The sequence below is a fragment of the Bacillus sp. P4_E1 genome (assembly GCF_056401715.1).
On sequence record NZ_JBFUIV010000009.1, the window covers coordinates 115343 to 173013 of the forward strand.

Annotated in this window: 49 protein-coding genes, 1 pseudogene and 1 riboswitch (2 of these 51 running past the window's edge); of the genes and pseudogenes, 15 read left to right on the forward strand and 35 right to left on the reverse strand. The window is 34.0% G+C overall.

Features of this window, described 5'->3' with window-relative positions; translation table 11 throughout:
- Window positions 1-724, reverse strand: the 5' portion of a protein-coding gene (locus AC1DS7_RS14640) for a DNA topoisomerase III (RefSeq protein WP_476999088.1). The gene continues 1463 nt to the left of window position 1, outside the view; only the first 724 of its 2187 coding nucleotides appear in the window; it begins with the start codon at window positions 722-724; its stop codon lies off the left edge, out of view.
- 79 nt (window positions 725-803) lie between these two features.
- Entirely contained in the window at window positions 804-1055 is a 252-nt protein-coding gene (locus AC1DS7_RS14645; RefSeq protein ID WP_002169259.1) for a transposase, read from the reverse strand.
- A 115-nt stretch (window positions 1056-1170) separates the two neighbouring features.
- Between AC1DS7_RS14645 and AC1DS7_RS14650 the strand changes: the two genes are divergently transcribed.
- Window positions 1171-1398, forward strand: coding sequence for a helix-turn-helix domain-containing protein (locus AC1DS7_RS14650; RefSeq protein WP_002169260.1), 228 nt, complete (start codon window positions 1171-1173; stop codon window positions 1396-1398).
- Window positions 1399-1539: 141 nt separating this feature from the next.
- Here AC1DS7_RS14650 and AC1DS7_RS14655 read toward each other — a convergent pair whose 3' ends face one another.
- Genes AC1DS7_RS14655 through AC1DS7_RS14670 form a run of 4 tightly spaced genes read right to left on the reverse strand, consistent with a single transcriptional unit; the run spans window position 1540 to window position 8897 of the window.
- Complete coding sequence (locus tag AC1DS7_RS14655; protein ID WP_002169261.1) at window positions 1540-2253, reverse strand: hypothetical protein; 714 nt, start codon at window positions 2251-2253, stop codon at window positions 1540-1542.
- Window positions 2234-3889: a site-specific integrase gene (locus AC1DS7_RS14660; protein WP_002169262.1), complete on the reverse strand. Its 1656-nt coding sequence runs from the start codon at window positions 3887-3889 to the stop codon at window positions 2234-2236. Before AC1DS7_RS14660 ends, AC1DS7_RS14655 begins: the two co-directional genes overlap by 20 nt.
- 1 nt (window position 3890) lies before the next feature.
- Complete coding sequence (locus AC1DS7_RS14665) at window positions 3891-7670, reverse strand: hypothetical protein (RefSeq protein ID WP_033713467.1); 3780 nt, start codon at window positions 7668-7670, stop codon at window positions 3891-3893.
- A gap of 15 nt (window positions 7671-7685) precedes the next feature.
- Window positions 7686-8897: a site-specific integrase gene (locus AC1DS7_RS14670; RefSeq protein WP_002169264.1), complete on the reverse strand. Its 1212-nt coding sequence runs from the start codon at window positions 8895-8897 to the stop codon at window positions 7686-7688.
- A gap of 80 nt (window positions 8898-8977) precedes the next feature.
- Here AC1DS7_RS14670 and topB point away from each other — a divergent pair, with 80 nt between their 5' ends.
- The gene (gene topB, locus AC1DS7_RS14675) at window positions 8978-10654 is read left to right on the forward strand and encodes a DNA topoisomerase III (protein ID WP_098779984.1); all 1677 of its coding nucleotides are present in this window, start codon (window positions 8978-8980) and stop codon (window positions 10652-10654) included.
- Window positions 10655-10693: 39 nt separating this feature from the next.
- Here the strand turns inward: topB and AC1DS7_RS14680 are convergent, their stop codons facing one another.
- The 4 genes from AC1DS7_RS14680 to AC1DS7_RS14695 form a co-directional block, all read right to left on the reverse strand.
- Window positions 10694-13669, reverse strand: a complete 2976-nt coding sequence (locus AC1DS7_RS14680; protein ID WP_476999089.1) for a YhgE/Pip domain-containing protein — start codon at window positions 13667-13669, stop codon at window positions 10694-10696.
- A 305-nt stretch (window positions 13670-13974) separates the two neighbouring features.
- Entirely contained in the window at window positions 13975-14766 is a 792-nt protein-coding gene (locus AC1DS7_RS14685) for an endonuclease/exonuclease/phosphatase family protein (RefSeq protein WP_002029550.1), read from the reverse strand.
- Between the two features lie 4 nt (window positions 14767-14770).
- Window positions 14771-16408: a PTS transporter subunit IIBC gene (locus tag AC1DS7_RS14690; protein ID WP_002029549.1), complete on the reverse strand. Its 1638-nt coding sequence runs from the start codon at window positions 16406-16408 to the stop codon at window positions 14771-14773.
- A gap of 201 nt (window positions 16409-16609) precedes the next feature.
- On the reverse strand, window positions 16610-18274 hold the full coding sequence (locus tag AC1DS7_RS14695; RefSeq protein WP_033708749.1) for a glycoside hydrolase family 13 protein: 1665 nt from the start codon (window positions 18272-18274) through the stop codon (window positions 16610-16612).
- A gap of 391 nt (window positions 18275-18665) precedes the next feature.
- Here AC1DS7_RS14695 and AC1DS7_RS14700 point away from each other — a divergent pair, with 391 nt between their 5' ends.
- Window positions 18666-20000, forward strand: a complete 1335-nt coding sequence (locus AC1DS7_RS14700) for an FAD-binding oxidoreductase (RefSeq protein WP_476999090.1) — start codon at window positions 18666-18668, stop codon at window positions 19998-20000.
- Between the two features lie 122 nt (window positions 20001-20122).
- On the opposite strand, the gene AC1DS7_RS14705 is transcribed toward AC1DS7_RS14700, so the two are convergent.
- The 9 genes and pseudogenes from AC1DS7_RS14705 to AC1DS7_RS14745 all read right to left on the reverse strand — a co-directional run.
- Window positions 20123-20806 (reverse strand): ABC transporter permease, encoded by a 684-nt coding sequence (locus AC1DS7_RS14705; RefSeq protein WP_476999091.1) that lies wholly within the window; start codon window positions 20804-20806, stop codon window positions 20123-20125.
- 157 nt (window positions 20807-20963) lie between these two features.
- Window positions 20964-21653: a Crp/Fnr family transcriptional regulator gene (locus tag AC1DS7_RS14710; RefSeq protein WP_001081909.1), complete on the reverse strand. Its 690-nt coding sequence runs from the start codon at window positions 21651-21653 to the stop codon at window positions 20964-20966.
- Between the two features lie 201 nt (window positions 21654-21854).
- Entirely contained in the window at window positions 21855-22817 is a 963-nt protein-coding gene (gene arcC, locus AC1DS7_RS14715; RefSeq protein WP_002139469.1) for a carbamate kinase, read from the reverse strand.
- Window positions 22818-22854: 37 nt separating this feature from the next.
- The gene (gene arcD, locus AC1DS7_RS14720) at window positions 22855-24276 is read right to left on the reverse strand and encodes an arginine-ornithine antiporter (protein WP_476999092.1); all 1422 of its coding nucleotides are present in this window, start codon (window positions 24274-24276) and stop codon (window positions 22855-22857) included.
- 99 nt (window positions 24277-24375) lie between these two features.
- The gene (argF, locus tag AC1DS7_RS14725) at window positions 24376-25374 is read right to left on the reverse strand and encodes an ornithine carbamoyltransferase (RefSeq protein WP_002029543.1); all 999 of its coding nucleotides are present in this window, start codon (window positions 25372-25374) and stop codon (window positions 24376-24378) included.
- Window positions 25375-25404: 30 nt separating this feature from the next.
- Window positions 25405-26637: an arginine deiminase gene (arcA, locus tag AC1DS7_RS14730; protein WP_088038291.1), complete on the reverse strand. Its 1233-nt coding sequence runs from the start codon at window positions 26635-26637 to the stop codon at window positions 25405-25407.
- A 269-nt stretch (window positions 26638-26906) separates the two neighbouring features.
- Window positions 26907-27356, reverse strand: coding sequence for an arginine repressor (gene argR / locus AC1DS7_RS14735; protein WP_033708744.1), 450 nt, complete (start codon window positions 27354-27356; stop codon window positions 26907-26909).
- Window positions 27357-27509: 153 nt separating this feature from the next.
- Entirely contained in the window at window positions 27510-28460 is a 951-nt protein-coding gene (locus tag AC1DS7_RS14740) for a methyl-accepting chemotaxis protein (protein ID WP_476999099.1), read from the reverse strand.
- A pseudogene (locus tag AC1DS7_RS14745) lies at window positions 28452-28802 on the reverse strand (HAMP domain-containing protein); the annotation flags it as partial. The gene AC1DS7_RS14740 and the pseudogene AC1DS7_RS14745, both read right to left, overlap by 9 nt.
- 210 nt (window positions 28803-29012) lie before the next feature.
- Here AC1DS7_RS14745 and AC1DS7_RS14750 point away from each other — a divergent pair.
- The 3 genes from AC1DS7_RS14750 to AC1DS7_RS14760 all read left to right on the forward strand — a co-directional run bounded on the left by AC1DS7_RS14750 (window position 29013) and on the right by AC1DS7_RS14760 (window position 31437).
- On the forward strand, window positions 29013-29735 hold the full coding sequence (locus AC1DS7_RS14750) for an amino acid ABC transporter ATP-binding protein (RefSeq protein ID WP_002029539.1): 723 nt from the start codon (window positions 29013-29015) through the stop codon (window positions 29733-29735).
- Window positions 29736-29856: 121 nt separating this feature from the next.
- Entirely contained in the window at window positions 29857-30651 is a 795-nt protein-coding gene (locus AC1DS7_RS14755) for an ABC transporter substrate-binding protein (RefSeq protein WP_002016697.1), read from the forward strand.
- 93 nt (window positions 30652-30744) lie between these two features.
- Complete coding sequence (locus tag AC1DS7_RS14760; protein ID WP_002029538.1) at window positions 30745-31437, forward strand: amino acid ABC transporter permease; 693 nt, start codon at window positions 30745-30747, stop codon at window positions 31435-31437.
- Between the two features lie 50 nt (window positions 31438-31487).
- Here AC1DS7_RS14760 and desB read toward each other — a convergent pair whose 3' ends face one another.
- On the reverse strand, window positions 31488-32573 hold the full coding sequence (desB, locus tag AC1DS7_RS14765) for a Delta(10) desaturase DesB (RefSeq protein WP_476999093.1): 1086 nt from the start codon (window positions 32571-32573) through the stop codon (window positions 31488-31490).
- A 578-nt stretch (window positions 32574-33151) separates the two neighbouring features.
- Between desB and AC1DS7_RS14770 the strand changes: the two genes are divergently transcribed.
- Window positions 33152-34678, forward strand: a complete 1527-nt coding sequence (locus tag AC1DS7_RS14770) for an FAD-dependent oxidoreductase (protein ID WP_016103229.1) — start codon at window positions 33152-33154, stop codon at window positions 34676-34678.
- A 146-nt stretch (window positions 34679-34824) separates the two neighbouring features.
- A complete protein-coding gene (locus AC1DS7_RS14775) occupies window positions 34825-36126 on the forward strand; it encodes an MFS transporter (RefSeq protein WP_476999094.1) in 1302 nt (433 codons plus the stop codon).
- Between the two features lie 134 nt (window positions 36127-36260).
- Here the strand turns inward: AC1DS7_RS14775 and AC1DS7_RS14780 are convergent, their stop codons facing one another.
- Together AC1DS7_RS14780 and AC1DS7_RS14785 are read right to left on the reverse strand one after the other, a co-directional pair.
- Window positions 36261-37043 carry a nucleotidyltransferase domain-containing protein gene (locus AC1DS7_RS14780; protein WP_476999095.1) on the reverse strand — a complete coding sequence of 261 codons (783 nt, stop codon included), beginning with the start codon at window positions 37041-37043 and terminating at the stop codon, window positions 36261-36263.
- Between the two features lie 113 nt (window positions 37044-37156).
- Window positions 37157-38266: a PRK06851 family protein gene (locus AC1DS7_RS14785; RefSeq protein WP_215588693.1), complete on the reverse strand. Its 1110-nt coding sequence runs from the start codon at window positions 38264-38266 to the stop codon at window positions 37157-37159.
- Between the two features lie 149 nt (window positions 38267-38415).
- Window positions 38416-38528: riboswitch (SAM riboswitch) on the forward strand.
- 85 nt (window positions 38529-38613) lie between these two features.
- On the opposite strand from AC1DS7_RS14785, the gene AC1DS7_RS14790 reads away from it, so the two are divergent.
- Window positions 38614-39246 (forward strand): cyclase family protein, encoded by a 633-nt coding sequence (locus AC1DS7_RS14790; protein ID WP_002091277.1) that lies wholly within the window; start codon window positions 38614-38616, stop codon window positions 39244-39246.
- Between the two features lie 25 nt (window positions 39247-39271).
- Here the strand turns inward: AC1DS7_RS14790 and AC1DS7_RS14795 are convergent, their stop codons facing one another.
- From AC1DS7_RS14795 to AC1DS7_RS14825, 7 genes are all read right to left on the reverse strand, one after another.
- Window positions 39272-39655 (reverse strand): hypothetical protein, encoded by a 384-nt coding sequence (locus AC1DS7_RS14795; RefSeq protein ID WP_033715352.1) that lies wholly within the window; start codon window positions 39653-39655, stop codon window positions 39272-39274.
- A 229-nt stretch (window positions 39656-39884) separates the two neighbouring features.
- Complete coding sequence (locus tag AC1DS7_RS14800) at window positions 39885-41111, reverse strand: ATP-binding protein (protein ID WP_002140225.1); 1227 nt, start codon at window positions 41109-41111, stop codon at window positions 39885-39887.
- Between the two features lie 143 nt (window positions 41112-41254).
- The gene (locus AC1DS7_RS14805) at window positions 41255-42520 is read right to left on the reverse strand and encodes a hypothetical protein (protein ID WP_002016709.1); all 1266 of its coding nucleotides are present in this window, start codon (window positions 42518-42520) and stop codon (window positions 41255-41257) included.
- Window positions 42521-42751: 231 nt separating this feature from the next.
- The gene (locus tag AC1DS7_RS14810; protein ID WP_016103226.1) at window positions 42752-43420 is read right to left on the reverse strand and encodes an LSm family protein; all 669 of its coding nucleotides are present in this window, start codon (window positions 43418-43420) and stop codon (window positions 42752-42754) included.
- 178 nt (window positions 43421-43598) lie between these two features.
- Window positions 43599-44042, reverse strand: coding sequence for a hypothetical protein (locus AC1DS7_RS14815; RefSeq protein WP_016103225.1), 444 nt, complete (start codon window positions 44040-44042; stop codon window positions 43599-43601).
- Between the two features lie 20 nt (window positions 44043-44062).
- Window positions 44063-44587 carry a hypothetical protein gene (locus AC1DS7_RS14820; protein WP_016103224.1) on the reverse strand — a complete coding sequence of 175 codons (525 nt, stop codon included), beginning with the start codon at window positions 44585-44587 and terminating at the stop codon, window positions 44063-44065.
- Between the two features lie 248 nt (window positions 44588-44835).
- Window positions 44836-45075 (reverse strand): helix-turn-helix domain-containing protein, encoded by a 240-nt coding sequence (locus tag AC1DS7_RS14825; protein ID WP_002010190.1) that lies wholly within the window; start codon window positions 45073-45075, stop codon window positions 44836-44838.
- 181 nt (window positions 45076-45256) lie between these two features.
- Here AC1DS7_RS14825 and AC1DS7_RS14830 point away from each other — a divergent pair, with 181 nt between their 5' ends.
- On the forward strand, window positions 45257-45625 hold the full coding sequence (locus tag AC1DS7_RS14830) for a hypothetical protein (protein WP_016103223.1): 369 nt from the start codon (window positions 45257-45259) through the stop codon (window positions 45623-45625).
- A 231-nt stretch (window positions 45626-45856) separates the two neighbouring features.
- Here the strand turns inward: AC1DS7_RS14830 and AC1DS7_RS14835 are convergent, their stop codons facing one another.
- Window positions 45857-46906: an NAD(P)/FAD-dependent oxidoreductase gene (locus tag AC1DS7_RS14835; protein WP_002091284.1), complete on the reverse strand. Its 1050-nt coding sequence runs from the start codon at window positions 46904-46906 to the stop codon at window positions 45857-45859.
- Between the two features lie 330 nt (window positions 46907-47236).
- On the opposite strand from AC1DS7_RS14835, the gene AC1DS7_RS14840 reads away from it, so the two are divergent.
- The 3 genes from AC1DS7_RS14840 to AC1DS7_RS14850 are packed head-to-tail and all read left to right on the forward strand — an operon-like array spanning window position 47237 to window position 50247.
- Entirely contained in the window at window positions 47237-48154 is a 918-nt protein-coding gene (locus tag AC1DS7_RS14840; RefSeq protein WP_000732562.1) for an iron-hydroxamate ABC transporter substrate-binding protein, read from the forward strand.
- Window positions 48155-48202: 48 nt separating this feature from the next.
- Window positions 48203-49243 (forward strand): FecCD family ABC transporter permease, encoded by a 1041-nt coding sequence (locus AC1DS7_RS14845; protein WP_002139451.1) that lies wholly within the window; start codon window positions 48203-48205, stop codon window positions 49241-49243.
- A complete protein-coding gene (locus AC1DS7_RS14850; protein WP_016103222.1) occupies window positions 49240-50247 on the forward strand; it encodes a FecCD family ABC transporter permease in 1008 nt (335 codons plus the stop codon). The genes AC1DS7_RS14845 and AC1DS7_RS14850 overlap by 4 nt, the downstream gene beginning before the upstream one ends.
- A 44-nt stretch (window positions 50248-50291) precedes the next feature.
- Here the strand turns inward: AC1DS7_RS14850 and AC1DS7_RS14855 are convergent, their stop codons facing one another.
- Genes AC1DS7_RS14855 through mtnK form a run of 3 tightly spaced genes read right to left on the reverse strand, consistent with a single transcriptional unit; the run spans window position 50292 to window position 53273 of the window.
- Window positions 50292-50933: an L-fuculose-phosphate aldolase gene (locus tag AC1DS7_RS14855; protein ID WP_016103221.1), complete on the reverse strand. Its 642-nt coding sequence runs from the start codon at window positions 50931-50933 to the stop codon at window positions 50292-50294.
- 54 nt (window positions 50934-50987) lie between these two features.
- The gene (gene mtnA, locus AC1DS7_RS14860; protein ID WP_016103220.1) at window positions 50988-52031 is read right to left on the reverse strand and encodes an S-methyl-5-thioribose-1-phosphate isomerase; all 1044 of its coding nucleotides are present in this window, start codon (window positions 52029-52031) and stop codon (window positions 50988-50990) included.
- A 12-nt stretch (window positions 52032-52043) separates the two neighbouring features.
- The gene (gene mtnK, locus AC1DS7_RS14865) at window positions 52044-53273 is read right to left on the reverse strand and encodes an S-methyl-5-thioribose kinase (RefSeq protein ID WP_002140217.1); all 1230 of its coding nucleotides are present in this window, start codon (window positions 53271-53273) and stop codon (window positions 52044-52046) included.
- Between the two features lie 589 nt (window positions 53274-53862).
- On the opposite strand from mtnK, the gene ahpC reads away from it, so the two are divergent.
- Together ahpC and ahpF are read left to right on the forward strand one after the other, a co-directional pair.
- Window positions 53863-54426, forward strand: a complete 564-nt coding sequence (ahpC, locus tag AC1DS7_RS14870) for an alkyl hydroperoxide reductase subunit C (RefSeq protein WP_000924420.1) — start codon at window positions 53863-53865, stop codon at window positions 54424-54426.
- Between the two features lie 14 nt (window positions 54427-54440).
- Complete coding sequence (ahpF, locus tag AC1DS7_RS14875) at window positions 54441-55967, forward strand: alkyl hydroperoxide reductase subunit F (protein WP_012260245.1); 1527 nt, start codon at window positions 54441-54443, stop codon at window positions 55965-55967.
- Between the two features lie 50 nt (window positions 55968-56017).
- On the opposite strand, the gene AC1DS7_RS14880 is transcribed toward ahpF, so the two are convergent.
- On the reverse strand, window positions 56018-56626 hold the full coding sequence (locus tag AC1DS7_RS14880; RefSeq protein WP_016103219.1) for an SAM-dependent methyltransferase: 609 nt from the start codon (window positions 56624-56626) through the stop codon (window positions 56018-56020).
- Between the two features lie 151 nt (window positions 56627-56777).
- Window positions 56778-57671: the 3' portion of a M20 peptidase aminoacylase family protein gene (locus AC1DS7_RS14885; protein ID WP_016103218.1), read on the reverse strand. Its footprint extends 222 nt past the window's final position; only the last 894 of its 1116 coding nucleotides appear in the window; its start codon lies off the right edge, out of view; its stop codon occupies window positions 56778-56780.

Below are 57671 nucleotides of genomic sequence, written 5' to 3' on the forward strand. Positions count from 1 at the left end.
TTTCTTTGTTAAAGCTTCGATTATTCCCGTTAGTATCTTGCCAAGTTAGTTTGACTGAACCAGTTTGTGCTTCAATGCCATAGTACACTTGTGGTTTGAAGTTTTTAATTTCATCTTCACGTGCAGCTATCATGGCTACAGTAGGCGTCTGAACACGCCCACAATTTAACTGTGCATTATATTTTGTCGTTAAAGCTCTAGTGGCATTTAGTCCGATGTACCAATCTGCTTCAGAACGAGCTACGGCAGCAAAATATAAGTTTTCGTATGCTTTACCAGGCTTTAAATTATTGAATCCATCTTTGATTGCCTTATCTGTTACGGATGAAATCCATAAACGTTTAATTGGTTTATTTACTTTAGATTTCGCAATAATCCAACGGGCCACTAGCTCACCTTCACGCCCCGCATCTGTTGCGATAATAATTTCGTTTACGTCATTACGATTTAACTGTGATTTAACGGAATTAAACTGTTTACCGGATTGTTTAATTACTGATAGTTTTAAACGATCGGGTAGCATTGGTAAATCTTCTAAATTCCATTTTTGATATTTCTTATCATACATTTCTGGATCGGCTAGGGTTACTAGATGTCCTAGTGCCCATGTCACGATATATTTATCGCCCTCTAAAAAGCCGTTCCCTTTTTTATTACATTTCAGTACATTCGCAATATCACGAGCTACTGATGGTTTTTCTGCTAATACTAAGCTTTTTGCCATATCTTCATGCTCCTTCAATATCTTGTAATTTATACTATAACACAGTTCTAATACATGAAATATGGATAAAGGATTAGTTCTATTTTGAAGTCATTATTGTCATTGCTTGTTTAAGTATTTCTACTTCCTGTTTTAAACGTTTATTTTCTTTTTGAATAGCACTGAATTCTTTAAAAGAAATAGCCGATTCATCAGCATATAGTTTTATCCAAGAATAGATTGCAGTGGGTGACACTTTATATTCCTTACCCAGTTCAGTTGTTGCCCTTCCTTCAAGATGTAATTGAACAATTTTCTTTTTAAAACTTTCGTCATATTTCTTACTAGACATAAAAAATCTCCTTCAAAAAATGTTTATTAATATTGTAGCATCACCTTTTTATGATGACTATAGTCTGTCGATTAAATTAGTGAATTTCTTAGTTAATTAACTAAGAGGTGAGCTTATGGAGATATCAAAAGCTTTTGGTACCGTGTTAAGAAAACACAGAAAACTAACTGGTCTTTCCCAAGAACAATTGGCATTACAATGCGACCTAGATAGAACTTTTATTGGATTACTAGAACGCGGGCAAAGACAGCCTAGCATTACTACGATATTTATTATTTGTGGGGTACTAAAAATAATGCCTCATGAATTGATTAAAGAAGTTGAAGACTTATACGTTACTTAAAGGATTTTTTTCACAAAACAAAGGAGAAATTTAAAAGCGAATATACTATACAAAGACATACCTAAATTAAGAGAACCTATGTTAGTTGAGCAAGGTTCTCTTAATTATTAGTGATACATAATTTTCCACTTCATTGGCAGACTATAAATCTAAATCTTCGATAAGTGTATTTTTTGTCTTCGTTATTGTTACTACATTATCAATTGTATTGTCAGTATTAAGCTCTAGTATAGCCTTATTAGGTTGTTCCTTAAATATATCCTTAAATAGTTGTTCCACTGTAGCAGATCTAGTTTTTCCAGTTGTAATTAAGTTTATTAAATCAACCTCTTTAATACTTGATAAATTTGCCCATTGAAAAAGAACATTTTGATAGATTTCGTTATTGTCCTTAAGATTTGCAATCTCAGCCTTAAGTTCGACGATTTCTTGTGTCATCTTAGCTTCTTTTTCTTCGAGTTGCTTGTAGCGAGTAGATATTTTTCGATAGCCATACTCATTTACCTTCAGTTGATTAATAATTTTCTTTTTAGTAGCTGGAGTGTCTTGTGATAATCTGTTTATAACATCATTTGTTGAAATAATTTCAATGTATTGTTTATTATTTTCTATTAAAGCGCTTCTCTTTTTATTGATCTCATCAACTAACGATTTTCCTTGACGACCAGGTTTTCTCCAAAAATCTTCACTTAGTTTAAAATCTAATATTCCTTTGTTATATTCTTCTAGCGCATAAAGAAAGATTTCTTTATACCTTATAATTTGAACATTTACCTGATTTCTTAAGAAATCATCAACAATCTTTAGAAGAATATCTTTAGGATATATTTTAGGCTTACGCCCTCGACTTTTCATACATTTCAAACCTTTCCTTTAGTTTTGCTAATTGGTATAATGCCTCTTTTACTTTCTTAGAACTTTCAATTAATTGATAATTGAATTGCGAATTTTTTTCATCATATGCATCATTTTTATGATGTATAAGGCCGGTTTTATGAAGTGCTAATAATTTATCGATGCATAATTTAAGAACAGACTCTTGATTAACAAGGACGTTTTGTAACTTATCATAATGTTTTTGGTAATCATCTAAGGTTATTCTCCAATGCTTACAGAGATAGTGTTCATCTACGGGACAGTCTTGTAAAGGATCTGTACAATAACCGATTTCTAATGGAATTTTAGCAACTTCAGAAACTTCCGTAGTGGTATTCATCGCATTTTTGAAAATAATTTCTTTGAAAAATTTGTTTGAAAGGTCCCCTAAATGTCTTTTTTGATTTGTTAATAATTTTATTAGGTCTGAATCAATCCAATATTCCAAGTGGTTATGATAAGTCATTTGAGAATAAACAGAATTGTGTCCCCCTAATCTAGCAATCTCACTCGGATGATAACCTTGCAACATTAAATTCAAAAATGCAAAATGGCGAGTGTCGTTTGGTCTTATTTTCCTATGGATATTGTAAGGTGATTGGGTATGGGGCCCTGAACTGTTCTCTAATAATTTGAGTCCATACTTCCCACAAACAATTTCTCTATAAAATTTGTCTAATAAATTCCTGAAATTTCTGTAATTAAATATTTCTGGTTTTATATTTCGAACTGTACTAGACGTTTGTAGTAAGGTCTTAGATGGTTTAACTGAATATATTTTTTGTTGATATAATTCGATTGAATTGGCAATTTTATCCGAAACCAAAATTTTGTCGTAAGCCATTTTACGATTCCTTAAATTTTTGCTTCGAGGTAACGATAAAAAATATCCTTCTTTATTAAAATTTAAACAATCAAATTTCAAATTACAAAACTCGTTAATACGTATCGGGATAATATTTGTTAAATTCCACCATAAATAAATTGGATAGTAGTCCAAATATTCTTTATCAATTTCCTCATTAGAAAAGTATACTTCAACTATTAAAGAAAATTTAAGAACATCTTGGCTTGATGGTAATTTTCTTATTGCTGTTAATCTCTGTATTTGATAGTATCTTAAAATTAGTTCCAGATACTCTTCTGGCACTATCAGATTTTGGCAAAAATCTAGAAATTCTAATAGAAAAGATGCTTTACCTTGTAGAGTACTAGGTTTAAGATTCTTAGAAAAATAGTGCAGTTCAAATTCATCTATGGCTTCTAGATTAAATCCTTTACTTAGGATCAATGCATCCTTTACTTTTCTTATTTTACGTGTTAAATGTTGGAAACTGTTACCATCCTCTAAATGTAAAATAAGCCAAGATTTTAATAACAAGATAAATTGGTCAACATCAAACTTCTTTGATGAAAAAGAATTGAAGCTAAAGTCTACAAAATGTGTTTGTGAAAAATATTCATCATAAATATTCCATCTGTTATTGGACGCTTCGGCTGTAAGATTCACACCCGTATCTTTAAGACTGTTTATCCTATCTTGTAAAGTGCCACGGAGACTCTCATTATAATGAGTTGAGGTAGATGAAAAATCTAAACTATGATTACTATCCATATTAAGTGCCTCCAATTGTTAGATTTTCATTTATACTATCTAAACTGCGTATGTTATTTAAGAAATCTGAGTAGTCCTTGCCTAAAAATGAGCTTAATACATTTTCCCCAAACTGTTTTTTAGCAGCACTTATTAAGGAAAGGTTTTTGTATAATAAATTTGCCAATCTAACTCTTTCGCCTTTATAAGGAATGTTTTTAATCTGTTCTAATTTAGGTATCAAATTATTTAGGTTGTAAACAGTCTTTGTTAGTACATAGAAATGTGGGATTGCAAATGGGCAACTGTTACATTTTCTATCTAGATATAAACAATCGCCAAGAATACATTGCCAAAAGGATTCTTTGGCCGGCAATTGATTCATATCTATTAAATCTAATACTTCTCTCTGTTGTTCTTCCGATAAACGCTTAACGAACTCGTATAAAGGTTTTTTCTGTTCTTCAATTGCATTTAATGCCATGGAAAAATTCTCTATTTTATATATATCTCCAAAAACTGTGGCTAATAGATTTTTTTCATTGTTTTCAATAGAATAATTTTGAGATTCACCAATAACAATTTGTTTTAAATAATCGTAGGTATAGCCAAAATAGCCTTTATCAAATAATTGCTTACTAATTTTGTTTAGATGTTCTTCACTTACATGTACATATCTGTTGGTAGTGTCTAAAGAATCATGATTTCTAATGAATTTAGTGATCTCCAAAGGATTACGATTTGTTTTTTGTTTTAGGATTGAATCCACAAAAGTTATAAATGTACTGTTAGCCATTAGCGATTTAAATTTAAATTCTTTTATAGGAAAATTCCCAAAAAATTTATCATGCATGCTAGTAGTCAATTCGTTTGAATTACCTAAATCAATCAAGTTATTTCTTTTTGAATTTATTAATTGAGCCTTAAGTTCACATAAAACGATAGCATTAGCTACAGGTACAATCATATCTTCAGAAATAAAGAAAAAAGCCTTTTTACCATTTTTGTTATGATAAACATTCATTAAGTTCGATGTTAATTCCCAGATAATTTTTGTAGATTCTTCTAAGGTTAAATTGTAGTTTTCAAATGATTTATAATCCAGCACAGGGATAGACAAGGGGATACGAGGTATCTTTTCAATAAAATCAGTACTTCTCCATCCGTTATTTAAATGAAGCATTACGTATAACCAAATGGATTCATAATTACCCTTTGTCTCACACATTGGTTTTGTCTTATATTCAGAAAGAGCATTGTCTTTATGGCATTGAATGTCTTTAACATAGTCCAGTAGTGTTAAAAACTCATTAGTCGAATAGATTTGCTTATTGTGTTTAGAGTTTGCTAAACGCTCATTTTTTTCCACATATGGGTTATTAAGCTCTGAAACCAAGTACTTACAATTAGAAAACCTTAAAAGTAAGTGATTAAAGAAACCATATAAAACTTCTTTGTAAGTACTTGGAACTTTATTGTTTAAAAATACGAAATTAACCTCATTAGAAGTCATGTCCATAATTTCTTTTGAAATTAATGTCGACTGTAGTAATTCTGTTATTTTAATAAATCGAACAAAAAGTTTCTTGATCGTTTTAATATTTCCGTTTGAACTTAATAATTTTTTTGAAACAAAATTATGCCATGCTGTTTCTGTCTCTTTAACTGAATCCAGAAAGTTCAAATCAAATTCTTTGACTACTTTTAAAAAGATTTTATCTGGGAGAGTATTATATTCTAATTCATTTTTATATCGTTCAATTAAATTGGTGAACTTTAACACTTTTAAGTAATTATCAATGACTTTCTTAGGATATGCGTATTTAAGTTTTTTTAGGCGACCAAATCTTAAATGAGGTGGTATTTGAACCTTTTCTCTATTTTTATATAATACGGTGCTAGGGACTTTGGCAATTGCTTCAACATGAGTATAGTTTAAACTTAATAAATTGTTTTGCTCTTCATATAACTTTTTTAAAAGATTAGAACAATCCTCTAGCAAATAATAATTAATATTTCCGTACTCCAACTTTAAAATGCGAAAGTGTTCTTTATTTTCATCAAACTGTTTCTTTGAATAGTCTAATTGGATTATTAAATCTTTTTCGGAAATTATGGTTTTTATTTTGTCATTTATAGAGGGCGTTGAATAGTTCGCCATTTCCTCTAAAATTCGTACGATTTTTTCATCATCTAAATGCCCAAGTATTTGAAGTGAACTCTTTATTTCTGAGGTGGTGTTTGAATTATGTTGTGTATCATTACTAGATTCCAAAACATTAGTCGTTTGAAGATTAGTAGTACTTTGCCTTTGTTTATCATTGATTTTTGCAAAAATGTTATCAATTTTACCCTTTGGAAAACCTAAATGAGATTTAGTAAATTTATTAAACTTTACCTCAATCGGTAATTCTTCAGCAATAATAGGAATGTTAAAATCTGAACAAATACTGTAGAACTTACTTATGTTACATCCTAGTAAATATTCCACGTCACTAATTAAATAATAATTCGAATCGTAGTAGTTATATAGATCATTTCTTCTTTTAACAAGATCATCAATCTCTTCCTTGTGCCAATAATTTTGACGTGATGAAGAAATTTTTATAGGGGAAATTCTAAATTTAGCCATATATCTATTAATATTATTTGGTATATTGAGCAATTTCATTAATTGTTTAGAAGTATAATATTCAGTTAAGACATTATTAATTTCAGCTAGATCGCGATATTGTTTCTTTAGATCAAGAAATTGTTCCTTATCATAGAAAATAACGGCGTTCGCAAACTTATATACGTTATCAATAGGTATTGTATGGATAGGGGTTAATTTACGAATAAGTTTTCTAGAATATCCTAAGGCTTTTATTTGACCACCGGTTATTTTAGTTTCAAGGTTATGTTCATAATTTTTATCTATAATATTTTTCAGGGAATCTATATTGGACTTGTCATAATAATTAATTTCATATTTCCCATTTGACGTTAATGTGATGCCATATTCTTGAATCACTTTTTTGAACTTTTCAGTATTTTTATACCCCAAATGTTCTTTAGCATCTTTTTCGCAGATAGTATGAGTTAGGAGTTTTCTGGATTTTAACTTTCTCTCCACTTCAGTTTTATCATAAAAGGCAATCCCCCCAGCGTCAGCATACTCATTAATTCTATCAATAGGTTCTACCTTAAACTTTTGAAGTACTATCCTACCATTTTTTTTAAATCCTAGTTCCTGCACTTGCTGAGTATTCAAACGATTGGCCTTATTAAATAAATACCTTTTTTTAACCAAGTCAATAAAGGACTTTATATCTGATTCCTTATAATACTTGAAGGAGCTATATCCTTTTTTTACTTCTTTAATATTGCAATCACTTAATGCACGTTGAAGTTGTTGGGGTGTTTTAAAACCCACTAATTCCATTATTTGCGAAAGTGATAATAATTCACAACTACAGTTTTTAGATGCTAAATATGCATTTGCCTCCACTTTGTCATAGAAATAAGAGACTCCAGTAAAAGTCTTATATCTATCGAAAAGCTCAGTAGGTTCACTCTTAAGAATATCTCTATCGTATCCAGTACATCCTAACCTAATAAGTTCTTTAGGAGTATATTTATTAAAGCAATTTTCTTTATATCGTTTTTCAAGAACATCACGTAAATTATTTATAATATTGGTATCATAAATAATTTCTCTAGAATTATTAATACCTACTTTTTGTATTAAGGCTTCTTTAAGAAATAATCTAGTTTGATATATTGATAAGTTCAGGAGGATTGAAACCTCTTTTAATGTCATATGATTAGGCAAATCTTACACTTCCTTTAGTATGTCAAAATTATTGATTGCTAAATTCATAGAACTAAGTAATGTGTTTTCATCTACATAACTTAATGCAGACTGTAAACTTCTATCGCCTCTAGCTAATGCGATTTGGGTAGGAGTTAAGCCCAAATCTATTAATATGTTCGTGAAAACGCCTCTGCCAATATGCGTAGACCATTTATTGTTTGTTAACAATATATAATCTTCGACTTGATTTTTTGCTAGTAAGTCATTTAAAAACTGTTGTTTAATCTTATCAATTTTTGCTGAATACCTTTTTCCCCTTAAAGCTTTAAAATTCCTCGCTGAGATAAAAAGTGCTTCGGAAGTTCCTTTAGTTAATTTGGTTAGTATTTTTAGGTGTTCTTCATACAGGGGCTTTATAATTTCAGGACAAATACATATTTGATCTCTTGGATATTTAACTTGAATATCAGCCTTGTTTATTGCATCTGCAAATAAGATGTTTTGATTGTCTCTAATCTCGATTATTAGGTTACTATTAGCCCACTTTAAACTAGAGCATTTTAAGTTAATGACCTCAGAACGTCTTAATCCTCCAAAGAATTGTAAAGCTATACCTAATGCCATTAATGGTTCAATACGCTTTGCTGTCATAATAAAATCTATAATTAGTCTATTTCTATTTTTACCGAAGTCTTTAATAACATTATTTTGAATGGAATTTCTTATTGGTAAAATAATATCTAAATCATTAGTGTTTTCAAAAATGTTAATCTCAATTTTCCGACTTTTCCGGCCGTAATAAACAGTCTGATAATTTACACTAAAGACCTGGTTGATTATGTTTTCTGATTTCAACCAATGGAAAAGTTTGTTTAGATACTGTATCTCAGTTTTTACATATTCACTCTTTAATTCACCCGCTCTACTTTTTAATGATAAATAAGAGATATAATCCGCTCCATGTTGAAGAGTTAAACTGCTTAGTCCCCCTATAATTAATTCAGGATAACTATCTGTATTTTTATATAAATAATTTAAAAATCTTGTTATTGCATAAGCTACATTCCTTTGACTATTAATAGACTTTCCTTTATTTTTATATTCTCTTTTTATAAAATTTGAAAGAGGTGAGGGAAATATTAGATAATTATTTTCTTTAATTCCTATACCAATACTACTGAATATTTCTCCATTCCTTGAAGTTTCATCAAATTCTCTTACAACAAATCTCATAGTTTCCTCCCCTAAGTTCTATTACTATGCTTATTTACTTTTTATACCCAAAATAAAAATGTACATGGGTGTAATTATCATTGATATCATTACTATTAAAAGAATATATTAAATTTCGCCCTAAAAACAGTATACATGTTCAAACACCTACTGTAGCCATGATTGCAAGCCGTGAAGATGAAATCAAACATTTCAAAGCTCAAACTTACTATGGTATCGAAGCTCAAACAGCTGAGAGATTAAAGCTAACTTGGCAAGATACAAAAGGAAATAGCCGTAGCTTTAATAAAGAAAAAACTGATGCAATCGTGAACAAAATTAGTAAACAAAATGCTACTGTTGTAGACATTGATAAAAAACAAAAGAAATCGTTCGCTCCTGGTCTTTACGATTTAACTGAACTACAACGTGATGCGAATAAAATATTTGGTTACTCTGCGAAAGAAACATTAAACATTATGCAAAAATTATATGAACAGCATAAAGTTTTAACGTACCCTCGTACAGATTCACGCTATATTTCATCTGATATTGTCGGAACACTTCCAGAGCGTCTGAAGGCTTGCGGAGTTGGAGAATACCGTCCTTTAGCACATAAAGTATTGCAGAAACCTGTAAAATCTAATAAATCATTTGTTGATGATAGTAAAGTAAGTGATCATCACGCAATTATTCCAACAGAGAGCTATGTAAACTTCTCAGCTTTCACAGATAAAGAACGTAAAATTTATGACTTAGTTGTAAAACGTTTCTTAGCTGTTTTATTCCCGGCCTTTGAATATGAACAACTAACATTGCGCACGAAAATTGGTGACGAAACGTTCATCGCACGCGGAAAAACGATTTTACATGCTGGTTGGAAAGAGGTTTATGCAAATCGGTTTGAAGATGATGATGCAAGCGATGATGTAAAAGAACAAATCTTACCTCGCATCGAAAAAGGCGATACATTAAACATAAAACTAATTGTCCAAACATCAGGTCAAACGAAAGCACCTGCACGCTTTAATGAAGCAACATTACTTTCAGCAATGGAAAACCCAACAAAATACATGGATACGCAAAACAAACAACTTGCTGACACGTTAAAGTCAACTGGTGGATTAGGTACTGTAGCAACGCGTGCTGATATTATCGACAAGTTATTCAATTCGTTCTTGCTTGAAAAACGTGGTAAAGATATTCATATTACTTCAAAAGGCCGTCAGTTACTTGATTTAGTGCCAGAAGAACTGAAATCTCCTACACTAACTGGTGAATGGGAGCAAAAGTTAGAAGCTATCGCTAAAGGAAAATTAAAGAAAGAAGTATTCATTTCAGAAATGAAGAACTATACGAAAGAAATTGTTGCTGAAATTAAATCGAGTGATAAAAAATATAAACACGACAACATTTCAACGAAGTCTTGTCCAGACTGTGGTAAACCGATGTTAGAAGTAAACGGTAAAAAAGGTAAAATGCTTGTATGCCAAGATCGCGAATGTGGTCACCGTAAAAATGTATCCCGCACTACAAACGCACGCTGTCCTCAGTGTAAAAAGAAACTAGAACTTCGTGGTGAAGGAGCGGGCCAAATTTTCGCATGTAAATGTGGCTATCGTGAGAAACTTTCTACATTCCAAGAGAGACGTAAAAAAGAATCCGGCAGCAAAGCTGATAAACGCGACGTTCAAAAATATATGAAACAACAGAACAAAGAAGAAGAACCATTAAACAATCCATTCGCAGAAGCATTAAAGAAATTAAAATTTGATTAAACAAAAAGGTTCCTACCACTATCGGTAGGAACCTTTTTATTAATGAATGATTTTACTTCCTTTTGCATTCTCAACGAATTTTTCACTTGATTTGTTAATTGGTGTTTTCAGTAATAACGCAGCAACAATCATAACTACTACGAAAACACTTAACACAAGTAAATCTCTAGTTACTATATCCCAAAGCATTCCGCCAACTGTTTCACGAATTGCACTAATTGCATATGTGAATGGTAAGAACGGATAAATCGCTTGGAAGAACGGTGGTGTCATTTGAATTGGGAATGTTCCGCCTGATCCTGCTACTTGCAGTACAAGTAAAATGATCGCCATCGATTTCCCAACGTTTCCGAAAATAGAAACGAGTGAGTATACGATACAAACAAAGACTCCCCCAATAAATAAACTAAATAACACAAACCAGAACTTATCGACTACGTACGTACCGAGTAAGAATATATCTCCCATTGATACGATAAACGCTTGTGAAAGACCTATCGTTAAGAATGTTAATAAACGTCCGAAGTAAACTTCATGGCTCTTATAATTCGCGCCCTCTTCGTGTACTTCTACCGTTAATAATGAAACCATTAATAATGCGCCTACCCATAATGCAAGCACTGTATAGAATGGTGACATTGCTGAACCGTAGTTCGGCATTGCAAATAATTTATTCTCTTTTAAATTTACTGGATTTGCAAAGTAGTCACTTTGCTTTTCAACATCGTTTTTCAATAAGCGTATGATGTCTTTTATATCCTCTTCAGATTCAAAATCACGAATTTTATCTGCTAATTCTTTAATCTTTTTCTCAGTCTCCGGCATTTCAGCTTTAATGTCTGCTAATTTCTTTCTACCGTCTACTAAGCCTTTTGATGAATCTTCTAGTAATTTTTTAACATCTGGAAGCTTCTTATCTGCCTCGCCTAAAATTTGAGATGTATTTTTAGACATCTCTTTTGTACGAGCAATTGCTGCATTGAAATTTGGAGTGATTTCTGAGTCATATTTAGCTAAAATGTCACCAATTTGGCCCGAAACATTTTTAGACACTTGATTAATACTTTCAATAACATCTGCTGCTGGTTTTTGACCTTTATTAATAGCGTCAATTCCTTTATCAGTTAAATCGATTCCTTTTTGCAAACCATCTTTTGCTTTATTTAACTTAGCAATTGTGCCATTAAGATTTTTATCACTATTCACATCGCCCAAAACTTTATTTGTACTTTCCATAACCGGAATCATATCATTAACTAAATTCCATCCTGCTTTGAACTGTCCATTTAAATCATTTAAGGCTACTTTTGTAGAATCTAATCCATTAACACCTTTGTTACTTAAGTCTTCTCTTGCTTTTTCAAGCTCCGTTTTTAATCTGCTGTAATCATTTACAGCCTTATCATATTTTTCTCTACCATTGTCTAATGCTTCATTTGTTTGGTTTACTAAATCATTTGCTGCTTTTATATCTTGATTTAAATTCCCTCTTAACTGCTGAGCATCTTCTTTTACATTTTCAGCTTTGTTTTTCAATTGCTCAGCTGTGCTTACTGCTTTTTCGAAATCTGCTACAAACGTAGCATTATAATCTGCTTCTGCTTGATTTACCAAGTTATTTATTGCATCTAATTTTTTATTAGTAGCGTCTCTTACATCTTGTTTCACTTCTTGCCCTGTACCAATAATATTGGCAATATCTTTAACGCCACCATTTGCATTTTCAATAGCTGATTTAAGGTTTGTTAATTTTTCTATTCTCTTTTGGAAGAATTCTTTTCCAAAATCAGTTGATGCAGACTCTTTAAATTTAGTAAAGACATCAATTAAATATGAAACACTATCTGCTCGACCTTGCAGCGTCTCAGAAACCTTATTAAGATCTTGTTTCGCTTTTTCCGGATCCAAATTACCATTTTGCAACCCGTTTATAACACCTTGTGCATAAGTTGTTCCGACACGTATCGAACTAAAAACATTATTTACAGTTTGATCAATATTTTTAGCAATATTTTTATACCCCTCACCATTCACTTGCGGTAACGCTGGAATTTCTGGTATTTGTGGTACTTGCGGAATAGTTATATTAGGCAACACTGGGAATTTAGCCGGATCTGGAAGTGTCAGATTAGAATCAAATGATGGATTTTTTAAGAAATCCGTAATTGCTGCCGCACTATCTAAACCTTGTTGCATTACAATTAAATTATTCTTAATAGTTCCTGGAGCACGTTTCAATGTTTCATCATTTCTCGCAAAGAATTTATCTAAATTCCCTAACGCTTCTTGCCCATCATTAATAACACTTTCTACAACTGGCAACTCTTTCTGTGCTACTTTCACAACATCTTCTGCCCGAGTCGCATCATCTAATGCCTTATCCACAAGTGTATTCATTTCTGGGAACTGCGCTTCTAATTTAAATACAAGATCTTTTACTTTCTCGATGCTTGGTAAGTTAGTTTCTAAATCGATTCCAAGGTCATTGAAGATTTCAAAAATCTCACCGTTTGCTGTTTTAACAAAGTTTTTACTAACCTCTTCTGTAAGACCTGATGCACCTTTAGCTGTAATTTTCGGTGCAATCGCATTTACTTTTTCATTTACATAGTAATCAAGTTCTGGTTTCTGTGGGTTTTCATTCAAGACTGTTGCAATCTTTTCAGAAAAATCTTTTGGAATAGTAATACTTGCGGAATAATCTCCACGCTCTACTCCATAAATTGCTTGCTTTTCATCGACAAACTTCCATCCAAAATTTTTGTCCTTCTTAAGTGAATCTACAATTTCTTTCCCGATGTTAATATCTTTCCCTCTTAAATTTGATCCAACATCTTGGTTAGAAACTGCAATCTGGATTCCTTTCGTATTTCCGTAAGGATCCCAAGAAGCTTTAATGTTAAACCATGCATATAACGATGGTAAAATCATTAACCCTAAAACAATAACAATTGCAGCCCAATGTTTGGCTACATTCCGTAAATCTGTCTTATAAATACGCCAAATCTGTTTCATATAAGCAATCACCTAATTATATATTTTTCTTTCTTTGGAAAATGATACATACATTTTGCAATTATATCACTTTCTACATCGTGGATTAAACGAAAACATACTATTTTTCCCATTAAATATTTCACTTACTTCATTATATAACGAAGTAAAAAAAGTATGCATACAAAATGACCAAATTAGTTTTACATTCAATAATAACAAATATATAGGAAATGTCATAAAAAATACAAGTATTTTCTCTTGGGAATACTTGTATTTATCAAAAAACCCTCCCAGCTTTTCATTATCTGTGAGGGTTTCTTCTATTATATATCTAATTGTACTTCTACACCGAAATGATCAGAAATTACATTTCGATTTGTTCCATTAAAAATGACTTTTGAAGAATTAACTGTTTTACTTCGATTGCTTAATATTAGGTCGATTCGTAAGTTTTGTTTATTTTCATCCCAACCAGCAATCTCTCCTTGGACAGTTGTTCCTTCATCCTTCTCTATCGCTAGTTCATATGTGTCATATAAACCTTTTTGCATCGTATACTCATAACCCTCTCCTTCCAAACGAGCATTGTTATTAAAATCACCCATTAAGAAGGAAAGTTCATTGCTATTTACACGCTCCATTAAACGATCAACTTGGTCTTTGAATGATTCTTCTTCATCATTCCACCAACCGAGATGGCAAGAATAAAACGTTATATTCTTATCATTATAAGCAATTGTTGCACTTACAATTTTGCGTGTTTTCCAATACGTTGTATCCTTATTTTCTGAGACAAAGAACGTATCTTCCTTTACAATGTTGTGCTTTGTTATAATTGCTAATCCTTCTTCGTACACATCATATCCAATATGAGAGAAATCCCAAATAATATTGTATTCTTTTACATTTAATGCTCTTAACTCTTCTAGCAGTAAAAGCCCAAAATTATCTTTTTTCTTGTTACCGCATACATTTTCAGCTTGTATAGACTGACTTACTTCTTGCAATGCGATCACATCATAATCTTCTTCTTGAATTGCTTTAGCAAGATACTTTATTTTTTCAATTTGATTCTCTTCTTGCCAAGAGTGACAATTTAAAGTTAGCAATTTCATATTATTACGCACCTAACATATCTTGAATGTCTGACTTTAATACGTCAGCTTTCGGGCCATATACGGCTTGTACACCTTTATCTTTAACAATAAGTCCTAAAGCACCATTTTGTTTCCATTGTGCTTCTGGTGCAACAACATCTAAATCTTTTACTGTTATACGTAAACGTGTCATACAAGCATCTACGTCAGCAATATTATCTTTTCCGCCCAATAAATCAATAACTTTTGTTGCTAATGAACCATCTTGTACATTTCCTGTTCCTTCTGTTGACTCATCTTCATTATCAATATAGTTACCTGCACGCCCTGGCGTTGGTAAATTGAATTTTTTAATTAAGAAGTTGAATAACGTAAAGTTAAGGCCGAAGAACACTAATGAAACAATGACAAAGTTGATTAAATCTCTCGTTAAACCTGCATTGATCATCATTGGTGTACGTGTAATTAACTCAATAAATCCAAATGCATGAACACGTAAATTAATTAAATCCGCTAATGCGAATGCAAGTCCTGTTGTAATTGCATACACAACATATAATACTGGTGCAATAAACATGAACATGAATTCAATTGGTTCTGTTACACCTGTTAAGAATACTGCTAATGCAGCTGATAAGAACATTGGTTTATATTTTGCACGTTTTTCTTTATCAACATTACGGAACATCGCAAACGCAATCCCCATTAACGCTGCCGTTGAGCCGATAACTTGTCCAGCTTTGAAACGAGCTGGTACAACGTTATTTAATAAATCGTTATATGCTTTCGTATCTCCATTTGCTAATAAGTTATTTAAATCTGTAATCCATGCAAGCCATAACGGATCTTGTCCCGCTACAATTTGTCCAACCTTTGAGCCAGTTAACATCGTATATGTTCCGCCTAGCTCTGTGTAGTTCATCGGAATTGTTAACATATGATGTAATCCAAATGGTAATAATAAACGTTCTAACGTTCCATATACAAACGGTGCAATAACTGGTGCACTATCTTTAGATGCTGCAATCCAGCGACCAAATTCATTTAATCCACTTTGGATAAATGGCCATACAAGTGATAATACAATCGCAGTGACTGTAGACCAAACAATTACAACGAATGGTACGAATCGTTTTCCATTAAAGAATGCTAATGCCTGTGGCAGTTTATTATAATTGTAGTATTTGTTATATAAAGTAGCTCCTAAGAAACCTGTGATAATCCCTACGAAAACTCCCATGTTTAATGCTGGTGCACCAAGTACAGAAGTAAAGTAATCTTTTACAAGTAAATCTCCTGCTAAAAATGAAGAAACTGTCGCTTTTGAATCCGTTAACATTTGAGCGTTTACGCCAAATATAGCTCCTGTAATTCTGTTTGTTAAAACGAATGCTAATAGTGCTGCAAATGCACCACCTGCTCGATCCTTCGCCCAAGATCCCCCAATTGCTACTGCGAATAAGATGTGTAGATTTGTAATAATTGCCCAACCGATGTCTTCCATTACTCGAGCAATGGTATGAACTGCGTTAACATCCCCAGCAGACATCCCAATTAACTTACCGATGGAAATCATTAAACCAGCTGCTGGCATTACAGCTACAACAACTAGTAACGCTTTCCCGAACTTTTGCCAAAAATCAAAAGACGTAATTTTCATCTGTTTTTCCTCCCCTTTATTTATAACAACATAATGATTTAAATTATAATTTCTGTTTCTCTTATGAAAACGATTCCTTATGTTTCTTTTTCTCTTTACGCAACCGTTTTCATAAATCTATTTTAATAAAAGCGTTTTCACATTGCAATAGAAATTTATTTTTTTTCATAAAAAAAGATGCTCAAAGAGCATCCTTTTTCATTATAAAATGCGATAAACCCTTGTTTCATAAGGTTTCAACGTGATTGTAGTTATTTGTTCATGTTCCGTAACTTCATAGTTATTTAAAAGCAAACGTTTGCGTTCTAATGCAAATAAACTCTCATTATACACAGATTCCTCTTTTGAGATATTACTAATTACAATGACTTTTTCATCCTGTAGCGTACGTGTATATGCATAAATTTGTGGATCGTCTTCTAATAGTAAATCGTACGTACCGTAGTTCAGTACATCGTGCTCTTTTTTCAAGGCAATCATTTTCTTATAGAAATTGAAAATAGACTTTTCTTCATTTTTTTGCTTTTCAACATTAATTTCTTTGTAATTTGGATTCATGCTAAACCAAGGTGTACTTGTTGTGAAGCCAGCATTCATTTCATCGTTCCACTGCATAGGTGTACGTGAATTATCGCGGCAAGAAGCCCATATAATTTCCATCATATCTTGATGTGATACGCCCTCTGCAATTTTCTCACGATATAAATTTTTAATTGCTACATCATCGTAATCTTCAATATTTGGGAACTGAACATTTGTCATACCAATTTCTTGTCCTTGATAAATAAACGGTGTGCCGTGCATAAAGAAATACATCGCTCCTAAAGCCGTTGCACTTTCACGCCAATATTCTTTATCATTTCCCCAAGTAGACACAATACGTGGCTTATCATGATTTTCAATATATAAAGCATTCCATCCCTTATTTTCTAAACCTTTTTGCCACTTTGTTAATACTTTTTTCAACTCAACAACATCAAGATCTTTCTTCTTTTCTGCATCCCATAAGCTTAAATGCTCAAATTGGAATACCATATTGAATTTACCTTGCTCTTCTCCAACCCAAAGCTCAGCATCTTCAATTTTAACGCCATTAGCTTCACCAACAGTCATAATATCGTACTTAGAAAATGTATTTTCTTTTAACTCTTCTAATAAAGGTTGAATACCATCCACATTCATATGTTTATCAAAAGATGGCACATATTTTAATTCTTTTGGATTTGGCATATCCTTGAGGCCATCTTCTTTCTTAATATGACTGATCGCATCCACACGGAAACCATCAATTCCTTTATCAAGCCACCAATTAACCGTATCGTATAACACTTCGCGAACTTCTTTATTCTCCCAGTTTAAATCTGGTTGTTTACGTGAGAATAAATGTAAATAATATTGTCCTGTTACTTCATCGTATTCCCATGCCGAACCATTAAAAATACTTTCCCAGTTGTTTGGTTCCGCACCATCTTTACCATCATGCCAAATATACCAATCACGCTTCGGATTGTCTTTAGATGAACGCGATTCAATAAACCATGGATGTTCATCACTCGTATGATTAATAACTAAATCAATAATAAGCTTCATATCACGCTTATGAACTTCATCTAGTAAAGCATCAAAATCTGCCATTGTACCAAACTCATCCATAATGTCTTGATAATCACTAATATCATAACCATTATCATCATTAGGTGACTTATACATTGGACAAATCCAAATTACATCTATACCTAAATCTTTTAAATAATCCAGTTTTGCAATAATACCTTGTAAATCTCCAATACCATCACCATTTGAATCCATAAAGCTACGTGGATAAATTTGATAAGCAACTGCTTCTTTCCACCATGTTTTCTTCATAATAACTCTCTCCTTTTGCATCTCTATTTTTTATGCAAACGTTTTCGTAACACTATCATAACAAAATATGGAGAGTTTGCAACTGTTTTCATTGAACTCCATGTAGATTCCTTATTCTTATGCTTTATTTATTTCTCGCAAAGGTAAAATGAAACTTTAATCAGTGGGGGGTGTCCATTCCCCACTGATTATTAGCCCCCACCAATCGTACTTTTACGAGCATCCTGATTTTCATCTAACTTCTTTGCTTCAGCCAGATTTTGAGGTGGGGGTCTTACTGCTCACAACTAGCAGGATAAATCTAACACTTCTCTTCTTCTTGTCCATACGCGTTAAACACACTCTTCATATACTAATACAAGCTCATATTATTTCAGAAAGGAGATACAAATTGAAACAAACAAAATTAACTGGTCGTATCGTCGTTCCTTCGGATCCCGGGTATGACATAGCCCGAATGAATTTAAATTTAAGTATTCCAAAACTCCCTTGTACTATTGTTTTTTGTCAAAATAAAAATGATGTGTGTAACGCCTTAAAGTGGGCACGTGAGCATCATGTACCATTTCGCTTAAGAAGCGGACGTCATAGCTATGAAAATTTCTCTCTTTTAAATCGAGGACTTATTATTGATGTGAGTGAAATGAAGCAAATTACGGTTAATACAGGGAAATTAACAGCAACAATTGAAGCGGGTGCAAATCTTGGCACTGTTTATAAAGAACTTTGGAAACACGGTGTTACAATACCAGCTGGCACAAGTGCAAGTGTTGGTATCGTTGGATTAACACTTGGCGGTGGCATCGGCATGCTTTCACGCTTATTTGGACTAACATGTGATCAATTATTAGAAGTCGAAATGGTACAAGCGTGCGGAAAATTTGGTGCAAAACTCATTCGTGCAAATGAACAAGAAAACCCTAACCTTTTTTGGGCATGCCGCGGCGGTGGGGGTGGGAATTTCGGGATTGTTACTTCCTTAACTTTTCGGGTCCATCCTATAAAAAACGTCTCAATTTTCTCGATTACATGGGAATGGGAAGACTTTATTGCTGCATTTCAAGCTTGGCAAAACTGGGCACCTTATATAGATGAACGTCTCACTTCATCAATTGAATTATTCTCCAAACAACGAAATAAAATCGAGGTGAAGGGTGAATTTGTTGGCTCTCCCTCTGAACTCTATCCTCTATTATCTCCTCTTCTTGAAACTGGTAACCCCTCTCTCTTTATAGATGAAGTTCCTTATATAAAGGCTGTTCAATTCTTTAATAGCGGTAATATCCCTGAAAAATTTAAGCGCTCTGGTTCCTATGTATATAAAACGATTCCCCTTAAAGGCATTCAAATCATGCAACATTTTCTTTCTCATGCACCAAATAAAGATGCGAGTATTTGGCACCAATCACTCATAGGTGCTGTAGAAAACATTTCCCCTAATGAAACAGCCTATTTCCACCGCAAGGCAATTATTGCTCAAGAATATATTACCTCTTGGAAATGCGATGATGAAGAAAACCGAAATATACGCTGGGTTAAAGATTTACGGGAAAGCTTAGATCCTTACACACTAGGAGACTATGTCAATTGGCCCGATATCGACATAAAAAATTGGCAAACTAGTTATTATGGCTCTAATTTTCAAAGGTTGCGTAAAGTGAAGACAGTATATGACTCTTGCAATGTTTTTCGTTTTCAACAAAGTATCCCACCCTTTCATACGTAAAAAAGGGGATAAAATAAAAAATCATCCAATATGCCGTTACCTCACAGCATGTTGGATGATTCAAGTTGATTTTCTATATCGTTTCAAATTATTGCTCCTACTCATAAACTTTCAATTACGGATTAATTGTATTTCTCATCATTTTTATGCAATGAATGTAATTTAATGTTTGATACTTTATCTTTTTCAATACCGCTATTATAAGCAACAGGAATTTGAAATTCGAATTGCTTTGTCTCATGTTTTTGTAAATAGACTGGTTTCGGTACTGGATAACCTTTTGAATTCTCGTTTACATTATCATATAAAACAACTTTTAATGCTTGTGAATGATTACGATAATTTTTTAAAGTCACAATGCACTTTTGTTCGATATCCTCTCCATTTTTCTCCATTCTACACTGACTATCTTCTTTTTTATATTCTATCGCCTCTACCCCTGTTTTTCCTGCGTAGTACCATGTTTTATTCAATGTATGGAGGATGTTATTTAGAATAAACGGCATCATTAAAATCAAAATACTAATGCCTACTACTTTTATCTTATTCATTGTTCTAAATGTACTAGATTTCTTTTTTACTAGCCATTTTACAAATAATATAAATGCGATTACATGTAGTACGAAAGAAACAATTAATATATTTGAAACTTTATAATCCATATAAATATATGTATATACCGGAATCTTATAGAAATTGAATAGTTTTTCCCCAATTAATTCATTATCGTTTGGAATTTTTAATAATAACAAAACCCCTATACTGTAACAAATAGCTACTAATCGATCATACTCAACTCGAACCATTCCTTCTCCCCTTCCCTTTGCTTTTTTATTATCGATTTTAGCTATTATTACCATACTATACAATCATTTTATAGAGGATAACGTAAAAAAGTTCCTTATAAATATATAAAGAACCTTATTAATATACAATGTGAATTAGAAAATCAATATGCAATTTTCACATAGAGATCTCCTCAAAATATGTTGGGTTATGTATTGTAATTTTTTTATCCAGAATTGTAACAATACTATCATTTTTTAATTGTTTTAATACGCCGCTAACCGTCTCTCGAGACGTACCAGATATTTTCGATATTTCAATTGTTGTAAGTGGGCATGAAATTACAATTGTTTCGCCACTCTGTTCTCCTAAATCCTGCATTAAATAATTTAATGTTTGAATGACCCGATCTTGTGCATTAGGAATTGTAATATTTTGCACTCGATTTTCGTTTAGTTTTAATATCGATGATAGTTGCTGAACAACGTACATTAATTGCGTCCTACTAGATTTTACCATATCTTCGAAAATTACTGTCGGAATATAATATACTTCTACATCTGTCATCGCTTCTGCCGTATAGTTATATCCTCTGTCTGTAAACATACCACCATAAGGAAAAATAGAATACCGCTTTACATAGTCATCATATAATAAATTTCCACTTTGATTTACCCGCTCTAACTTTACAAAACCATCTAACATGAAGTAAATTCTTTCTCTTGAATCCCCTTCTAAAAATAAAAATTGACCCTTTTTATAAGTTCGCCAATAGACAAACTCCGTCAAACCTTTCAATTTCTTTTCTGTTAAATGAGCAAATAATTCAAATTGCTTTAAATCTTTAACTACGTTCCGTCTATTCATAAAATTCCCTCTCTCTTGCTGTATGTTGGAGCGAAAAATCAAGAAAGCGTATTCAAATTAAATTTTATCATAATTAACTTGTATATTCGGATTTCATCATGAAAACTTTATGAACAATGAGTACAAAAAATATTAATAAATAAAAAGAATGAAGTTACTAACTCCATTCTTTTTTTACTAATAAATAGCGTACATAATTATTTAAACATACATGCATACATTCTGTTTAGAAATAATAGTACCAGCTTTTTCTTCTAGTGCTTCATATACTTTTTCTAAAGACGTAATAATTGTTTTTCTTTTTGGATTTGTATTAACAAAATTAATAGCAGCTTCAATTTTTGGAAGCATACTTCCCGCAGCAAATTGTTTTTCTTCAATGTATTCTTCTAATTGATTCACTGTGACATGCTCTAATTTCTTTTGATTCAGTTGATTATAATTTACATACACATGATCAACTGCAGTTAAAATTACGAGCGTATCGGCATCTACTAATTCAGCTAATTTCTGCGCAGCGAAATCTTTATCGATAACCGCTTCAGTTCCTTTTAACCCTTCTTCGGAATCAATTACTGGAATTCCACCACCACCAACAGCTATCACTATATTTCCATCCTCAACTAGAGAATTAATTACTTTATGCTCATGAATACTTACAGGCTTCGGTGATGGAACAACACGTCTCCACCCTCTGCCAGCATCTTCTTTAAACACTGCTTTTGTTTCTTCCATTAATCTTCTGGCCTCTTCTTCTGTATAAAAAGGACCAATTGGTTTAGTTGGGTTTTTAAATGCCTCATCTTTTTCATCCACGACAACGCGTGTTATAACCGTTGCTACGTCTTTTTTTATATTCCGTTTTTTCAATGCCTTTTCAATCGCATTTTCCATCCAATATCCAATCATCCCTTGGCTCATTGCACCACAAGTATCTAATGGCATTGCAGGTGTCTTTTCCGTTTCTGCAGCTTTTTGCTGTAATAAAATATTCCCCACTTGCGGGCCATTTCCGTGCGCAATTACTATATCTACATCATTTTCCATTATTTTTACAAGTTGTTCCGCTGTTTTTTCTAATGCTTCTTGCTGTGCCCCTGCAGTAGCTTTTCCAGACTGTATCGCATTTCCCCCTAGTGCAACTACAATTTTTCTTCGTGCCATATTTCAGCCCTCCAGTTAATTTCGCTTTCACAGCGCTTTATAAAGTAATACTGCCTGTAATTAATCCATAAATCGCAAAGAATGCTAAAGCACCAATTGCTACCGATGATGCTAATTCCACTCGAGTAAATATTTGCTTCGAACTCTTTCGCTTTTGAACATTGTAAAAAATAAAAATACCTGGCGCATATAAAGTCATTGTTAATAATAAATACTCTAAACCAGCTGCATAAACTAACCACACACCATAAATACTTGCTATCAAACCAATTATTATATTTTTATTTCGATCCACTTCTTCAGACTTTAAGCTATGCTTCAGTTGATAAAATGCTGAAAAAGCATATGGGATTAAAATAGCTGAAGATGCTAAAGAGAATGCAAAGTTATACGCCTGATCGGAAACCACGAATGTTAATAAGAACATTTGAATTAAGCCATTTGTTATCCATAATGAATTTATTGGAGCCTTATTTTTATTTTCTTTTGCAAACCATTTTGGAAATACTCCGTCTTTAGCCGCCAAATATGGAATTTCAGATGCGAGTAAAGTCCAGCCTAACCAAGCACCTAATACAGAGATGACTAAACCTAAATTAATAAAGATAGCCCCCCATTTTCCAACAACACTTTCAAATAAATAAGCCATAGACGGATTTTTCAAATTAGCAATATCTGCTTGCTGCATAAGTCCAAGAGACAGTAATGTAATTAAAATGTAAATGATGAGTGTACCAATTAAGCCAATAACCGTTGCTTTCCCTACATCACTTCTATTTTTTGCTCGACTAGATAAAACAACAGCCCCTTCTACGCCAATAAACACCCATAAAGTTACAAGCATTGTACTTTTAACTTGGCTGCCAACCGCTCCCCATGAAAAAGAACCAGTTTGTCCCCAAAATCCATCTAGAAACGTATCAATATGAAACGCGAAGATTCCTATAACAATAAATACAAATACAGGTACTAATTTTGCGATTGTAGTTACTAAATTCACAAGTGCTGCTGATTGAACTCCACGTAAAATTAACATGTGAACACACCATAATAATACGCTTGCACCAATAATGGATGCTACATTTTGACCGCCTTCAAAGATGGGGAAGAAATACCCTAATGAAGAAAACAATAATGTACCGTAAGCTACATTACCAAGCCAGGCAGATAGCCAATATCCCCACGCACTATTAAATCCCATGAAATTACCAAATCCTGCTTTTGCATAGCTAAAAATACCGCCATCTAAATCTGGCCGTTTTACAGTTAGATTTTGAAAAGATAATCCAAGCGCAATCATCCCAATTCCTGTTATAACCCAACCAATAATAATGGCTCCAGCACCAGCACCAGCACCTTTTGCCATATCACTTGCTAAATTAAATGCTCCACCGCCAATCATAGACCCCACTACAAGCGCCGTTAATGTAAACAACCCTAATTTCTTATCTTCATCCATTCCACTCACCTCTCTTTAATTGCAATAACAATACGAAAGCCATAGTGAATGATAGTGTCTAAAGGAGGAGAAAGAAGAAAGGAAGACTCCCTTTCTTCTTTACTCCATGTTTCCTAAAGTAGCTGCCATAACCGCTTTAATTGTATGCATTCTATTTTCAGCCTGATCAAATACTTTTGAATGTTTACTGCGGAATACTTCGTCAGTTACCTCCATTTCCCTCAACCCATATTTCTCATAAACTTCCTCACCATACATCGTTTCAACATCATGGAATGCGGGTAAACAATGTAAGAAAATCACATTTTCATTTCCTGTTTCTTTAATCATTTTCATATTTACTTGATAAGGTTTCAATAACTCGACACGTTCAGCAAATTTTTCTTCCTCACCCATAGACACCCATACATCTGTATAAATTACATCTGCATTCGCAACAGCTTCTTCCACATTACTTGTTATCATTACCTGTTCATTATATTTTTTTGCTAAATCAATTACTTCTTGCTCTGGCCATAAAGATTCCGGTGTACAAATACGTACATCCATTCCAACGATCGCTCCACCAACTAGTAAGCTATTAGCAACATTATTTCGTCCATCTCCAACGTAAACGAGCTTCACATTTTCTAATTTCCCTACATGTTCTCTAATTGTTAATAAATCTGCAAGTGTTTGTGTTGGATGCCACATATCTGTTAATCCATTCCAAACCGGCACACCAGAATTTTGTGCTAAAGATTCTACAGTTTCATGATTAAATCCACGAAACTCAATTCCGTCAAACATGCGTCCTAAAACTTTTGCTGTATCCTCTACGGATTCTTTTTTCCCAAGCTGAATATCACCTTTCCCTAAATATTCAGGGTTCGCCCCCAAATCCGTACATGCTACTGTAAATGCACATCGCGTACGAGTAGAGGTTTTTTCAAATAATAGCGCTACATTTTTACCTTCTAAATAATGATGTGGGACACCGTTTTTCTTTTTCTCTTTTAATTCTGCTGCTAAATCTAGAAAATATAATAATTCTTCTTGTGTAAAATCTTTTTCAGCTAGAAAACTTCTTCCTTTTAAATTTGGTCTAGTCATTAACATACTTCATCCCTACTTTCTCCGTTATTTATACTAAATATCTTTACGAACAATTGGCATACTCATGCAACGTGGACCCCCACGACCACGAGATAATTCCGAACTTAGCACCTCAATGACTTCTATACCATGCTCCCTTAATAAAGTATTGGATACATAGTTGCGATCATATGTAACAACTACACCTGGCGCAATTGCTAATGTATTAGAACCGTCATTCCATTGTTCACGGGCGGAAGCAATTGCATCTCCTCCTCCACAAGGAATAAGAACTAATTCACTTAAACCTAATACCTCTTTTAATGCTTCCATTAAAGAAGTACGATGTGTAATTTTAAGATTTTCCGCATCTGGACCTTTTTCTAAAATATAAATATTCATATTTCCTTTTGGCCCTTGAATGGCTGGGTGAATTGTAAACTTGTCATAATCAACCATTGTAAACACTGTATCTAAATGCATAAATGCTCGGCATTTTGGAATTTCTATTGCTAACACTTTCTTAATTTTATTTTGTCGGCTAAAAAGATTTTTAGCTAAACGTTCAATTGCTTTAGCTGACGTACGGGCAGATACTCCAATTGCAATTGTTTCTTCATTTAAAATTAGCTCATCGCCACCTTCAATTGGAAACTTATAATCACGATCTAGCCAAATTGGCACATTGTGATTTGCAAATCTTGGATGATATTTAATGATGTACTCCATGAATAATGATTCACGTCTACGCGCCGGTTCTCTCATCTTATTTATCGTTAAACCATCGCCCACGCTAGCTGCTGGATCACGAGTAAAATATAAATTAGGCATTGGGTCTAAGTAAAATGGATAATGATCTTCCATTAATTCGTATAAATGTGTCTTCTTACTTGTTTCAATTTCGTTTTTCCGTACACCACCCATAATTTTTTGAATTAATTCTTCATTTGAAAAGGAAAGTAAATATTCTTTTAAAGTTTGATGTGCAACATTTACGTCAGCCTGTCCTTCTTCTAAAATACGATCAACAAATTCTTCTCGAAGTTTTTTATCTACTAATGCCTCAGCAGCTAGTTTTTCTAAATAAAGAACTTCAACACCCCGATTGCGTAATGTTTGTGCAAAATAATCATGCTCTTTTTGAATAATTGGTAAGTATGGAATATCGTCAAATAATAATTGTTGCAAATAATCTGGCGTTAAGTTTTCCACTTCTTTACCAGGTCGTTTTAATAAAACTGTTTGTAATTCCCCAATTTCTGAAGTAACATGTATCGGATGCTTCATTTGTTGTACCTCCTTTTAAATATGTTTGATGTCTTACAAGTACATAATAAATGCTACGCGCTTTCATATTTGTGAAAACATCCACATTATCATTGTGAAATATTAAACAAGTTATTTTTTTAAAATCATATAAATTTGTATTTTTATAACATTCCATCCCGCTTTTTCAATAAAAAAATACATATATTACGCATATATGCTGAATATTTAACTTCCGTATTTTTAAAAAAATCCTGTTTTTAATTTTTATTAAAAACAGGATTTTGCATCTAAATAATTAAATTTAACCTTTCTTCTAAAATCTCCCTATCTGATTTCGACTGAGAAATTATAAGGCATGTATCATTTCCACATATACATCCTATTTTTTCTTTCCAATCTAACTCATCAAACAAAGCACCAATAACATGTGCATTACCGGGTAATGTTTTAATAACCATTAATTGATCTACACAATCAATTTTTACAACAACCTCTCGTAATTTTTTCTTTAACTTTATATCAGTTTGTAAATGCTCTTCTGAGAAAAATTTATATATCATTAATCCTTCTTGAGAAGGTACCTTCGTTAAGTTTAACTCACGAATATCTCGAGAAACTGTAGCTTGTGTTACTAATACATCTTTTTTTGCTAACAATTCTACTAATCTTTCTTGCTTCTCTATTTCATACTCCTTTACAAATTGTTTAATTAATCGTTGTCTTTTTTCTTTTTTCATAAAAGACACCCCTTTTAATATTATAGCTCGCTATAATTTTCATCCGAAAGGGACAGAAAAGAATGTTGCGGAAACGTTCATAGTTTATACTTTTTAACTGTAGATATTAAATCTAGCTAAAAAAAGAGAAGAACAGCATTCTGTTCTTCCCTTTTACATTGAAAATCGTTCAATCGTTTGTTTCAAATCCGCTGATTGCATCTCTAAGTCTTTTAATAATTGATCGATTGCTATCATATTTTTAGACTGTTGCAATGTCACACGTGCCACTTCTTGTGAACCAGCTGACGTTTCTTCCGCAATTGCTGCTACAGCCTTTGTTTGTGCTCCTGTTTGATGAATATGACTCACTTGTTCATTCATATAACTACTAATTTGCTTGGTTGTATCGGCTACTTCCATAACACTTGATGACATTTCTTTTAAAATTAATTCAGTAGCTTCTCCTCGTTTTGCCTCTTCTTTAGCTGTTTTCACTTGCTCCGTCATTTTCAATGCGACTTGTTGCACTTCCTCTTGCATATTTCGTAATAACTGCGATATATTTCTTGCAGAATGATCGCTTTCATCAGCAAGTTTACGTACTTCTTCAGCTACAACTGCAAAGCCCCTTCCATGCTCTCCAGCACGAGCTGCCTCAATAGAAGCATTTAATGCTAATAAATTCGTTTGACTAGCAATCTCACTCACAACAGAAACAATATGTTCTACTTGTTTCATTCGTTCTTCTAACTTCTGTACATTTTGCATCGAATCTTCATTCTCTTTTGCCAATGTTTGAATGCCTTGAATTAAAGAAGTAAAGACACGTGTACTTTGTCCTAAAGCTTGAACCATTTCTAAAGACAATTCGTCGGACTTTTTTGCTTTTTCTTCTACTTCACTCGCAATAGAGGTTGTTGTATCGACAGTTGAAACAATCGCCTGAATGGAAGCTGCTGATTGCTCGGCGCCAGAAGAAATCTCTGCAAGAGTTTCAGACACACCGCGTGCTTGCTTTGTCGCTTCCCCTGTTTGTCTTCTAATTTGCTGAACTTGATTATTTGTATACGAAAATGTAGTATCAATATTTTTTACCATACCTCTTAAGTTCTCGAGCATCATATTAAATGCAACACTTAAAGATTTAATCTCATCATCTACTTTTGGCAACGGGACATCTTCACGAATATCACCATCAGCCGCTTTCCTTGCTGCTTCTTCCAACTTTCGAAGTGGTTTAATTAAAAATATTGCTGCCCCATACGCTAAAATTCCAGACCATACTACACCTAATAACATAACGATAATATTATAAACAGTTTGACTTACATAACTTTGAAAATAATCATATATAACGTAAATAAAAAATAAACTTGTTGAATATGTAATTAAAGCTAAAACTGTAGTGAATAGCATAAGTTGTGTACGTAAGCCAAAGGAAAATGTCTTCCTTTCTTTTTCCATCTCTTCTTTCCCCCTTCTTATAAGCAATATAAGTGCTACCTATATATCATTATCCATATTTTCATTATAGAAAGATATAGAGATTTTAAAAATCATAATTCCCTTGAATATCAAATTCCGTCAAAAAAATAAAGGATTCTGACAATTTATGACTAATAACAGAAATAAGGGGCAACATTTGTAAAATATATTTTTGACTGGGGGTTTTGTATGATTCAAGTTCGAAATCTAGTAAAATCATTTGGCTCACTTGATGTTTTAAAAGGAATTGATTTAGAAGTAAAAGAAAAAGAAGTTGTTGTTTTAATCGGTGCCAGTGGTTCCGGCAAAAGTACATTACTTCGCTGTCTTAACTTTTTAGAAATGTACGATGAAGGTGAAATTCACTTACAAGGTGAACGAATTGATCCGAAGCATTCAAATTTAAACAAAGTCCGTGAAAATGTCGGTATGGTTTTTCAACACTTTAACCTCTTTCCTCATATGACCTCACTAGAAAACATCATAGAAGCACCTATTCACGTAAAAAAATTGGAGACGGCAGACGCGAAGGATGTTGGGAATCAACTCCTACAAAAAGTCGGCCTACAAGATAAGGCGGATGTAACTCCTCACCTACTTTCAGGTGGTCAAAAACAACGCGTTGCGATTGCACGAGCTCTCGCTATGAACCCTAAAATTATGCTATTTGATGAACCTACCTCAGCCTTAGACCCTGAACTTGTTGGAGAAGTATTGCAAGTTATGAAAGAACTTGCTGAAGAAGGAATGACCATGATTATTGTTACTCATGAAATGAATTTCGCAAGAGATGTAGCTGATCGCGTCATATTTATGGATGACGGAAAGATTGTAGAGGACGCTCCGCCAGCACAATTCTTTTCAGCTCCATCACATGAACGAGCAAAACAATTTTTACGCAACGTTTTATAATGTAACTTCTGTTTCAAATGAAAAGAAATACATCCATACGGTGCACAACTAATTGTCCAAATAAAATATCTCAGTAACATACTTAAAACCATCCGTATGATCAATATATAGGAGGGGTTTTATGAAAAGAAAACTATTAACCATTGTTGCGAGTATTACATTATGTACATCCTTCATACTAGGAGCCTGTAGTAAGGAAAGTGCTACTACTTCTTCAAATGGTGAAAAAGAATTTCGTTATGCGATGAGTGGCTTATATAAACCTTTTAACTATAAAGAAAATGACGGAAAGCTTGCCGGTTTTGATGTGGAAATTGGTGAGGCACTTGCGAAAAAAATGAATATGAAACCCACTCCTATTACAAATCCATGGGAAACGCTAATTCAAGGTCTACAATCGAAAAAATATGATGCTATATTGGGCAGTATGGCAATTACAGAAGAACGCTTAAAAGCTGTTAGTTTCTCCAATCCTTATTATCGTTCTGGTGCCCAAATTTTTGTGGCTAAAAAGAATACATCTATCTCTTCTCCAGAAGATTTGAAAGGTAAGAAAATTGGTGTTGTAAAAGCTAGTACCTTTAAAGACCTTGTTGCAAAACATACAGATCAAATCACAGAATATGATAGCGATATTACTGCACTTATGGACTTAGAGCCTGGACGTATTGATGCAGTAATCACTGATCAAATGGTCGGTTTACGTATGATCAAAGAAGGTAAATCAAATATAAAAGAAGCTGGAAAACCATTAAATCTTGATGAAATGGGAATTGCTATTCGTAAAGATGATAAAGAAATGGTTGAGAAAGTAAATAAAGCTTTAGATGAAATCATTAAAGATGGTACGTATGAAAAGATCAGTAAAAAATGGTTTGGGCGTAATATTCTCGGTGAAGAGGAAAAAACGAAGTAAATTAGCTAGTCAAATGTTTCATACATTATGCCCCACTTTTTATGTGGGGTATTTCATTCCCTACTAAAATCCATACAATATGAGGTGACACATATGTTTGAAATTTTTATGTCTACTTATCCCACACTCTTAAAGGCTACTATTGTCACATTACAATTAACACTAACATCCCTATTACTTGGTTCACTAATTGGATTACTATTCGCTTTTTTTCGAATCTCTAACAATAAGATTTTAAATAGTATTGCTCATGTATATATCGCCATTATTCGTGGTACACCTTTAATTGTTCAAATTGCCATTCTCTATTTCGGTATTACATCGATTATTGTCTTCACTCCTTTTTGGGCAGGAGCAATTGCTTTAGCAATCCATAACGGTGCATATATTACTGAAATTTTCCGCGGATCCATTCAGTCCGTTGACCGTGGACAATTGGAAGCTGCTCGCTCTTTAGGTATGCCTTACCCTTTAGCTATGCGCCGAATTATATTACCACAAGCATTTCGTCTGTCTCTTCCCCCTCTAGGGAACCAATTTATTATTGGATTAAAAGATTCTTCTCTTGTTGCTTACGTAGGATTGTCCGAATTATGGGGATCAGGTTTATCAATTGCTGCAAGTAACTTCCAACAATTAGATACATACATAATTGTTGGTTTATATTACCTCGTACTTGTTCTTCTATTTACTTATTTTGTTAATCTTTTAGAAAAACGACTTCAACGAAAAGAAAATAACTCTGTCCAGGTCAAGACGAAGAACAAGAAAGAAGTCTCTTTATAACAAAAAGCAAGCTCTAAGAGAGCTTGCTTTTTCATCGTAAAATATGTCTATTATTGATTTACTTTTTTTATAGTCTCTTTTTCCTCTATATGTTCCTCACGATATGAAATATTATGAGGATCCAATCCATTTCCTAAAGAACCATAGAAATGCTCCCTATGCGGATCAACTAATTCACTTCCGTGATAATACACACGTGGTGTATTCCAAAGTGCTGCCAAAGCTTTTGTCATCGGCATTTCGTGATAGCGTTCCGGCCACATTTCTTTAATTTTATCTTTTACTAATGGATAGTATTTAGAACTCATAGCAGGAAACAGATGATGTTCTGTATGGTATGAGAAATTGAAATGTAAAACGTCTACCCAGCGCGGTACTGTTACTGATAAACAGTTTGCTAAAGGATCATTTACTGGAACAATAGGATTTAAGCGGTGATTTGTTGCGATATACGCCATTACAATAAAGTTAGCAATTAACAACGGAATCACGTATGCAAAGAACCACTTTGTAGGTCCCATAATAAACAATAAACTAATCCAAACTGTCCAGGGCAAAAGAAGTTGAAGCCATACAGATTTTTGATTGGATGACTTAAATTCTTTTATAAAATGAAAGAACATTCGAGTCGAATGTAACGTAAATTGAATTGTTAGTGACAGGAAACTAAAGAATGAACGTACATGAAGAGGCATGCGATATACCCAACTCAAAAACTTACTCTTTTTCAGTTTCTCAAATGTCGGCCATGCATCTGGATCATTATCTTCATGCTGTGTGTGAACATGATGCGTTGCATTATGCCACTTTCTCCAAAGTTTTGGGCCAGTTGATAATGGCATAAATGCTATCGCACCTAAAAAATCACGAAGCCATGCCTTTCTTACAACTGTTCCATGTAAAATTTCATGTCCTAAAAATCCAAGTGAAGCAAAACATAATCCAAGAACAATTGCAATTCCTAGATTTGCCCACACATTCAATTCAAATACACCGATCGTTATTAAACCAGCCAATGCCACAAGTAAATAAGCCAGTCCACCAAATAATCGATTAGGAACTGGTTTAAATGCTTTTTTCGGCAAATGTGGTGCTACACGTGCTGCATACCACCCAAACGTATGAAGCTCCTTCATCCTTTTGCCCCTTTCTTATGCCGCGCCCCGCGCAACTTGCATATATCAATTCTTGCTTCCAGATTGATTTTACTACGTGATCCAAAAAGCATTTATCATAAGGAAAATATACTCACTCTATCGTCACTTAATTTTCGCTTTTATTATCAATGAAAAACATTTCTCTCTTTACTCTCTATCAACCTTTCCACATGATGAATCATAACAATAGAATTTCTATATTGTCAACAACTTTTATGACCTAGTAATAAAAGTTGGTTATATTTTTATAATTATACTTTATTTCACTAAAGAAAAAGCATAGATTTCATAAGGCTTTATCAGCTATATATACATATCCACTTAAACAACATAGACTCTATCTTATTCAAGAACTCTCTATGTAATCAACAAATGGAATCACTTGAATTTATCTTTATATAAATCCTACTTCTTCATACTGCCCCAATAAAATAATTATATTAAAATATTTTTTCTTTCGTTTAGTAAAAATAGAACGCTACGAAAACAACATACATGAATTCCATATAATATGGAAATATTAAAAGGAAAATTGTTCTAATTTGGAGGTTTTCAAAATGACAGATGACACATTTCCGCAGTTACCATCATCCTATTGGATTGAATCTACTCAATTTCCTACTTTTCCTCATTTATCCGAAAATATAAAGACAGAAGTTGCTGTTATCGGTGCTGGTATTACAGGTATTACTACTGCCTATTTACTTGCAAAAGAAGGCATCGACGTTGTTTTAATTGATTCTGGTCTTATTTTAAACGGAACAACTGGGCATACAACAGCGAAAGTAACAGCACAACATGATCTTATTTACGACGAATTAATAAATCATTTCGGTGTGGAAAAGGCCAGGCTTTACTATGAATCAAATAATCATGCTCTACAATTCATAAATGAAACTGTTCAAACATATAAAATCGACTGTAATTTCTCAAATGAAGATTCCTATTTATATACAACTACCGATAACGGATTAAGAAATTTATCGAAAGAATATGAAGCTTATCAAAAATTAAATATACCTTGTGACTATGTTCAATCTCTATCGATTCCTATTCCAATACAATCTGCACTTGTAATGAAAAATCAAGCACAATTCCATCCCCTCCTTTATTTGAAAACACTTTTAGAAAAGTTTGTGGAGATGGGTGGCAAAGTTTATGAACAAACAACAGCTATGGATGTGGAAAAAGGAGATTATCCACAAGTAATTACAAAGGGTGACCATCGCATCACTTGTAAATATATTGTCTCTTGTTCACATTTTCCTTTTTATGATGCTAATAGCTTTTTCTTTACGCGAATGTACGCAGAACGCTCCTACGCCCTCGCAATAAAAGCAAAAACGGATTATCCAGGGGGCATGTATTTAAGTATCGATGATCCAAAACGCTCCATACGTTATACGACAAGCAATGGAGAAAAGTTGATATTGATTGGCGGAGAGAGCCATAAAACAGGCCAAGGAATTAATACGATGCTTCATTATGATGCACTATATTCCTTTGCTGAATCTACTTTTGGAGTAGATGAAATTCCTTATAGATGGTCAGCGCAAGATTTAATCACGCTAGATAAACTCCCTTATATCGGACATATTAACGAAAGGAATCCAAATATATTTGTGGCAACTGGATATCGTAAATGGGGAATGACGACTGGAACTGCAGCAGCTCATTTACTGAAGGACTCCATTCTAAAAGTCCACAGCCCATATAAAGAACTGTTTGCACCATCACGCTTTCATGCAAATCCGGATATAAAAACTTTCCTCTCTCAGAACATTGATGTTGCTAAACACTTAATTGAAGGAAAAATTGAAACCGCATTACGTAAGCCAGAAAATCTTGAAGTTGGCGAAGGTTCTGTTGTACATGTCAACGGTAAACGAGCAGGTGCTTATAAAGATAAAGAAGGAAAATTACATATCGTCGATACAACTTGCACACACCTCGGCTGTGAAGTTGAATGGAATAGCGGTGATTGTACTTGGGATTGCCCTTGTCACGGTTCCCGTTTTTCAATTGATGGGGATGTTATGGAAGGTCCAGCAGATCAACCATTAAAGCGAGTTGATAACGAATAAAAAACAAAAAAGTTCAACGGGAATCCTGTTGAACTTTTTTATTTTTCATGACACCTTTTCATATAAATTTCGACATACGCAGGGAAATATTAACATTAAATAAAATAAAATAATATATTCATCTACAAATAAAAGGAGTGAATACTATGCAACCTTCTGCTCCACCTCATCTAGAATCTACAGAAACTATCTTTTCAAGTTCTATTACAAAACTTGTTGTTTTTATTTGTTGGCTAGCCATTCTAGCTGACGGATATGATTTAGGTATTTACGGCGCCGTTCTGCCAAAGCTCCTAGAAGACAAAAGCTGGGCACTATCACCAGCCCACGCTGGAACAATTGCCAGCTATGCTTTATTTGGGATGTTTATTGGTGCTATTCTAGTTGGAACCATTACAGATCTAATTGGACGAAAATGGACACTTATATGCTGTTTAGCCCTTTTTTCTATCACAATGGGCTTAGCTGCAATTGCTCCTTCTCCTGAATTATTTGGGTTATCTCGATTTATCGGAGGAATCGGATTAGGCGGTGTTATCCCAACGGCTTCAGCACTTACTGTTGAATATTCACCAAAAAAACGGCAATCTTTTATTTATGCTCTTATGTTTACCGGCTATCCTTTAGGTATCGTGTTAGGCGCTATTTTATCCATGTTCATGCTAGAAGATTTCGGATGGAGAGTTATGTTTGGCATCGGAATGATTCCGCTACTCCTCATTCCTTTCATTATTCGTTATTTACCTGAGTCCATTCAATTTTTATTATCGCAAAATCGACAAGAAGAAGTGAATAAAATTCTTAATCGCTTTCAAATTGAACTCCATGTAAAAGATGAAATTCCTGAAACACCATCTAATATACAAAAGAAAAATGGATTTCTTACGTTATTCTCAAAAGATTACATAAAAGCAACACTACTTTTTTGGCTCACTTATATAATGGGAATGTTTTTAATATACGGTTTAAATACTTGGCTACCACAGATGATGCGCCAGGCAGGATACCCTCTTGGATCTAGTTTATCATTTCTACTTATACTAAATATTACTGCAGCTATCGGTGCAGTATTTGCTGGAGCGATTACCGATCGTATAGGAGCAAAAATTGTTATTAGTATCTCCTATCTTATGGCAGCCATATGTATTGGACTATTAACAATTAAACCATCTGTTACAATCATTTATCTTTTAATTGGTCTTGCTGGAATTGGATCAGTCGGTATTACTCAAATATTAAATGCTTATGTAACACAATACTTCCCATCACATATACGAGCTACCTCCTTAGGCTGGGGACTTGGACTTGGCCGAGTTGGTGCGATTGCTGGCCCTATTCTTGTCGGTATTATTATGACAATGCAATATGACTTGGCGTGGAATTTTTACTTATTCTCCTTTGCAGGTCTTATCGCAGCTATATCTGTTTTCTTTATTCCTACAAAATAAAGTGAAACTTTAATCAGCCCTCACCAATCGGGCGTTTACGGGCAGTTGACCTCCCACCTAACTTCTTCGCTCCAGCCGAATCTTGAGGTGGGAGTCTTACTGCCCGTTAATGCGGGATAAAAAAGAGCACAAACTCACTTGTGCTCTTTTTCATATACTTCAAACAACATATTTCGAAATAATGTATTCAAACTCTCAATATCAATCCCTAATCCCTTTTCAATCCCTTTCACGTATTGCTCATAATAATCAATTTGTTCTTCTAAAAATTGATTTAACACCTCAATTTTCAATCCAACATCTAATTCCGTACCTGCTTTTTTCTTTATTAACAACTTTTCAATTTCATCTAATACACTAGGCTCGACTGATAGTTCCATAATTAACCGGTCAAATTCTACTGGGGGCAATGTCCCTTTCTCTTCTAACCATTTACAAGCTAAAATAGGACGTAATACGTAAAAGTACTTTTTCAACTTTACATTTTCACCTTGTAAAAATTCACGATAGTTTTTTGAAGCCATATGTAAGTAATGATATATCGTTGATTTCGGATTAAAATCCTTTTCACTCATTTGCTGAAACTGTTCTGGAAGGTTCGAGTTTTTCGAATAAAAAATCGGCGATCGAATCCATTCGAGTAACGCTGGATTTGACTTTGCAAACAGTTGCAATGCCTTTTTAATATCCCAACCACTTATGTCTAAATCATCACTAATTGGATATTCGATTACATCACGCTTATCATGAATTGATAAATACCATTCTACTGGATGTATATAAACAAACCTAACATCATAATCGCTATCTTTCGATGGGAATCCCCAAGCACGACTCCCTGATTCCACTGCAAATAAAATTTTCACATCATTCTCTTTTTCAATTCGTTCTAGTTCTAATTCAATTTTCTCTCTCATTTCATACCATCTCCATTTTTTGATTATTTCCCTGGTAATTCGACAAATATACGACTAATTTTACTATATACCAAAACAGCTGTCAGAAAATTTCTGACAGCTCAATAAAGCACCTATTTTTTCTTTTCCATTACAGTAGCAGTAATTCGTTCAAACTCTTTTTGAATTTCCTCTTTATATGCATCCACTTTTGAAAAATCCATAGCAGCAATATAAATTCGTTCTAATTTATCACGAACTGATTTTGCTTTTGCTAAGAAAGACATCGCCTCATTCATTTTTGCTTTATATTGAATGGAAACGTCACGAATTTCTGTAGCATACTTCTCATCCGTCCCTGGTTTAACAATAAGAGCATACATATCTATAATCTCATCACCTTCGCGACTTGGAAAATATTCATGTGGTGCGGTACTATCAAAAATTGCAAATCCTAATTCTCTTACGATAACCATATCAAGACTATTCGGGTCAAATCCGCAATGATATACTTCAACGTCAAACCCTTTTTCTTCTGCTGCCTTCGATAACTTTTTAAGCATTGTTGATTTTCCAGAACCCGGGCGTCCTTTTATAAAATAACGATGTGGTAATCCTTCTGTTAAATTAGGAACAAAATCAACTGCTCCTTTCGGTGTAGCAGCTCCTAAAAAACGATGTTTCACAATCGATTGTTCTCCCTTTTTATCTGCAAATAATTTCTGAATTAGCTGTTCTGTTAGTTCATTTGCTTTATTAAAATCAATGTTATTAATATATATTTTCTCCCACTCATCATGTATAACTAACGCCTCTTTAAAACATCCGTAAGCAGATTTGAAAGCCTTGCCCGCTTCTAATACAAACCGTTCAATTTCTAACTTCTGCTTTCTTAATTTATCTGAGTCCCAAGCAACTCCTAAATTTATATACTCTTCAATAACTCCTGGCATTTTCGGCTCAATAACATGCGGTGATGTTCCATCAACAATTCCTACTTTTAATTTCGGAATAATCACTCCATCAACTGACTTATTATCAGAAGAACAATGCAAAAGTTCAATATCATATCCTTTTTCAACCCATTCACGACCTATTGCCTTAATTAAAGAAGATTTTCCCGTTCCTGGACCACCCTTTAAAATAAACAACCTATCTAGTCCTTTTAAATTCTCTTCGTATAAATTATGAAATCCTCTAGCTGTATTGCCACCAGCATAATAATTCAATACATTCCCTGTCACTGCACTCACTCCTTCGCAACAGTCTACTTACATAAGCTACAATATGCGAGCAACTTTATTTGGGTGAACACCTAATTTGTATTGCACGAAAAAAGGAAATGAATTACAATTTAAATATCACAAATATTCCGAATTTAAAACCGAATAAACCTTTATCAAGAGAGGCAGAGGGACCGGTCCTTTGAAGCCCAGCAACCTCAGTTTATGCAAACTGAATAGGTGCTAATTCCTGCAAAATGCATTGCATTTTGGAAGATAAAACTCAACTAGTATGTAAAGCTCATCTTTCTTGATTATGAAGGGGGGGCTTTTTATTATTTGAAAAAAATATATTGGAGGTATGTAAAATGAAAGTAATTGATCTATCACAAACGTTTGAAAATAATATGTCTCAATTTCCTGGAACACCAAAAATCCAACTAGAAGCCATTACAAGCGTTGAAGAAACAGGTTATCAAGTTACGAATTTTCATTCTGTCGTTCATGTTGGTACGCATTGTGATGCGCCTGCTCATTTCATTTCAGGCGCAACCACTATTGATCAATTACCCCTAAATCAATTTGTAGGCGAAGCTGTTCTTATCGATGTGACTCATGTTCAAGAGCGAAAATTACCTAAGGAAGTATTACATACTGTCGACATAAAAGAAGGCGATATTGTCATTTTCCATTCCAATCTATCTAATAAATGGAATACCGAAGCTTATGAGAAAGAAGCGTTTTATCTTTCCGAAGAATTAGCTGAAGAACTAGTTCAATTAAAAGTAAAATCTGTCGGTTTAGATTTTATTTCTCCTGATGAGGTAACGACAGAAACATCACCGATTCATCACATACTGTTAGGAAATAATATTTACTTAATTGAAAACTTAACAAACTTAGATGCCATTAAAGCGAAACGATTCTTTTTCTCAGCAGCACCTTTAAAAATTAAAAATAGTGACGGTGCTTTCGCAAGGGCATTCGCTGTTATTTTTTAAACATGGTCTACAAAAAAAGCAAAGATCACTTTTGACCTTTGCTTTTATATTTTTTATTTAAGTTAAAAAAGAATTGCTCCACCTTTGGTCGTATCCACGCTAAATAATCTTTATCTTTCTTCTTTGTACAAGCTATCTCTTCTCCATCTACCATTTCGACAAGTTCTAGCTCTAACAGTTGCCTCGTAAATGCTACCATATTTACTTCTTCTGCTGGATATTCTTCTTTTAATTTCTCCTCAATTTCTCCCAATAAAAAACCGTCACGCATCATTGCTAGTGCATCAATCCAAAGTGGCGGCATTTCATATGTCTCTCCTGTAATCGTATCTTTTACAATATAGTTCTTTTGCTCTTTTCGAAATTGAATCGTGTGTAAACATACAGTCGAATTTAATGTTAATTCCATCATACCACCCCTTTCATCATATCCGCATAGAAAAAAGGATGCGCGTGCACCCCTTCTTTTCTTTTCATAACACTACTGAACCGTTACATGAGCTAAAAGCTCTATGTCGATATTTTCCTCCATTATAAACGAAGTTTTTTATAAAAAAAACCCTTCTTGAAACATTTTATAAAATGTTTATATTTACACAACAAGAACACTTTTCTGAAAAGTAATTTCGTCTAATGCACTACACTGTTGGTAAATAAATTTCTACTTTCGTTCCTATCCCCATACTACTTTCAATCGCGATACTCCCTTGATGTTCTTCAATAATTTTATATGTAATCATTAATCCAAGACCTGTACCATTCTCTTTTGTTGTATAAAAAGCTTTTCCGATCTTTTCTATTTTCTCATTTTCTATCCCAAGACCTTGATCTTCAACAGAAATACACAAGTTCTCTCCAGCTTTTTCATATGCCAGAATCCGAATATTCCCGCCTCCTGGCATCGATTCAATTCCATTTTTGATGATGTTTAACAACACTTGTTTTAATTGCTTATCATCACCATTTATAACGGGTAAATTTCCATCTACTTGCAAATTAAATTTAACTTTATATTGAGTCGCATAGCTTTCCATTAACTGTACAACATATAAAAGGATTTCCCCTATATTACACCATTCATAATTTGTTGGTTTCGGTTTTCCTAATAACATCAATTCACTAACAAACCCATTAATTCTCTCAATTTCTTGCAGCATAATCTCATAGCTCATCGTATCTTCAGGATTTCTTTCTTTTTGAATTTGTGTAAATCCTTTTAAAGCTGTTAATGGATTTCGAATTTCATGAGCGATTGTTGTAGACATAGTCCCAATAACCGCTAAATTTTCTGTCTCTTTCATACTGTTCATCATCTCAACAACTGTCCTTACATAAGATTGAAATCTCTTTAATAAAGAATGCGAAATGATGAAAAAGAATATACATAATACAAGCGGAATCACAACTTTTACATCTTGTAATATCAAAGTAAAAAATACATATTTTCCAATTACACTACAGGAAACGAAATAAAAATATTTTCTGTTCACGAAAATCGGTGCAAATAAAATTAAAAATATTTCAACCATATTTCCATTTTCAAAAACACGATCACTGTGTAAATAAATCATTAAGTTATTAATAAGATCAATAAGCATGTACCCAATTAAAAATAAGTATTTCACAAAATATACATAACCTTGTTTTTGAAGATATATTGAAATAGGAAATAAAGATATTACTAATATATATACACCTATTCCCATACCACCTTCTGGCCACCCTACCCTTGCTTCATTAATATTCATAGCGGGATAAACAAAATAATAGATAACGTCATATAAAAAGAATATAATATAGAATAATAATATAAATACTTTTAAAGCTTCTCTTTCTTCATAAATCAAGCTCTTGTATTTGTTCATATAAAAACTCCTCTTGATCAATACAAAAAAACATTTCAAGTGTTATCTCTTTAAATTATAATTATGAAATTGCTTTCAGAGCAACATGTAACCTTCTAATACTAAAAGGAAGGAGATACAGCTCCTTCCTTTTCAGTTACAATTTATATCCATCTTACCCTATCATTTAGCAATCCATCTGTAAAATTATTATGTCCTACTACAAAATCCTTCATATATAAATTTAAATATTCCCCATACTTACTTTCAGTATTTAATAATAATTCTTCTACATAATAAGCGCCTTGTCCAAAAGTATCTAACAGTAAACTACATAAGCCAGCATAAATTCCACACCCTACTTGGAAGTACGTCGCATTTGTTTTATATTTTTGAAAAACTTGGCTACTATTCATTACATTATACATGTATGTCTCATTATGTTCATAAACGAGTAACACACCGACTAAATCTTCTCCTATAATATCATCTTCTGCTGGATTAAATACTTTACGATTCCAATTCCATAAATCTTCCACTTTATCTAAGTTCTGTCTAATTAAGTTTGTTGTATACTCATTGATCCGATAAAGAAAACCCACTTCCATATTAAAAGATTTCCCTAAAATTAAAACTTCTTCATGTGGCATTAAGCAACCATAAAATTCTTTTTCACCTAACTTTACTTTATACTCTGAAGCATATACATCCTCATAAAAGTAAAGTGGACGATGATGACTCATATACATAGGATAACTCCATATCGCTTCATCAAGAAAACGCTCAACTGCCCATGATGCATAAAGTGTATGAGGTTTTATAAGCTCTTTATCATTCAAAAATGAATTATCATGTTCTACAATATAGCATGCTCGCGGCTTTTCATTTGGACGTTCTTTCATAAGCTCAACAACCATCCATTGAACAACACCAGGATTCATACCTGAGCCTATAATCGCTCTTGTATTTGTAAATGTTTCTTTCTCCTTCTCAAACCTCGTATACCTTTCCGTAAGCTGAAAACCAAGTAAACTATCGTCTTGATCTACTGCCTCATTTTCCAAAGCCGAATTAATATAACAAATGCCAAGGTCATTACAACAACTCAGTACCCTAATTGTATCTGCACCTGAAACATCAATAACAACCTTCGTTCTTTTTTCCTTTAAATGATGTTTAAATTTGACTACATCTTGAAGGTTTATTTCATATAAAAAAAATTGCTCTTTCAAATTTGGAAACAACTCATCATAATAACTTTTATCTTTTTGTTTTATATCCACCAAATGGAAGTTCACATTCTTTATCACTTCATAAATTGGATCTTTTTCATTTACTACCGCTTGATTCAAAATTGCTAACACTGCTTTTGCTGCTCCGCCAGCACTGCCAAGTAATGTAATCGAAAACGAATCTGGAAACTGCTCCACAAACAAAACCCCTTTAATAAAGTAGTTGAGCAGCACTTCCTCAAAAGTGAGTTGAATACACAAAAAGGTAGCTCGTACACCTTTAGTACAAGATTGCCCCTTCAAAGATCACACTAACATACCTATATGATATTCAATTCATTTCCCCCTCATATCCAAATCGAATTAAACAAATAGGCTCGACCTTTTCTTCCCTATATATAAAAGAAAAAGCCAGCCCTTTCAACTAGTCTACGGACAATGGACAGATTTTACATGTTGAATATTTACATACATTTTTGCATCACGTGCTTTTAATATTTCAATATGCCCTTCATCAATTTTCGTCATCTTTCCGATTTTATTAGATTCTTCGCCTAAATCAAACACCATAATTTTCCCTGACATTTTAATAAGCTGTTCTTCAAAAGTTCTCGCTAAAGTAATATTTAATGGATTTACGGGGAGTTCATTTTTATTGAGGGAATAAGGCACTTGGTTCTCTTTATAAGGAATTAACCACTTCAAATGCTTTAAAGATATATATACCGTTTTATAAACTGGACTATAAAAAACAATATAATCGTTCATTACACTTGTAACATAACCGTGTATCGGAACATTTCCTGCCACATAAATTTCTGTAAAAATCCCTTTAGATGTGATTAATACTTTTCTCAAAGAAATTGAAGGTGATTCCCTCTTAATTACAGAGTCCACACCAGGCTTTAATATTTCTTCATCATGCTCTCTTAAAAATTTATAATATTGGATATGGTATAAAGATATATATACATAGTCTTGTCCATTGTAAAGAACAACAATATCATTCCCTACATCAATTAATATACCTCTAAACCTTCTTTCACCGATTAATTTAACGTATATATTTTCCCCAATGTTCTTGTTTAACTCATTCATCTATATCCTCCTTTCTATGAAATTGCGCTTTTCTGTCTTCCATTTCAAAAAAATAATCAGGGGCAATGTTCTGTCTTTTAATAGTAAGAATTCTTTTTCATATACCGCGAAATTATTGCAGCAAAATATGAAATCGTTCTTCACTTTCAATCATAATGCCCCTTTTATTTATTAAACATTATTCTTCTTCATTCTTTTTGTTTTTAACTATTTGACTCACACTCTTAATATGAGAATTAATTATATAAATGACCTCATCACCGTTTACTAGTGTAATACTTCCATCATGTATATCACTTAATAAACCTTCCACACACTCTGGTCCACCACGATTAATCTTTATCCATTTATACTTCAAGTCATTTAATACATCTAAAAAAGTATCTTCATCAGCATAGAAACATGAACCATATTCTCCCGGTGCTTCTTTCACTTTCCTAACTAGACTCTTCACATGTTTCAACTGGTAATATACTAATTCTCCAAGAGGCAATTGTAGTGTAAGGTAATCTTTTCCTAATGATACGAGTACACCTACTCTACTTTCTGGTCCGCGAAGATTTACTTTTACATTTTCACCGACTAAACCTTTAATTTGATCACAGCATAATACACTCTCCAATTTTATACCCTCCTTTCTTATTATCTTCCTCTACTTGATTGTCTTTGTGCACGAGCGCGACTTGAATTATTACTGTTTTCATTACTTTTCTCATCGCTACTCTCATCACTATTCTCTCCACTTACTGGTGCATTATAATTAACACTCTTAATATGAGATAGTGCAATTAATACCACTTCTTCTTTTATAATTAACGTTACATAATCGCAAGAAACGTCTTGTAAAATACCTTCAACTTTCTCTGGACCACCACGATTAATTTTCACCCAGCGGTATTTGAAGCCTTGAAGTAGCGTTTCAAAGTCTTCTGCACTGTCTTCTTCCGACCATACAGAATCACCTATCCCACCATCTTTCGTATTTTTTGTAATGCTTTTCAGATGGCTAAGCTGGTAGTAATGGTACTCTCCTTTTTCATTCTGTAATACGACGTAGTCCGTACATACTGACACTATTATTCCTTTTTGAGATTCCGGTCCACCTCTGTTTACTCTTACATAAGATCCAATTAATTCTTTCAAAAAATCCCAATGAAATAAACTCACGAGAAAACCCCTTCCATTAATTTATAAGCTTTTGCACTGATAGTATATGTATCTGTACAGGTTATGTTCGCTATGTTTGTCCCCGTTATGAAAAAATATGCTTTTAACTAATAGTACTAATCCCTATAAAATCTTCTTTCCCTTAAAGTAACTCTAGGATTTCGGATGAATTTTTCATCCCTTAATATAAAAATCCCCCGTATTAAGATACATTTCTGCATATCTTAATACGGGGGATTTTTATAAATTTAATCTTCGTCTTTAACATCCATATCTTCTGGAATTGGTTCATTTAATATTTCTTCCACTAGCTGCTTATATTTCTCCATTTGTTCTAAATGTGTATTAAACTGTTCCTTATTTATTAAATATTGCTCTCCATCAAACAATGCACGAACTTTCTTTTGCTGAATTAAGTCTTCAACATACGATTTTGGTAATTTCAAATACTCCGCAGCCTCTTCTATCGTTATATACAATGTGTTCATTCCTTTATTATTTTTTCATATACATAATGTATCTTACTTTATTTTTGTAAACAAATAAAAAAGATTTTGTAAATACAAATTAAAAAGCAGGTAGATGCATTCCATATATTGTATAATAGTATAGTAAGTATTTTTTAAATATAGAATGGTATTACCCATTTACACAAAGGAGAGTTAACATATGGCTACTCGTCACATCATTACAATGTTAGAAAAAACATTACGAGTTGAAACAGAAAACACAATTTCTCATCTATCTAAGTCTTTATCCGATCGTATTCTTTCACAAAGTGCAGCAGTACATGAAAATAATTGTTATCATACGATTGGTGAATGGTACAAAAATCATTTCTTATTCCAACAAGATGATTTCCTTTGGGCTAAATACGTTTTCTATGATGCATATTGTGAAGCTATAAAAAAACAAGGCAATCTTACAAAACGCGTTCGTCAAATATTAGAATCATTAGCTCGACAACATGGAAAACAATATATTGTTTCTATACAAAATATTCCATTTCCTAATGAACAGACAAAAGGGACCGCATAATTTAATAATGGTCCGCACAAACCAACTATAGATTCATTGTTTCCTAGAAAGATTTACAAATAAAATGTTCAAGTCTTTGTGTTCCCTTTTTATAGAAATACATTCATATGACATGAACTAATGAAAACGGTGTCATGAAAATGATTGAAAATATAGTAAACAGGAAAAACCCCATTTGTATCTCTCGTCCATAGAAATAGAGATGTAAATGGGGGTATACTTGTTCCTTTATTATTTCATCATCTGCTTAATCAATTCTCGATTTCTCTTCTTAAATACTTCATTATGGGAAGAAACCATTCCGTACTCACTTGCATCAGGTTGAATAAATTGTTTCGCTTTATTCACAGCATTTCCAGCATCTTGGAATGCCCCTGCAATTAAATGTAATTTTCCGTCATGCTTTAAAATATCTCCAGCGGCATATAATCCGTCTACCGAGGACTCACTATTTGCATTCCCTGCAATATAATAATTATCAACAATAGCAACATCTAGCTCACTATTTTCTAATAATGTTATATCGCGTTCATATCCATGATTAATAATAACTTCATCGATAGATAAATGAGAAACTTCTCCAGTTTCATGATTTGTTAATTCTACATATTCAATCGCTTCATGGTTATCACCAGCAATTAATTTTGTAATCGATGTATTAAAGAAACATTCTGCTGAACTGTTCATAAGTTGTTTTACTTGTGCTTCATGACCAGATAATTCTTCTTTTCTATATGTTAAATAAACTTTTTTCGCGATTGGTTCTAATTCGTTCGCCCAATCAATTGCGGAGTTCCCTCCGCCTGAAATAATTACCGTTTTATCTTTGAAACGTTTTAACGATTTAACTGTATAATTTAAATTTGAGACTTCGAATCTCTCAGCACCTTCAATTGATAACTTTTGTGGATTCAATATACCACTCCCAGTTGCGACGATCACTGTTTTTGAAAAATGTTCTTCCCCAGAGCTTGTTTTCAACGTAAAAATGCCATCCTGATTACGAATAATTGATTCAATTTTTGTATTCAATACAACTTCAGGCTGAAATGTTAATCCTTGTTGTACAAGTTGCTCAATTAATTTCTCACCAGTAACCGGTAATAATCCGCCAATATCCCAAATCATTTTCTCCGGATAAACATGTATTTTTCCACCTAACTGTGGTTGAAATTCTATTATTTTCGTTTTCATCTCTCTTAGTCCACTATAAAAAGCTGAATAAAGCCCTGCAGGTCCTCCGCCTATCACAGTTACATCAAACAATTCTTCTTGATTCATTCGTGTCACTCCTCAGCTACTAATAATTGATTATCATTCTCAATAAAATATAACTTGTTTTTATAAATTTTACAATCAAAATCACTATTGACAATACACCTATATAAAATTATAGTATTTAAAGAATCAATAGTGATAATCATTATCAATTTGTTAATTATTAGCAACTGTGAGATTACATCTTCTTCTATTACTATGGTGAATACTATATGGTAAAATCTCAAGTTCAAGATTGTTAATAAGACTTTTGTATTACCACTAACTTTTCAAAAGATCAAAGCTAAACAATTTATTGTATATCACATATCATCTATCAAAAGGAGAAAGACGATGAAAAAATTATTCATTTCACTAACAGTTCTGTTCGTCCTTGTTATGAGTGCTTGTAGCAACGGTTCAACAGACAAGAAGAACGACGCAAAAGGTAAGAAATCAGAAACAATTACATACCAATCTGAAAATGGTAAAGTAGAAGTTCCAGCAAATCCACAACGTGTTGTTGTCCTATCATCATTCGCTGGTAACGTAATGTCATTAGGTGTAAATCTTGTTGGGGTAGATTCATGGTCTAAACAAAACCCACGTTTTGATAGCAAACTGAAAAATGTCGCTGAAGTATCAGATGAGAATGTTGAAAAAATTGCTGAATTAAATCCAGATTTAATCATTGGTTTATCAAATATTAAAAATGTTGATAAGTTAAAGAAAATCGCTCCTACTGTAACATACACTTACGGAAAAGTTGATTACTTAACACAACACTTAGAAATCGGTAAATTATTAAATAAAGAAAAAGAAGCAAAAACTTGGGTTGATGATTTCAAGAAACGCGCACAAACAGCTGGAAAAGACATTAAAGCGAAGATCGGTGAAGATGCAACCGTTTCTGTTGTTGAAAACTTCAACAAACAGCTTTACGTATACGGCGAAAACTGGGGCCGCGGAACAGAAATTCTTTACCAAGAAATGAAATTAAAAATGCCTGAAAAAGTAAAAGAAAAAGCTTTAAAAGAAGGATACTACGCATTATCTACTGAGGTATTACCTGAGTTTGCTGGTGATTACTTAATCGTAAGTAAAAACAAAGATACTGATAACTCATTCCAAGAGACAGAATCATATAAAAACATTCCAGCAGTAAAAAATAATCGTGTATATGAAGCAAACATGATGGAATTCTATTTCAATGATCCACTTACATTAGATTTCCAACTAGACTTCTTCAAGAAGAGCTTTCTTGGTCAATAATACAAACATGAGGAATTCTTAATTTAAGAATTCCTCTTCCTTTATTCTATGAAAAGAAAAGATGTGAAACTGATGAAAAAAGAGCAAGACAACCTACGTTCCAACGCTTTTACATACAAATTAATTTTGAGTATCATTGCATTCTTTCTTATTTTTATGTTTGCAATGGTGTTAGGCGCTGCAGATACTTCTATAAAAGACGTATGGTTAGCACTTACTTCCTCTGCTAAAGGAGATAAGCTATCCATCCTTCGTGAAATACGTTTACCACGTGAAGTTGCTGCTATTTTTGTAGGAGCTGGACTCGCTGTTTCTGGTGCAATTATGCAAGGATTAACGCGAAACCCACTTGCCGACCCTGGATTACTTGGCCTAACTGGTGGCGCAAATGCTGCACTTGCACTAACACTTGCCTTCAATCCTTCTATAAGCTACCTTTACTTAACACTAGCTTGCTTTATCGGTGCTGCAATTGGCGCTATTATGGTATTTGGAATTGGCATGGTGAAAAAGGGCGGACTTTCTCCTCTTCGAATTGTATTAGCTGGTGCTGCTGTTTCAGCATTTCTACTTGCAATCTCAGAAGGTGTTGGCATTTACTTTAAAATTTCACAAGATGTATCAATGTGGACGGCTGGGGGCGTAATTGGAACGAGTTGGAGCCAATTAAAAATTATTATTCCGGTTATTTCAATAAGTATATTTATCGCTATCTTACTTGCAAAGAAATTAACAGTTCTTAGTTTCAGTGAAGAAGTTGCCGTTGGACTCGGTCAAAAAATAATCGTTATTAAAACGATTTTATTTATCATTATTATCTTGCTTGCTGGTGCTTCTGTAGCACTTGTCGGAAACATGGCATTTATCGGCCTTATGGTACCCCATATGGTTCGTCCAATCGTTGGACCAGATTACCGTTTTGTTATACCGATGTCAGCGATTGCTGGTGCTTCCTTTATGCTGCTCGCAGACACAATCGGACGTACAATTAACGCTCCGTATGAAACACCAGTTGCTGCAATCGTCGCAATTGTAGGATTACCATTCTTCCTATTTATTGTACGTAAAGGAGGAAGAACTTTCTCATGATGCAATCTATTCTAAAGAAACAACGCCTTATCATACTTGCATTACTCATACTTACCATCACAACAATTGTAATTGGAATGGGACTCGGTTCTGCCGCTCTCTCCTATGACAGATTAATCCCAACACTTATGGGACAAGGTACATTTAAAGAAGAATTCGTTTTATATTCTTTAAGGCTACCTAGAATCGTCATTACATTATTAGCCGGTATGGCACTCGCTTTATCAGGTGCTGTATTACAAGGTATTACCCGAAACGATTTAGCTGAACCTGGTATTCTCGGCATTAACGCTGGTGCTGGTGTTGCAGTTGCTTTTTTCTTTCTATACTTCCCGATAGACGTAGGTTCATTCCTTTACCTACTACCAGTCGTTGGATTTATCGGTGCGTTTCTAACAGCTGTTCTAATTTACGTATTTTCATATAGCAAATCCACAGGCCTTCAGCCAATAAGATTAACATTAACCGGCATCGGTTTTTCCTTTGCACTATCTGGCGCGATGATTGTACTTATTTCATCTGCAGATCGTATGAAAGTAGACTTTATCGCTAAATGGATTGCCGGAAACATTTGGGGAGATGACTGGACATTTGTTTTAGCAATGCTTCCTTGGCTAATCGTATTAATCCCATTTGTTTTCTATAAGGCAAATAGATTAAATATACTAGCATTAAACGAGCCAGTAGCAATCGGTGTTGGAATTGAAATTGAAAAAGAACGAAGATACTTATTAATCGCAGCCGTTGCACTTGCTGCCGCTGCTGTTTCCGTAACAGGAGGCATTAGCTTTATCGGACTTATGGCTCCTCACATCGCCAAATCTTTAGTAGGTCCAAGGCATCAAATATTCATCCCTATCGCCGTTTTAATCGGCGGATGGTTATTACTACTAGCGGATACAATTGGACGAAATATCGTCGAACCTAGCGGTATTCCAGCTGGTATTGTCGTTGCTTTAATTGGTGCACCTTACTTTATGTATTTGTTGCTTAAGAAAGTGTAAGAAACACCCTCAAGATTTTTTCTTGAGGGTGTTTTCATTTCATTTTACTGCTGTCCATACCCTTCAAACTTCTTCGACAAATTCTCCATCTCGTCTTCTGGCAATAATTTTGGTTCCCCAACACTTTTCGTTTGGTAATAGATTTGAGCACAAAACTCAATTTCTTCTGCAATAGTAAACGCCATTTTTATATTATTCGCTCCGGCCATTAAACCATGGTTCGCAAGTAAAACTGCACGGCGATCAATCATGCCCTCGAAAGCTGCCTCTGCTAATTGCTTCGTACCAAATGTTTCATATGGTGCACAGCGTACATTCGGGCCTGCGAAAGCAATTAAATATGATACAGCAGGAAGTTCCCATCCTAATGATGCGATTGTCTTCGCATAAGGAGAATGTGTATGTACAAGCGCATTTATATCTTCACGATTTCTATAATAGATAAGGTGCATATCTAATTCGCTTGATGGTTTTCTCTCTCCTTCTATCACTTCACCATCTAAATTCAATATAATTACATCTTCAGGCGTCGTTTCATAATAATCTAGACCACTTGGGCTAATTGCAACAAGACCTTGTTCACGATTAAAAATACTAATATTACCGCCAGTCCCCTTTGTTAAACCACTAGAAATCATTTTCTTTCCGTACGCTACAACTTCTTCTCTTTCTTTTTGCAGTAACATATACATCCCCCTAGTAAGAAACTTATGATGACTATTTTTCTAAAAACTATCTACTTATTGAAATAGCTTTTTTAAATTCTCCATAAACGGTGCTCTCACAATCCCTTTTTCCGTAATAATCGCTGTTACATTTTCATATGGCGTGACATCAAATGCCGGATTGTATACTTTACTTTCTTTCGGAGCAGAATATTGTCCAAAACGATTGATCACTTCAGAAGCATCTCTTTCTTCAATTGGAATTTCTTTTCCTGTCGGTGTTTTCAAATCAATTGTCGGCGTTGGTGCTGCTACATAAAACGGAATGTTATAATATTTAGCCAAAATCGAAACACCTAATGTTCCAATTTTATTTGCTACATCCCCGTTTGCTGCTACACGATCACATCCAACGATTACTGCATCGATTTTCCCTTGTGACATGACCATTGCCGCCATATTATCTGTAATGACCGTTACATCAATTCCCGCTCGCTGTAGTTCTAATGCCGTTAACGTTGAACCTTGTAATCTAGGGCGTGTTTCATCGGAATAGATTTTTAAGTCCCATCCTTTTTCTTTCGCTAAGTACATTGGAGCTGTCGCAGTGCCATACTTAGTCGTTGCTAACGCACCTGCATTACAATGCGTTAATACCCCCATGCCATCATGGAATAATGTTAATGCATGTTCTCCAATTTGACGGTTAATTTCTTCATCTTCTCTATGAATCTCTTTTGCTTCTTCTAATAATCTATCTTTCAACTGCGCAATTGATAAGTGAGCATTCTCTTTCGCGACACTTTCCATTCTTTCAAGCGCCCAAAATAAATTTACTGCCGTCGGTCTTGATGTCGCTAAGTATGCACATACCTTTTTTACTTCCGCTATGAATTCTTCCGCCGAACTTTCCGCAACTTCCTTTACTCCTAAATACACACCGTAGGCTGCTGAAACACCTATTGCCGGCGCTCCTCGTACTTTCATTACTTGAATCGCATCCCACACACCCTCAGCCGTTTTAAAAGATTCATAGACTACTTCGTTCGGTAATACCGTTTGATCCAATAACACTAAAGCATCATCTTTCCACTGAATTGGTATTAATTGCTCTGCCATCATCTTCTCCCCTTATTTCGCACTATGCATTGACTGTTTTTTTAACGTTTCTACAAAGCTGCTACCTGTTTTATATTGATTCGCTTGTAAAATAAACTTCTTCGCTGTCTGAAGACAAATTCGCTCCGCTCTAGCACGCGCCTCTTCATTCTCAATACAAGTCATATCCTTTACCTTCGCTAGACCAACAATACGACGAATTAACTCAAGACCCGTCACTGCAGCTGTATCCTCTAATACAGATTGTAAATAAACTCGGTTAAAGCCTTCTTCCTTCGCCATAATCTCTGTCACATGAATATCCCAAGCATCTAAAAACTTCTTCTTAAATAAATCAATTACATCTATCATGGTAGATTCTATCCAGTTCATATATGTATCTTTCTCAATACCAGATTGCATCACTGCATCTGCATTCACCCATGCAAACATTAAATTCGCCATTATATTCCCAACGTCATATCCCATAGGTCCATAAAAAGAAAATTCAGGATCAATAACCTTTGTAGAATCACTTTTTACAAAAACAGAACCAGTATGTAAATCACCGTGAAGCAGCGCTTGTGCATTCGTCATAAAAGAAAACTTAAGTTTTGCTACTTCCATACGAAGCTCTTTATCACTATAAATATGCTCTCTAATCCATCCTTCGTTTAATTGAAACAATTCGTTGCGTTTATTATGATTTGTAAATGGCTCTGAATATACGAGGTCCTCTGTAATCTCACATAACTCAGGATTTATATAATTTTTCACGAGTTCCTTCTTTTCTTTATGATTCATTACAACATCTGATGTTAATAGAAGAGTGTTTACCATAAAAGTAGTTAAATCATCAGCAAGCCTCGGAAACATTTGATGATTTATGAGTGCTGTACGCAATATTGTGTGATCTGATAAATCTTCCATCACGCAACAATTCATCACACTATCAAACAAATATACATTTGGCACGAGTCCAGATGCTAACTCTCCTTCTAATCGCAAAACATCTGATTCTATACGGATTCGATTCGTCGACAACTTAAACTCATCTGAAATACGCGCTGTATCCCCAGCTTGCTTTACAATGACAGAAATGTTCTTCTGTTCATCCCAAACGCGGAACACATAATTTAAATTACCATCACCTATTTCTTTACACTTTAGCCCCTTTGCATGCTCGAACTTAGGTAATTTCTCTTGCACATATGCAATCACATCTTTAGCTTCCATTAAAAAATACTTCGTGAACTTAGACATGGTTTCCCCTCCACACTAAATGTAAACGTTTTCTAAAAGCCGTAAAAAATAATAGACTGAAACTTTTTCAATCTATACTATATCTTCTCTATTGCAATACATATCTCGCTTTTATTATATCTTGTTAGAAATGAGCGTCAATGTTTCTATTTCTCATTGCAATATACTCCTTATTATATATATTTAAGATGACAATAATTGTTCACAAAGATTCCGATACATTTTGTTTTATTTATTGCACAATTCTTTGTAAAATAGAAGTAAGCAGTTCCTTTTCAAATCCACAACTTCTAAGAAATATTTCCTTCCTAAGAACTTATACTTACACCATGTCCTAACATACACACTACTCTTTCAAACACTCATTGAAAATTTATGACTTGAAAATTACCTTTTAATTCCCTAGCAGCCTTAATTGAGAATAAATATTAATTAAATTGGTATAAAGTTGGTTTATTCTCTTGACAAAATAACCACTTCTATATGATAATTAATATCGAATTAGAATTATTATAGTTAATTAAAAAATATATTTTATGAGCAAACTAATTTCCGATGCTCAAAACCAACCTTTAGGAGGAATTTTAATATGTTATTAATCGGCACAGAAGTAAAACCGTTTAAAGCTAATGCTTACCATAATGGAGAATTTATCCAAGTTACTGACGAAAGTTTAAAAGGAAAATGGAGCGTAGTTTGTTTCTACCCAGCAGACTTCACATTCGTTTGTCCAACTGAACTTGAAGACTTACAAAACCAATACGCAACTCTAAAAGACTTAGGCGTTGAAGTATACTCTGTATCTACAGACACTCACTTCACTCACAAAGCATGGCACGATAGCTCAGAAACTATCGGCAAAATCGAATACATTATGATTGGTGACCCAACTCGCACAATCACTACAAACTTCAACGTTTTAATGGAAGAAGAAGGTCTTGCTGCTCGTGGTACATTCATCATCGATCCAGACGGCGTTATCCAATCTATGGAAATCAATGCTGACGGTATCGGCCGTGACGCAAGCATCCTTGTTAACAAAATTAAAGCAGCTCAATACGTACGTAACAACCCAGGTGAAGTTTGCCCAGCTAAATGGCAAGAGGGTTCTGCAACACTTAAACCAAGCCTTGACCTTGTAGGCAAAATCTAAGGAGTTCGATCAAAATGATACTAGATGCAGATATAAAAACACAACTATCCCAATACCTTCAGTTAATGGAGAACGATATTTTACTTAAAGTAAGCGCAGGAGACGATAACGTATCTAAAGATATGTTATCTCTAGTAGATGAATTAGCTACTATGTCATCTAAGATTACAGTAGAAAAAGTTGAACTAGAGAGAACACCAAGCTTTAGCGTAAATCGCCCTGGTGAAGAAACTGGTGTCGTATTCGCTGGTATTCCATTAGGACACGAATTTACTTCATTAGTGTTAGCTTTACTACAAGTTAGTGGACGTGCTCCAAAAGTTGAACAAAAATTAATCGATCAAATCAAAAACATTCAAGGCGAATATCATTTTGAATCTTATATCAGCCTAAGTTGTCATAACTGTCCTGATGTTGTACAAGCTCTTAACGTAATGAGCGTTCTAAACTCTGGTATTACACATACTATGATTGATGGCGCTGCATTTAAAGAGGAAGTAGAAAGTAAAGACATCATGGCAGTACCAACTGTTTACCTAAATGGCGAATCTTTCGGAAGCGGTCGTATGACACTTGAAGAAATTTTAGCTAAAATGGGTAACGGTCCAGATGCATCAGAGCTTTCTGATAAAGATCCATACGATGTTCTTGTTGTTGGTGGCGGCCCAGCTGGTGCAAGTGCAGCAATTTATGCAGCACGTAAAGGCATCCGCACTGGTATCGTTGCTGAGCGCTTCGGTGGTCAAGTAATGGATACTATGGGTATTGAGAACTTCATCAGCGTAAAACGCACTGAAGGTCCTAAGCTAGTAGCAAGTCTTGAAGAGCACGTAAAAGAATACAACATCGATGTAATGAATCTACAACGTGCGAAACGTTTAGAGAAAAAAGAACTTATTGAAGTGGAACTTGAAAACGGCGCTATTCTGAAAAGTAAGAGCGTAATCGTTTCAACAGGTGCTCGCTGGCGTAATGTTGGTGTACCGGGTGAAGCTGAGTTCAAAAACAAAGGTGTAGCATACTGCCCACACTGTGACGGTCCATTATTCATCGGAAAAGATGTAGCGGTTATCGGCGGTGGTAACTCTGGTATTGAAGCAGCTATTGACTTAGCAGGTATTGTTAAGCACGTAACTGTTCTTGAATTCATGCCAGAATTAAAAGCTGATGCTGTATTACAAGAACGTCTTAACAGCTTACCTAACGTAACTGTTCTGAAAAACGTTCAAACGAAAGAAATTACTGGTACTGACAAAGTAAACGGTATTTCTTACATCGATCGTGAAACTGAAGAAGTACACCATGTTGAATTACAAGGTGTATTCGTTCAAATCGGTCTTGTGCCAAACACAGACTGGTTAGGCGAAACAGTTGAACGCGTTCGCGGTGAAATCGTAACAGACAAGCACGGCGCTACAAACGTACCAGGAGTGTTTGGTGCAGGTGACTGTACAAATAATCCGTACAAACAAATCATCATCTCTATGGGTTCAGGTGCGAATGCAGCTTTAGGTGCATTTGATTACTTAATCCGTAACTAATTATATAAACGTGAGTTTTAAAAAAGCAGGTGCCAAGGCACCTGCTTTTTTTATAATCCTAATGTATAAACTAAAAATCTCTCATTCCCATTCTTCTCATAAGCACCCGGTAATCTTATTTCCTTCTTCAATTCAAATGCAGTCTGATTCTCCAAGAAGAAAATATAATCTTCAGAAGGGTAGTATAAAATAATATCAATTTCTCTCTCCACCGCTTCTACTGAAAGCAAAATGTTATTTACTACGTTCATAAACACTTGTACAGAAAATGGATTGAAGAAATAAAACCGGTTATCACGCGGATCAATCTCATATTCCTGCGCTAAACAACATTCAAACCGAATTTTATCTTTACTGTTTCTCACTTTTCGCGCATAACGATCACGATTATCCATTGCTTCTTTATAAAACTCTTCATTCATTTCAATCCCAACGGCCGAAGCACCACACTTATGGTGCATGTAAAAATTCAATCTCCCTTTTCCGCACCCAAAGTCTACAATTCGATCGCTACTTGTTATTTCATATTGATTCAATAACTCATCTAATCCGCTATATGGCGTCGGTTCATAACGGTGATAATGCATAGACTTATTAAATCCTTTTTGCTCACCGACAGTTTTTATATTTAATACAGCATCGTAATATTGTTCGTTCATTCGTTTGCTCCTATTAAGAAATATTACTATTATTATACACCACGTACTGAATGCTCATTTTAATCAAATTAATTGGTACGTGAAATTATATTATCGCGAAATCAAATATATCGACTTAACAACAAATTCCTACCAAAAAAACAGGAGCTTTCTAGCCCCTGTCTTCTAATACTTTCAATACAGTTTGTTTCAATATTTCTACTCCATCCATTATACAGCTATGATCAAACTTCATATACGGATGGTGTAATCCAGGTTGTAAGTTCGCCCCTAGTCCAAGCATGACAGCTTTTAAATGCGGTCTCTTCACGGTATAGTAATGGAAATCGTCGCTTCCTGTCGTATACAGTGGTCCAGTACATCCATCTTCCCCGTACACTTCAAGAATGCCTTTCCGCATGAAACGCTCAGCTTCTTCTGACACTTCAGCTCCTGGTGCGAGATCAATCCACTCATAAGAAAGTTTAGATCCCATCGATTCAGCTGACTGAATTACTTGCTCTATTTTTCGCTTCAATTCATCTAGTAATATGTTATTTTCTGCTCTTACATCTAAACTAAAGTGCCCGTTACCTGGAATAATATTTAGATTATCACCACCAGCTTGGCATCTCGTCATCTTAACAGAATAAGACGTCTGCGGCGGTAACCATATATTTTTCAATCCAATATTGATCATCGAAATGACATCAATTGCATTTATACCTTGATGTGGGCGTGCACCGTGTGCATCATCTCCATGAATCATCCCTTCTAAAAATGCTGCAGCTCCGTGACGAATAGATGGGGCTGCTTGTTTCAAAGGCAGTTCTTCAATCGGCCTTAAATGAACACCAAATAAGAAATCAGCATCATCCACGGCGCCCTTCTCTACCATCTTTAAGGAACCATTTCCTTTTTCCTCTGCCGGCTGAAAAATAAATCTAACAGTACCGCTATCCCATCTCATATTTTTCAATTGTAAAATAAGGCCCATCACAATTGTCATATGAGCATCGTGGCCGCACGAGTGATTCGCTTTAAATTCTCCGTCTACTTCTTGCCA

What these genes read in the sequence shown, in the direction of transcription:
- AC1DS7_RS14645 (WP_002169259.1), bottom strand. Translation starts at nt 1,055, where the DNA reads ATGTCTAGTAAGAAATATGACGAAAGTTTTAAAAAGAAAATTGTTCAA.
- AC1DS7_RS14650 (WP_002169260.1), top strand. Translation starts at nt 1,171, where the DNA reads ATGGAGATATCAAAAGCTTTTGGTACCGTGTTAAGAAAACACAGAAAA.
- AC1DS7_RS14655 (WP_002169261.1), bottom strand. Translation starts at nt 2,253, where the DNA reads ATGAAAAGTCGAGGGCGTAAGCCTAAAATATATCCTAAAGATATTCTT.
- AC1DS7_RS14660 (WP_002169262.1), bottom strand. Translation starts at nt 3,889, where the DNA reads ATGGATAGTAATCATAGTTTAGATTTTTCATCTACCTCAACTCATTAT.
- AC1DS7_RS14665 (WP_033713467.1), bottom strand. Translation starts at nt 7,670, where the DNA reads ATGACATTAAAAGAGGTTTCAATCCTCCTGAACTTATCAATATATCAA.
- AC1DS7_RS14670 (WP_002169264.1), bottom strand. Translation starts at nt 8,897, where the DNA reads ATGAGATTTGTTGTAAGAGAATTTGATGAAACTTCAAGGAATGGAGAA.
- AC1DS7_RS14680 (WP_476999089.1), bottom strand. Translation starts at nt 13,669, where the DNA reads ATGAAACAGATTTGGCGTATTTATAAGACAGATTTACGGAATGTAGCC.
- AC1DS7_RS14685 (WP_002029550.1), bottom strand. Translation starts at nt 14,766, where the DNA reads ATGAAATTGCTAACTTTAAATTGTCACTCTTGGCAAGAAGAGAATCAA.
- AC1DS7_RS14690 (WP_002029549.1), bottom strand. Translation starts at nt 16,408, where the DNA reads ATGAAAATTACGTCTTTTGATTTTTGGCAAAAGTTCGGGAAAGCGTTA.
- AC1DS7_RS14695 (WP_033708749.1), bottom strand. Translation starts at nt 18,274, where the DNA reads ATGAAGAAAACATGGTGGAAAGAAGCAGTTGCTTATCAAATTTATCCA.
- AC1DS7_RS14705 (WP_476999091.1), bottom strand. Translation starts at nt 20,806, where the DNA reads ATGGTTCGAGTTGAGTATGATCGATTAGTAGCTATTTGTTACAGTATA.
- AC1DS7_RS14710 (WP_001081909.1), bottom strand. Translation starts at nt 21,653, where the DNA reads ATGAATAGACGGAACGTAGTTAAAGATTTAAAGCAATTTGAATTATTT.
- arcC (WP_002139469.1), bottom strand. Translation starts at nt 22,817, where the DNA reads ATGGCACGAAGAAAAATTGTAGTTGCACTAGGGGGAAATGCGATACAG.
- arcD (WP_476999092.1), bottom strand. Translation starts at nt 24,276, where the DNA reads ATGGATGAAGATAAGAAATTAGGGTTGTTTACATTAACGGCGCTTGTA.
- argF (WP_002029543.1), bottom strand. Translation starts at nt 25,374, where the DNA reads ATGTTAATGACTAGACCAAATTTAAAAGGAAGAAGTTTTCTAGCTGAA.
- arcA (WP_088038291.1), bottom strand. Translation starts at nt 26,637, where the DNA reads ATGAAGCATCCGATACATGTTACTTCAGAAATTGGGGAATTACAAACA.
- argR (WP_033708744.1), bottom strand. Translation starts at nt 27,356, where the DNA reads ATGAAAAAAGAAAAAAGACAACGATTAATTAAACAATTTGTAAAGGAG.
- AC1DS7_RS14740 (WP_476999099.1), bottom strand. Translation starts at nt 28,460, where the DNA reads ATGATGCTCGAGAACTTAAGAGGTATGGTAAAAAATATTGATACTACA.
- AC1DS7_RS14750 (WP_002029539.1), top strand. Translation starts at nt 29,013, where the DNA reads ATGATTCAAGTTCGAAATCTAGTAAAATCATTTGGCTCACTTGATGTT.
- AC1DS7_RS14755 (WP_002016697.1), top strand. Translation starts at nt 29,857, where the DNA reads ATGAAAAGAAAACTATTAACCATTGTTGCGAGTATTACATTATGTACA.
- AC1DS7_RS14760 (WP_002029538.1), top strand. Translation starts at nt 30,745, where the DNA reads ATGTTTGAAATTTTTATGTCTACTTATCCCACACTCTTAAAGGCTACT.
- desB (WP_476999093.1), bottom strand. Translation starts at nt 32,573, where the DNA reads ATGAAGGAGCTTCATACGTTTGGGTGGTATGCAGCACGTGTAGCACCA.
- AC1DS7_RS14770 (WP_016103229.1), top strand. Translation starts at nt 33,152, where the DNA reads ATGACAGATGACACATTTCCGCAGTTACCATCATCCTATTGGATTGAA.
- AC1DS7_RS14775 (WP_476999094.1), top strand. Translation starts at nt 34,825, where the DNA reads ATGCAACCTTCTGCTCCACCTCATCTAGAATCTACAGAAACTATCTTT.
- AC1DS7_RS14780 (WP_476999095.1), bottom strand. Translation starts at nt 37,043, where the DNA reads ATGAGAGAGAAAATTGAATTAGAACTAGAACGAATTGAAAAAGAGAAT.
- AC1DS7_RS14790 (WP_002091277.1), top strand. Translation starts at nt 38,614, where the DNA reads ATGAAAGTAATTGATCTATCACAAACGTTTGAAAATAATATGTCTCAA.
- AC1DS7_RS14795 (WP_033715352.1), bottom strand. Translation starts at nt 39,655, where the DNA reads ATGGAATTAACATTAAATTCGACTGTATGTTTACACACGATTCAATTT.
- AC1DS7_RS14800 (WP_002140225.1), bottom strand. Translation starts at nt 41,111, where the DNA reads ATGAACAAATACAAGAGCTTGATTTATGAAGAAAGAGAAGCTTTAAAA.
- AC1DS7_RS14810 (WP_016103226.1), bottom strand. Translation starts at nt 43,420, where the DNA reads ATGAATGAGTTAAACAAGAACATTGGGGAAAATATATACGTTAAATTA.
- AC1DS7_RS14825 (WP_002010190.1), bottom strand. Translation starts at nt 45,075, where the DNA reads ATGAACACATTGTATATAACGATAGAAGAGGCTGCGGAGTATTTGAAA.
- AC1DS7_RS14830 (WP_016103223.1), top strand. Translation starts at nt 45,257, where the DNA reads ATGGCTACTCGTCACATCATTACAATGTTAGAAAAAACATTACGAGTT.
- AC1DS7_RS14835 (WP_002091284.1), bottom strand. Translation starts at nt 46,906, where the DNA reads ATGAATCAAGAAGAATTGTTTGATGTAACTGTGATAGGCGGAGGACCT.
- AC1DS7_RS14840 (WP_000732562.1), top strand. Translation starts at nt 47,237, where the DNA reads ATGAAAAAATTATTCATTTCACTAACAGTTCTGTTCGTCCTTGTTATG.
- AC1DS7_RS14845 (WP_002139451.1), top strand. Translation starts at nt 48,203, where the DNA reads ATGAAAAGAAAAGATGTGAAACTGATGAAAAAAGAGCAAGACAACCTA.
- AC1DS7_RS14850 (WP_016103222.1), top strand. Translation starts at nt 49,240, where the DNA reads ATGATGCAATCTATTCTAAAGAAACAACGCCTTATCATACTTGCATTA.
- AC1DS7_RS14855 (WP_016103221.1), bottom strand. Translation starts at nt 50,933, where the DNA reads ATGTTACTGCAAAAAGAAAGAGAAGAAGTTGTAGCGTACGGAAAGAAA.
- mtnA (WP_016103220.1), bottom strand. Translation starts at nt 52,031, where the DNA reads ATGGCAGAGCAATTAATACCAATTCAGTGGAAAGATGATGCTTTAGTG.
- mtnK (WP_002140217.1), bottom strand. Translation starts at nt 53,273, where the DNA reads ATGTCTAAGTTCACGAAGTATTTTTTAATGGAAGCTAAAGATGTGATT.
- ahpC (WP_000924420.1), top strand. Translation starts at nt 53,863, where the DNA reads ATGTTATTAATCGGCACAGAAGTAAAACCGTTTAAAGCTAATGCTTAC.
- ahpF (WP_012260245.1), top strand. Translation starts at nt 54,441, where the DNA reads ATGATACTAGATGCAGATATAAAAACACAACTATCCCAATACCTTCAG.
- AC1DS7_RS14880 (WP_016103219.1), bottom strand. Translation starts at nt 56,626, where the DNA reads ATGAACGAACAATATTACGATGCTGTATTAAATATAAAAACTGTCGGT.